Source organism: Mycobacterium sp. NPDC003323 (genome assembly GCF_053589535.1).
This window is the reverse complement of sequence record NZ_JBSFSB010000009.1, coordinates 56,572-112,888: the sequence shown is the minus strand read 5'-3', so window position 1 is coordinate 112,888 and position 56,317 is coordinate 56,572. Positions and strand designations below refer to the sequence as shown.

Annotated in this window: 56 protein-coding genes and 1 pseudogene (2 of these 57 running past the window's edge); 27 read left to right on the top strand and 30 right to left on the bottom strand. The window is 67.8% G+C overall.

Going from position 1 to position 56,317, the window contains the following annotated elements:
- The 5 genes from mmsB to guaB all read right to left on the bottom strand — a co-directional run.
- Positions 1-1,091 carry the 5' portion of a multiple monosaccharide ABC transporter permease gene (gene mmsB, locus ACWDUN_RS20155; protein WP_449931772.1) on the bottom strand. It extends 139 nt beyond the left edge of the window, so 1,091 of the gene's 1,230 nt are visible here — the first part of the coding sequence; the start codon lies at positions 1,089-1,091; its stop codon lies beyond the left edge, outside the window.
- A complete protein-coding gene (gene mmsA / locus ACWDUN_RS20150; protein WP_449931856.1) occupies positions 1,088-2,596 on the bottom strand; it encodes a multiple monosaccharide ABC transporter ATP-binding protein in 1,509 nt (502 codons plus the stop codon). Before mmsA ends, mmsB begins: the two co-directional genes overlap by 4 nt.
- A gap of 20 nt (positions 2,597-2,616) precedes the next feature.
- On the bottom strand, positions 2,617-3,705 hold the full coding sequence (chvE, locus tag ACWDUN_RS20145; protein WP_449931770.1) for a multiple monosaccharide ABC transporter substrate-binding protein: 1,089 nt from the start codon (positions 3,703-3,705) through the stop codon (positions 2,617-2,619).
- A gap of 295 nt (positions 3,706-4,000) precedes the next feature.
- Complete coding sequence (locus tag ACWDUN_RS20140) at positions 4,001-5,176, bottom strand: GuaB3 family IMP dehydrogenase-related protein (RefSeq protein ID WP_449931855.1); 1,176 nt, start codon at positions 5,174-5,176, stop codon at positions 4,001-4,003.
- 92 nt (positions 5,177-5,268) lie between these two features.
- A complete protein-coding gene (gene guaB, locus ACWDUN_RS20135; RefSeq protein ID WP_449931768.1) occupies positions 5,269-6,810 on the bottom strand; it encodes an IMP dehydrogenase in 1,542 nt (513 codons plus the stop codon).
- Between the two features lie 166 nt (positions 6,811-6,976).
- On the opposite strand from guaB, the gene ACWDUN_RS20130 reads away from it, so the two are divergent.
- Positions 6,977-7,381, top strand: coding sequence for a DUF5319 domain-containing protein (locus tag ACWDUN_RS20130; RefSeq protein ID WP_447712477.1), 405 nt, complete (start codon positions 6,977-6,979; stop codon positions 7,379-7,381).
- A gap of 7 nt (positions 7,382-7,388) precedes the next feature.
- On the opposite strand, the gene ACWDUN_RS20125 is transcribed toward ACWDUN_RS20130, so the two are convergent.
- The 3 genes from ACWDUN_RS20125 to ACWDUN_RS20115 form a co-directional block, all read right to left on the bottom strand.
- The gene (locus ACWDUN_RS20125; RefSeq protein ID WP_449931766.1) at positions 7,389-8,585 is read right to left on the bottom strand and encodes an anti-sigma-D factor RsdA; all 1,197 of its coding nucleotides are present in this window, start codon (positions 8,583-8,585) and stop codon (positions 7,389-7,391) included.
- The gene (locus tag ACWDUN_RS20120; protein ID WP_449931764.1) at positions 8,578-9,156 is read right to left on the bottom strand and encodes a sigma-70 family RNA polymerase sigma factor; all 579 of its coding nucleotides are present in this window, start codon (positions 9,154-9,156) and stop codon (positions 8,578-8,580) included. Before ACWDUN_RS20120 ends, ACWDUN_RS20125 begins: the two co-directional genes overlap by 8 nt.
- A gap of 88 nt (positions 9,157-9,244) precedes the next feature.
- Entirely contained in the window at positions 9,245-10,039 is a 795-nt protein-coding gene (locus ACWDUN_RS20115; protein WP_449931762.1) for a hypothetical protein, read from the bottom strand.
- 396 nt (positions 10,040-10,435) lie between these two features.
- Here ACWDUN_RS20115 and ACWDUN_RS20110 point away from each other — a divergent pair, with 396 nt between their 5' ends.
- The gene (locus tag ACWDUN_RS20110) at positions 10,436-10,726 is read left to right on the top strand and encodes a WhiB family transcriptional regulator (protein ID WP_449931760.1); all 291 of its coding nucleotides are present in this window, start codon (positions 10,436-10,438) and stop codon (positions 10,724-10,726) included.
- Between the two features lie 303 nt (positions 10,727-11,029).
- Here ACWDUN_RS20110 and ACWDUN_RS20105 read toward each other — a convergent pair whose 3' ends face one another.
- On the bottom strand, positions 11,030-11,881 hold the full coding sequence (locus ACWDUN_RS20105) for an IclR family transcriptional regulator (protein ID WP_449931758.1): 852 nt from the start codon (positions 11,879-11,881) through the stop codon (positions 11,030-11,032).
- A 161-nt stretch (positions 11,882-12,042) separates the two neighbouring features.
- Here ACWDUN_RS20105 and ACWDUN_RS20100 point away from each other — a divergent pair, with 161 nt between their 5' ends.
- The 15 genes from ACWDUN_RS20100 to ACWDUN_RS20030 all read left to right on the top strand — a co-directional run bounded on the left by ACWDUN_RS20100 (position 12,043) and on the right by ACWDUN_RS20030 (position 24,646).
- Positions 12,043-13,263 carry a CaiB/BaiF CoA transferase family protein gene (locus ACWDUN_RS20100; RefSeq protein ID WP_449931756.1) on the top strand — a complete coding sequence of 407 codons (1,221 nt, stop codon included), beginning with the start codon at positions 12,043-12,045 and terminating at the stop codon, positions 13,261-13,263.
- Positions 13,260-14,042 (top strand): enoyl-CoA hydratase-related protein, encoded by a 783-nt coding sequence (locus ACWDUN_RS20095; RefSeq protein WP_449931754.1) that lies wholly within the window; start codon positions 13,260-13,262, stop codon positions 14,040-14,042. The genes ACWDUN_RS20100 and ACWDUN_RS20095 overlap by 4 nt, the downstream gene beginning before the upstream one ends.
- Entirely contained in the window at positions 14,039-14,488 is a 450-nt protein-coding gene (locus ACWDUN_RS20090; protein ID WP_449931752.1) for a PaaI family thioesterase, read from the top strand. Before ACWDUN_RS20095 ends, ACWDUN_RS20090 begins: the two co-directional genes overlap by 4 nt.
- A 48-nt stretch (positions 14,489-14,536) precedes the next feature.
- Entirely contained in the window at positions 14,537-15,517 is a 981-nt protein-coding gene (locus ACWDUN_RS20085; protein ID WP_449931750.1) for a tripartite tricarboxylate transporter substrate binding protein, read from the top strand.
- Positions 15,514-16,095, top strand: coding sequence for a tripartite tricarboxylate transporter TctB family protein (locus ACWDUN_RS20080; protein ID WP_449931748.1), 582 nt, complete (start codon positions 15,514-15,516; stop codon positions 16,093-16,095). Before ACWDUN_RS20085 ends, ACWDUN_RS20080 begins: the two co-directional genes overlap by 4 nt.
- A gap of 9 nt (positions 16,096-16,104) precedes the next feature.
- Complete coding sequence (locus ACWDUN_RS20075) at positions 16,105-17,640, top strand: tripartite tricarboxylate transporter permease (RefSeq protein WP_449931746.1); 1,536 nt, start codon at positions 16,105-16,107, stop codon at positions 17,638-17,640.
- Positions 17,640-18,140 (top strand): AbrB family transcriptional regulator, encoded by a 501-nt coding sequence (locus tag ACWDUN_RS20070; RefSeq protein ID WP_449931744.1) that lies wholly within the window; start codon positions 17,640-17,642, stop codon positions 18,138-18,140. Before ACWDUN_RS20075 ends, ACWDUN_RS20070 begins: the two co-directional genes overlap by 1 nt.
- Positions 18,137-19,288: a CaiB/BaiF CoA transferase family protein gene (locus ACWDUN_RS20065; protein ID WP_449931742.1), complete on the top strand. Its 1,152-nt coding sequence runs from the start codon at positions 18,137-18,139 to the stop codon at positions 19,286-19,288. Before ACWDUN_RS20070 ends, ACWDUN_RS20065 begins: the two co-directional genes overlap by 4 nt.
- Positions 19,288-20,508 carry an L-2-hydroxyglutarate oxidase gene (gene lhgO / locus ACWDUN_RS20060; protein ID WP_449931740.1) on the top strand — a complete coding sequence of 407 codons (1,221 nt, stop codon included), beginning with the start codon at positions 19,288-19,290 and terminating at the stop codon, positions 20,506-20,508. Before ACWDUN_RS20065 ends, lhgO begins: the two co-directional genes overlap by 1 nt.
- A complete protein-coding gene (locus ACWDUN_RS20055; protein ID WP_449931739.1) occupies positions 20,505-21,398 on the top strand; it encodes a dihydrodipicolinate synthase family protein in 894 nt (297 codons plus the stop codon). The genes lhgO and ACWDUN_RS20055 overlap by 4 nt, the downstream gene beginning before the upstream one ends.
- 14 nt (positions 21,399-21,412) lie before the next feature.
- Entirely contained in the window at positions 21,413-22,201 is a 789-nt protein-coding gene (locus tag ACWDUN_RS20050) for an SDR family oxidoreductase (RefSeq protein ID WP_449931737.1), read from the top strand.
- A gap of 18 nt (positions 22,202-22,219) precedes the next feature.
- Entirely contained in the window at positions 22,220-23,065 is an 846-nt protein-coding gene (locus ACWDUN_RS20045; RefSeq protein ID WP_449931734.1) for a fumarylacetoacetate hydrolase family protein, read from the top strand.
- A 131-nt stretch (positions 23,066-23,196) separates the two neighbouring features.
- A complete protein-coding gene (locus ACWDUN_RS20040; protein WP_449931732.1) occupies positions 23,197-23,673 on the top strand; it encodes a nuclear transport factor 2 family protein in 477 nt (158 codons plus the stop codon).
- A 31-nt stretch (positions 23,674-23,704) separates the two neighbouring features.
- Positions 23,705-24,175, top strand: coding sequence for a hypothetical protein (locus ACWDUN_RS20035; protein ID WP_449931730.1), 471 nt, complete (start codon positions 23,705-23,707; stop codon positions 24,173-24,175).
- 9 nt (positions 24,176-24,184) lie between these two features.
- A complete protein-coding gene (locus ACWDUN_RS20030) occupies positions 24,185-24,646 on the top strand; it encodes a nitroreductase family deazaflavin-dependent oxidoreductase (protein ID WP_449931728.1) in 462 nt (153 codons plus the stop codon).
- Between the two features lie 62 nt (positions 24,647-24,708).
- Here the strand turns inward: ACWDUN_RS20030 and groL are convergent, their stop codons facing one another.
- The 5 genes from groL to ACWDUN_RS20005 all read right to left on the bottom strand — a co-directional run bounded on the left by groL (position 24,709) and on the right by ACWDUN_RS20005 (position 31,090).
- Complete coding sequence (gene groL, locus ACWDUN_RS20025) at positions 24,709-26,328, bottom strand: chaperonin GroEL (RefSeq protein WP_449931726.1); 1,620 nt, start codon at positions 26,326-26,328, stop codon at positions 24,709-24,711.
- 85 nt (positions 26,329-26,413) lie between these two features.
- Positions 26,414-26,716, bottom strand: coding sequence for a co-chaperone GroES (groES, locus tag ACWDUN_RS20020; RefSeq protein WP_036421278.1), 303 nt, complete (start codon positions 26,714-26,716; stop codon positions 26,414-26,416).
- A gap of 179 nt (positions 26,717-26,895) precedes the next feature.
- Positions 26,896-28,461, bottom strand: coding sequence for a diol dehydratase reactivase ATPase-like domain-containing protein (locus tag ACWDUN_RS20015; protein WP_449931724.1), 1,566 nt, complete (start codon positions 28,459-28,461; stop codon positions 26,896-26,898).
- Complete coding sequence (locus ACWDUN_RS20010) at positions 28,458-28,817, bottom strand: diol dehydratase small subunit (protein ID WP_449931722.1); 360 nt, start codon at positions 28,815-28,817, stop codon at positions 28,458-28,460. Before ACWDUN_RS20010 ends, ACWDUN_RS20015 begins: the two co-directional genes overlap by 4 nt.
- Positions 28,814-31,090 (bottom strand): propanediol/glycerol family dehydratase large subunit, encoded by a 2,277-nt coding sequence (locus tag ACWDUN_RS20005; RefSeq protein ID WP_449931721.1) that lies wholly within the window; start codon positions 31,088-31,090, stop codon positions 28,814-28,816. Before ACWDUN_RS20005 ends, ACWDUN_RS20010 begins: the two co-directional genes overlap by 4 nt.
- 247 nt (positions 31,091-31,337) lie before the next feature.
- Between ACWDUN_RS20005 and ACWDUN_RS20000 the strand changes: the two genes are divergently transcribed.
- Both ACWDUN_RS20000 and ACWDUN_RS19995 read left to right on the top strand, forming a co-directional pair.
- Positions 31,338-32,768 (top strand): APC family permease, encoded by a 1,431-nt coding sequence (locus ACWDUN_RS20000; protein WP_449931719.1) that lies wholly within the window; start codon positions 31,338-31,340, stop codon positions 32,766-32,768.
- Positions 32,769-32,859: 91 nt separating this feature from the next.
- Positions 32,860-33,900, top strand: coding sequence for a PucR family transcriptional regulator (locus ACWDUN_RS19995; RefSeq protein WP_449931717.1), 1,041 nt, complete (start codon positions 32,860-32,862; stop codon positions 33,898-33,900).
- Here ACWDUN_RS19995 and ACWDUN_RS19990 read toward each other — a convergent pair.
- From ACWDUN_RS19990 to ACWDUN_RS19945, 10 genes are all read right to left on the bottom strand, one after another.
- Positions 33,889-34,317 (bottom strand): nuclear transport factor 2 family protein, encoded by a 429-nt coding sequence (locus tag ACWDUN_RS19990; RefSeq protein WP_449931715.1) that lies wholly within the window; start codon positions 34,315-34,317, stop codon positions 33,889-33,891. The genes ACWDUN_RS19995 and ACWDUN_RS19990 overlap by 12 nt on opposite strands.
- Before the next feature lie 69 nt (positions 34,318-34,386).
- On the bottom strand, positions 34,387-35,406 hold the full coding sequence (gene tsaD / locus ACWDUN_RS19985; protein ID WP_449931713.1) for a tRNA (adenosine(37)-N6)-threonylcarbamoyltransferase complex transferase subunit TsaD: 1,020 nt from the start codon (positions 35,404-35,406) through the stop codon (positions 34,387-34,389).
- Positions 35,403-35,852 carry a ribosomal protein S18-alanine N-acetyltransferase gene (rimI, locus tag ACWDUN_RS19980; protein ID WP_449931711.1) on the bottom strand — a complete coding sequence of 150 codons (450 nt, stop codon included), beginning with the start codon at positions 35,850-35,852 and terminating at the stop codon, positions 35,403-35,405. The genes tsaD and rimI overlap by 4 nt, the downstream gene beginning before the upstream one ends.
- Positions 35,849-36,481 carry a tRNA (adenosine(37)-N6)-threonylcarbamoyltransferase complex dimerization subunit type 1 TsaB gene (gene tsaB / locus ACWDUN_RS19975; RefSeq protein ID WP_449931709.1) on the bottom strand — a complete coding sequence of 211 codons (633 nt, stop codon included), beginning with the start codon at positions 36,479-36,481 and terminating at the stop codon, positions 35,849-35,851. Before tsaB ends, rimI begins: the two co-directional genes overlap by 4 nt.
- Positions 36,478-36,942: a tRNA (adenosine(37)-N6)-threonylcarbamoyltransferase complex ATPase subunit type 1 TsaE gene (tsaE, locus tag ACWDUN_RS19970; protein WP_449931707.1), complete on the bottom strand. Its 465-nt coding sequence runs from the start codon at positions 36,940-36,942 to the stop codon at positions 36,478-36,480. Before tsaE ends, tsaB begins: the two co-directional genes overlap by 4 nt.
- Positions 36,935-38,011, bottom strand: a complete 1,077-nt coding sequence (locus ACWDUN_RS19965) for an alpha/beta fold hydrolase (RefSeq protein WP_449931705.1) — start codon at positions 38,009-38,011, stop codon at positions 36,935-36,937. Before ACWDUN_RS19965 ends, tsaE begins: the two co-directional genes overlap by 8 nt.
- Positions 38,012-38,037: 26 nt before the next feature.
- The gene (gene alr / locus ACWDUN_RS19960) at positions 38,038-39,183 is read right to left on the bottom strand and encodes an alanine racemase (protein WP_449931703.1); all 1,146 of its coding nucleotides are present in this window, start codon (positions 39,181-39,183) and stop codon (positions 38,038-38,040) included.
- Positions 39,184-39,235: 52 nt separating this feature from the next.
- Positions 39,236-40,618: a glutamate decarboxylase gene (locus ACWDUN_RS19955; protein WP_449931701.1), complete on the bottom strand. Its 1,383-nt coding sequence runs from the start codon at positions 40,616-40,618 to the stop codon at positions 39,236-39,238.
- Complete coding sequence (locus ACWDUN_RS19950) at positions 40,608-42,074, bottom strand: NAD(P)H-hydrate dehydratase (RefSeq protein WP_449931699.1); 1,467 nt, start codon at positions 42,072-42,074, stop codon at positions 40,608-40,610. The genes ACWDUN_RS19955 and ACWDUN_RS19950 overlap by 11 nt, the downstream gene beginning before the upstream one ends.
- Positions 42,074-43,012 carry an alpha/beta fold hydrolase gene (locus tag ACWDUN_RS19945; protein WP_449931697.1) on the bottom strand — a complete coding sequence of 313 codons (939 nt, stop codon included), beginning with the start codon at positions 43,010-43,012 and terminating at the stop codon, positions 42,074-42,076. Before ACWDUN_RS19945 ends, ACWDUN_RS19950 begins: the two co-directional genes overlap by 1 nt.
- 48 nt (positions 43,013-43,060) lie before the next feature.
- Here ACWDUN_RS19945 and ACWDUN_RS19940 point away from each other — a divergent pair, with 48 nt between their 5' ends.
- Positions 43,061-43,411, top strand: coding sequence for a hypothetical protein (locus tag ACWDUN_RS19940; RefSeq protein WP_449931695.1), 351 nt, complete (start codon positions 43,061-43,063; stop codon positions 43,409-43,411).
- On the opposite strand, the gene ACWDUN_RS19935 is transcribed toward ACWDUN_RS19940, so the two are convergent.
- Entirely contained in the window at positions 43,408-44,469 is a 1,062-nt protein-coding gene (locus ACWDUN_RS19935; protein ID WP_449931693.1) for a zinc-dependent dehydrogenase, read from the bottom strand. The genes ACWDUN_RS19940 and ACWDUN_RS19935 overlap by 4 nt on opposite strands.
- A 207-nt stretch (positions 44,470-44,676) precedes the next feature.
- Here ACWDUN_RS19935 and ACWDUN_RS19930 point away from each other — a divergent pair, with 207 nt between their 5' ends.
- Positions 44,677-46,668 (top strand): PTS mannitol transporter subunit IICBA, encoded by a 1,992-nt coding sequence (locus tag ACWDUN_RS19930; RefSeq protein ID WP_449931691.1) that lies wholly within the window; start codon positions 44,677-44,679, stop codon positions 46,666-46,668.
- 17 nt (positions 46,669-46,685) lie between these two features.
- Positions 46,686-47,444 carry a DeoR/GlpR family DNA-binding transcription regulator gene (locus ACWDUN_RS19925; protein ID WP_449931689.1) on the top strand — a complete coding sequence of 253 codons (759 nt, stop codon included), beginning with the start codon at positions 46,686-46,688 and terminating at the stop codon, positions 47,442-47,444.
- 8 nt (positions 47,445-47,452) lie between these two features.
- On the opposite strand, the gene ACWDUN_RS19920 is transcribed toward ACWDUN_RS19925, so the two are convergent.
- Positions 47,453-48,940, bottom strand: a complete 1,488-nt coding sequence (locus tag ACWDUN_RS19920) for a DUF222 domain-containing protein (protein ID WP_449931687.1) — start codon at positions 48,938-48,940, stop codon at positions 47,453-47,455.
- Positions 48,941-49,276: 336 nt separating this feature from the next.
- On the opposite strand from ACWDUN_RS19920, the gene ACWDUN_RS19915 reads away from it, so the two are divergent.
- Positions 49,277-49,489, top strand: coding sequence for a helix-turn-helix domain-containing protein (locus ACWDUN_RS19915; RefSeq protein ID WP_193489532.1), 213 nt, complete (start codon positions 49,277-49,279; stop codon positions 49,487-49,489).
- A 4-nt stretch (positions 49,490-49,493) separates the two neighbouring features.
- The gene (locus ACWDUN_RS19910; protein ID WP_449931684.1) at positions 49,494-50,051 is read left to right on the top strand and encodes a Clp protease N-terminal domain-containing protein; all 558 of its coding nucleotides are present in this window, start codon (positions 49,494-49,496) and stop codon (positions 50,049-50,051) included.
- A gap of 57 nt (positions 50,052-50,108) precedes the next feature.
- On the opposite strand, the gene istB is transcribed toward ACWDUN_RS19910, so the two are convergent.
- Together istB and istA are read right to left on the bottom strand one after the other, a co-directional pair.
- A complete protein-coding gene (gene istB / locus ACWDUN_RS19905; protein ID WP_236439312.1) occupies positions 50,109-50,969 on the bottom strand; it encodes an IS21-like element helper ATPase IstB in 861 nt (286 codons plus the stop codon).
- On the bottom strand, positions 50,966-52,228 hold the full coding sequence (gene istA, locus ACWDUN_RS19900; RefSeq protein ID WP_449931680.1) for an IS21 family transposase: 1,263 nt from the start codon (positions 52,226-52,228) through the stop codon (positions 50,966-50,968). Before istA ends, istB begins: the two co-directional genes overlap by 4 nt.
- A 157-nt stretch (positions 52,229-52,385) precedes the next feature.
- Between istA and ACWDUN_RS19895 the strand changes: the two genes are divergently transcribed.
- Together ACWDUN_RS19895 and ACWDUN_RS19890 are read left to right on the top strand one after the other, a co-directional pair.
- Positions 52,386-52,601 (top strand): hypothetical protein, encoded by a 216-nt coding sequence (locus ACWDUN_RS19895; RefSeq protein ID WP_449931678.1) that lies wholly within the window; start codon positions 52,386-52,388, stop codon positions 52,599-52,601.
- A gap of 110 nt (positions 52,602-52,711) precedes the next feature.
- Complete coding sequence (locus tag ACWDUN_RS19890) at positions 52,712-53,602, top strand: transposase (protein WP_449931676.1); 891 nt, start codon at positions 52,712-52,714, stop codon at positions 53,600-53,602.
- A 58-nt stretch (positions 53,603-53,660) separates the two neighbouring features.
- Here ACWDUN_RS19890 and pdxR read toward each other — a convergent pair whose 3' ends face one another.
- Positions 53,661-55,079 (bottom strand): MocR-like pyridoxine biosynthesis transcription factor PdxR, encoded by a 1,419-nt coding sequence (gene pdxR / locus ACWDUN_RS19885; RefSeq protein ID WP_449931675.1) that lies wholly within the window; start codon positions 55,077-55,079, stop codon positions 53,661-53,663.
- Between the two features lie 57 nt (positions 55,080-55,136).
- Between pdxR and ACWDUN_RS19880 the strand changes: the two are divergent.
- Positions 55,137-55,964 (top strand): annotated as a pseudogene (locus ACWDUN_RS19880) (DMT family transporter); the annotation flags it as partial.
- Positions 55,965-55,997: 33 nt separating this feature from the next.
- On the opposite strand, the gene glmS reads toward ACWDUN_RS19880, so the two are convergent.
- A protein-coding gene (glmS, locus tag ACWDUN_RS19875) for a glutamine--fructose-6-phosphate transaminase (isomerizing) (protein ID WP_449931674.1) crosses the window boundary here: on the bottom strand, positions 55,998-56,317 show its 3' end. 1,543 nt of this gene lie beyond the right edge of the window; only the last 320 of its 1,863 coding nucleotides appear in the window; the start codon falls outside the window, past its right edge; its stop codon occupies positions 55,998-56,000.

The following is a 56,317-nucleotide window of genomic DNA, read 5'->3' as shown; positions in this document are numbered from 1 at the left end:
CCGATGATGGCTCCGAACACGGTGCCCACCCCGCCGCTGGAGGATGCGCCGCCGATGAATGCGGCGGCAATCGCCTCGAGCTCGAAGTTGATACCGGCCTGCGGGGTGGCCGAGTTCAGCCGCGCGGCGAACAGCAACCCCGCGACCGCGGCCAGCATCCCCATGTTGACGAACACCAGCAGGGTCACCCGCTTGTTGCGCACCCCGGAAAGGCTTGCGGCCGCGGCATTGCCACCCACGGCGTAGACCTGGCGGCCGAACACCGTGTTGCGCATCAGGAAGGCGTAGATCAGTGTCAGGACGACCAGGATGATGCCGACGATCGGGACGCCGCGGTAGCTGGCCAGCAGCAGGGTCACCGCGGCGAGGGCGGCGACGATGCCTGCGCATTTGGCGATGAACAACGCCGTGCCGGACACCTCCTGGCCGTACTGCAGTTGCGCGCGGCGACGTCGGATCTGCATGACGACGGCGGCGATGACGGCGATACCGCCGAGGATCACCGTCGGCCAGTGATAGAGCGCGGCATTGCCGAGCTCGGGCAGGAACCCGCTGCTGATCTGCTCCAGGCCGCGCGGCATCGGTGCAATGGATTGGCCTTCGAGCACGTACTGGGTGGCGCCGCGGAACACCAGCATGCCGCCGAGGGTCACGATGAACGACGGGATACCGACGTAGGCGATCCAGAAGCCCTGCCAGGCACCGATGAGCGCGCCCATGGCGATGCACAGCACGGTGGCCAGCAGCCACGGCATGTCGCTGCGCACCATCAGCACGCCGGCCATCGCACCGGTGAACGCCGCGACCGAGCCCACCGACAGGTCGATGTGCCCGTTGATGATGACGATGACCATCCCGATCGCGAGGACGAGGATGTAGCCGTTCTGCTGGATGATGTTGGTGACGTTGAGCGGTTTGAGCACGATGCCGTTGGTCCAGATCTCGAACAGCAACAGGATCGCGAGAAGCGCCACCACCATCCCGGATTGGCGCACGTGCGCCATCAGGAATCGGGTCACCGCATTGCCGCCACCTCCGGGCGGTGGGACGTCCGGCCGCAACGGTGCGGGTTGTTTCGCGGTGATGGTCACGCTGAGCCTTTCATCATGTGGTGCATCAAGATTTCCTGGGTTGCGTCGGCGCGCGGCACCTCACCGGTCACCCGGCCCTGGCTGAGGGTGTAGATCCGGTCGCACAGGCCCAGGAGTTCGGGCAGTTCCGAGGAGATGATCAGGACGGCCTTGCCGCGCGCGGCGAGTTCGTTGATCAGCACGTAGATCTCGTGTTTGGCCCCGACGTCGATACCGCGGGTCGGCTCGTCGAGGATCAGCACATCGGGGTCGGTGAACAGCCACTTGCTGAGCACCACCTTCTGTTGATTGCCGCCGGAGAGCTTGCCGGTGGCGGTCTGTACCGACCCGGCCTTGATGCGCATCGAAGTCCGGAACTGTTCGCCGACACGCGTTTCCTCGTGATGGTCGATGACGGACCGTCGGCTGACCTTGCCGAGTGAGGCCAGGCTGATGCTGGTGGCGATGCTGTCCATGAGGTTCAGCCCGAGTGTCTTTCGGTCCTCGGTGGCGTAGGCGATGCCGTTGTCGATGGCGCGTGGCACGGTGCTGGTGTCGATCTCGCGGTCGCCCTTGAAGACCTTGCCGCTCTCGTATCTCCCGTAGGATCGTCCGAACACACTCATCGCGAGTTCGGTGCGACCCGCGCCCATCAGGCCGGCGATACCGACGATCTCGCCTGCCCGCACATCGAGCGTGACATCGTCGACGACCTTGCGCTGCTGGTCGATCGGATGCCGCACGGTCCAATTGGCCACCGAGAACACCACATCGCCGATTCCGCCGGTTTCGCGCGCCGGGAACCGGTCGGTCAGGTCACGGCCCACCATCGCCCGCACGATCGCATCCTCGGTGAGCGTCTCGTCGACGGGCACGGTGCCGATGGTGCGACCGTCGCGCAGCGTCGTCACGCTGTCGGCCACCTGCAGCACCTCGTTGAGCTTGTGCGAGATGATGATCGAGGTGATGCCGTGCTCGCGGAGCCCGACGATCAACTCCAGCAGGTGCCGGCTGTCCGAATCGTTAAGTGCCGCCGTCGGTTCGTCGAGGATGAGCAGCCGGACGTCCTTGGACAGTGCCTTGGCGATCTCGACGAGTTGCTGCTTGCCGACGCCGATGTCGGAGACCCGGGTCTGCGGGCTCTCCTGCAGACCGACCCGGTCCATCAGCACCTGCGCCTGCTCCATGGTCTTGTGCCAGCTGAGCACGCCGCGGCGAGCAATCTCGTTGCCCAGGAACATGTTCTCGGCGATGGACAGATACGGCACCAAGGCCAGTTCCTGGTGGATGATGGCGATTCCGCAGCGCTCACTGGATCGGATGTCGCGGAACGCACAGGGCGCACCGTCGAACAGGATCTCCCCGCCATAGCTGCCGTGCGGGTAGACCCCGCTGAGCACCTTCATCAGGGTGGACTTGCCTGCGCCGTTCTCGCCGCAGATCGCGTGGATGGTTCCGGCCGCGACCGTCAGATCGACCTCGGAAAGTGCCTTCACGCCGGGGAATTCCTTGCTGATCCCCCGCATCTCCAGCAGTGGCGTACCGGTCACTGCAACTGATCCGGGGTGTAGAAGCCCGAGTCGATCAGCACCTGCTGGTAGTTGGTCTTGTCGACGCTGACCGGCTCCAGCAGGTAGGCCGGCACCACCTTGTCACCGTTGTCGTAGGTCTCGGTGTCGTTGACCTCCGGGGTGCCGCCGGTCAGCACCGCGTCGGAAACTCCGACGGCCGCCTCGGCGAGCTTGCGGGTGTCCTTGAAGACGGTCTGGGTCTGCTCGCCGGCGATGATCGACTGCACGGAGGCCACTTCGGCGTCCTGGCCGGTGACGATGGGCAACGGCTTGGCCGCGTTGCCGTAACCGGCGCTCTTGAGCGCCGAGATCACGCCGCGCGAGATGCCGTCATAGGGCGACAGGACGGCGTCAAGCCGAGCGGTGGTGTACGCCTGGCTGAGCAGATTGTCGGTGCGCGACTGCGCCAGTCCACCGTCCCAGCGCAGGGTTGCCACCTGATCGAAGGTGGTCTGGCCGCTGGGGACGACCAGCTTGCCGCTGTCCAGATAGGGCGTCAGCACGCTCATCGCGCCGTCGTAGAAGAAGGTCGCATTGTTGTCATCGGGCGAACCGGCGAAGATCTCGATGTTGAACGGACCGGCCCCACCGGCGACGCCGAGCTTGTCGACGATGTACTGCGCCTGCAGCACACCGACTTCGAAGTTGTCGAAGGTCGCGTAGTAGTCGACGTTGGGGGTGCCCTTGATCAGGCGGTCGTAACTGATCACGGGGATGTCGGCATCTGCGGCGCGCTGCAGGATGTTGGTCAGCGACGAGCCGTCGATCGGCGCGACCACCAGAAGCTGGACACCCTTGGTGATCATGTTCTCGATCTGGGAGACCTGGTTCTGGACCACATCGTCGCCGTACTGCAGATCGGTCTGGTAACCCAGTGCCTGGAACTGGTCGACCATGTTCTGGCCGTCGCCGACCCAGCGTTCGGAGGATTTGGTGGGCATGGCGATGCCGATGGTGCCCTTCTCCTGCTCACCGCCACTCGCGGTGTCCGTGGACCGCCCGCAACCCACCAGGGCGAGGGCGGCGGCCATCATCAGCGCGATCCACCAGGACAGCTTTCGCATCGATTCCTCCTTGACCATTGACTTCCGATGCGGGTCGAACCGCATTCGTCATGCGCCACATCCGACGGCCCGGGTGCACTCCGCCGAGCTACGAATGTGAACGTTAACAACCAAGGTAAGAGTATGTGAGCCACTTCACTGGTTGTCAATGGCCGCGCGACCGATCACAGGAAGTCAGCAGTACAGCGCGTTATCGACGGGCCTCGCGGCCATGCCGATCACCAACCCAAGCACACCGCAGCCACCGGTCGATGTGAGCTTTAACATCGACCGGCGCAAGGCATGGCGCACCGGCTCAGCCGTCGACCGTCAGACCGACCTTCTGGAATTCCTTGAGATCGCAGTAGCCGGCCTTGGCCATCGAGCGGCGCAATCCCCCGACCAGATTCAGCGAGCCGAACGGATCGTCGGAGGGTCCGCTGAGCACCTGCGACAGCGCCGGGCGGTCGCCCAGGCCGACCTGCAGCAGGGCACCGCGCGGCAGCGACGGGCGGTCGCCCAGGCCGACCTGCAGCAGGGCACCGCGCGGCAGCGACGGGTGCGCGGCCGCCGACGGCCAGAACCAGCCGCCTCCTTGGGCCTCGTCGGCAACCGCCAGAGGGGTGCCGAGCACGACGGCGTCGGCGCCGCAGGCGATGGCCTTGGCCAGGTCACCGGAGGTGTGGATGTCACCGTCGGCCAGCACGTGCACGTAGCGCCCGCCGGTCTCGTCGAGGTATTCGCGTCGGGCCGCGGCGGCGTCGGCGATGGCGGTGGCCATCGGGACGCTGATACCGAGCACCTCATCGGAGGTCGTCACCCCGGAGGTGGAGCCGTAACCGACGATGACGCCGGCCGCACCGGTGCGCATCAGGTGCAGCGCGGTGCGGTGATCGAGCACACCGCCGGCGACCACCGGCACGTCGAGCTCGGAGATGAACGTCTTCAGGTTGAGCGGTTCCCCGTCATTGGCGACGCGCTCGGCGGAGATGATGGTGCCCTGGATGACCAGCAGGTCGATCCCCGCGGTCACCAGCGCCGGCGTCAGCGCCGCGGCGTTCTGCGGGCTGACCCGCACCGCGGTCGTCACGCCCGCCTCACGGATGCGCGCGACCGCGGCACCGAGCAGCTCGGGATCCAGCGGCGCGGCATGCAGTTGCTGCAGCAACCGGATGGCGGCCGACTCGTCCTCGGAGTTCTTGGCCACGTCGATGACCTGGGCCACCTTGTCCTCGACATCGGCGTGCCTGCCGATCAGACCCTCACCGTTGAGCACGCCGAGGCCGCCGAGGCGGCCCATCTCGATGGCGAACTCGACCGACACCAGCGCATCGGTGGGGTGTGCCACCACCGGGATCTCGAACCGGTAGGCATCGAGCTGCCAGGCGGTCGACACGTCCTTGGACGAGCGGGTGCGCCGGGACGGGACGATGTTGATGTCGTCGAGCTCGTAGGTGCGGCGGGCGGTTCTGCCCATGCCGATCTCAACCATGTCACGCATGTAAGGGCCCCTCAGTTCTTGGCGAAATCGACGTTCTGGCGAGATCTAGTCGCATGTGCGCGCCGAAATGTTCATTTCGGCGATCAGCGCGCGTAGTAGTTCGGCGCTTCGACGGTCATGGTGATGTCGTGCGGGTGGCTTTCCTTCAGGCCGGCCGCGGTGATCTGCACGAACTGCGCCTGCTGCAGATGCTCGATGGTGTCGGATCCGGTGTAGCCCATGGCCGCCCGCAATCCACCGGTCAGCTGATGGATGACGGTGCCCAGCGGCCCGCGGAACGGCACGCGGCCCTCGATGCCCTCGGGCACCAGCTTGTCCTCGGAGAGCACATCGTCCTGGAAGTAACGGTCCTTGGAGAAGGACTTGGCCGCACCCCGGCCCTGCATGGCACCCAGCGATCCCATCCCGCGGTAGCTCTTGAACTGCTTGCCGTTGACGAAGATCAGCTCACCGGGTGATTCGGCGGTACCGGCCAGCAACGAGCCGAGCATCGCCGTCGAGGCGCCGGCGGCCAGCGCCTTGGCGATATCGCCCGAGTACTGCAGGCCGCCGTCCGCGATGACCGGCACACCCTTGCGTGAGCAGGCCGCCACCGCTTCCAGGATCGCGGTGATCTGCGGGGCGCCCACACCGGCCACCACGCGCGTGGTGCAGATGGAGCCGGGGCCCACGCCGACCTTGACGGCATCGGCGCCGGCATCGCACAGCGCGGCGGCCGCGGCGCGGGTGGCGACATTGCCGCCGACGACGTCGACCGTCTCACCCACGGTGGCCTTGAGGCGGCTGACCATGTCGAGCACCAGGCGGTTGTGCGCGTGCGCGGTGTCGACGATCAGCACGTCGACCCCGGCATCGACCAAGGTCATGGCGCGGGTCCAGGCGTCGTCGCCGATACCGACGGCGGCGCCGACCAGCAGCCGGCCGTCGCTGTCCTTGGTGGACAGCGGGAACTGCTCGGTCTTGACGAAGTCCTTGACGGTGATCAGCCCGGTCAGCTTGCCGTTGCCGTCCACGATCGGCAGCTTCTCGATCTTGTGGCGACGCAGCAGCCCCAGTGCGGCCTCGGCCGACACCCCGGCCTGGGCGGTGATCAGCGGCGCCTTGGTCATCACCTCGGAAACGGGCTTGGACTGGTCGACCTCGAAGCGCATATCGCGGTTGGTGATGATCCCGACGAGTGCGCCCTCGCCATCGACGACGGGCAGGCCCGAGATGCGGAACCGCGCGCACATGGCGTCGACCTCGGCCAGCGTGTTGTCCGGTGAGCAGGTCACCGGATCGGTCACCATGCCGGCCTCGGAACGCTTGACCGTCTCGACCTGGCCGGCCTGTTCGGCGATCGACAGGTTGCGGTGCAGCACACCCATGCCGCCGGCGCGGGCCATGGCGATGGCCATCCGGGATTCGGTGACGGTGTCCATCGCCGAGCTGACCAGCGGCACCCGCAGCCGGATGCGCTTGGTGAGCTGGCTGGAGGTGTCGACATTGGCCGGCACCACGTCCGACGCGGCCGGCAGCAGCAGCACATCGTCGAAGGTCAGGCCCAGCATCGCGATCTTGGTCGGATCGTCGCCGCCGGTGGGCACCGGTAGGGCGAGCGGGACGCTGCTTTCAGCGATCGACATGGGTGGAGCCTCCACTAGCAAAAAGTCGTGAATCCAAGACCTCATCCTATCGGCACTGACCTGGACGCTCGCCGCCACGCTGCGGGTGCGCGGCCCGCGTCGACGCCGTCGCGGCGCGCCGCGCAACCGGTGGCGTGAAGCCAGCATGGCTGCGTAGGCTAGATCCGTGCGTGATGACCTCCCGCCGGGCCTGCCGCCTGACCCGTTCGCCGATGACCCGTCCGATCCCTCGGCGGCTCTCGATGCGATTGAGCCCGGTCTGCCACTCGATCCGCAGGAGCGCAGCGCCGTCGAGGCGGACCTGGCCGATCTGGCGGTGTACGAGGCACTGTTGGCGCACCGAGGTATTCGTGGCCTCGTCGTCTGCTGCGACGAATGCCAGCAGGACCACTACCACGACTGGGACATGCTGCGCGCCAACCTGCTGCAGCTGCTCGTCGACGGCACCGTCCGCCCGCACGAGCCGGCCTACGATCCCGAGCCCGACGCCTACGTCACCTGGGATTACTGCCGCGGCTATGCCGATGCGTCGCTCAACGAGGCGACCTCGGAACCCGACGGCTACCGCTGAGTTCGGACTATTCCTCGTCGCCGGCGGCCGCGGGCACCGTGGTGGTCGTGACGACCGTCGGCGCCGCCTCCTCGACAGCTGATTCCGGCGATCCCGTCGGCTCGATCACCGGTTCGGTCGCCACCGGCGCCTGAGTCTGCACCGGCTCCTCCTCGGCGACCGGTTCCTCGACCACGCTCGGCGCCACCGTCGTGGTGGTCGTCGTCGGCGCCGCAGTGGTCGTCGCAGCGGTGGTGGTGGGTGCCGTGGTCGTGGGTGCCGCGGTCGTGGTCGGCACCGTGCTGGTGGCCGACGTGGGCGGCGGCGTCGAGGCGGATGTCGGCGCCGCGGAACTGGTGGGCGCCGCGCTCGTGGGTTGCGTACTCGTCGGCTCCGCGCTGGTGGAGCTCTGCGGACCGGTCGAGGTCGGCGCCGTCGGTGACGTCTCGGTCGGCGAGGTCGACGGTGAGGTTTCCGTGGAGGTCGGCGCGCCGGAGGTCGCGGACACCTCGGGACCGGGTGTCGTGGTGACCGTGACGCTCTCCTCGATCACCGGGATCGGCAGCAGCGTCAGCGGCGAGGGCGGAAGCACCGGCAGCGGCTCGCCCACGGGCGGCAGGGTCGCGGTGGCATCCTGCTCGACGACCTTGTAGGTCAACGCATTCCACTGTTCGATCAGGTCTTGCTTCTGTTCCACGGGGCCGACGCTCTGCACCGTCGCCGACAGCGCGGCGAGCTTGTCCTGGGCCTGATCCCACTGCCCCTGCTCGACGAGCTGCTGCACCTGCGCGAGCTCGGTCTGGGCGGCGAGCACCACGGCGTCATCGCGAGTGGCGCGCTCTTCACCGAAGATCATCGTGCGGATTCCGTACAGACCATCGCCCGGGCCGGCCGCGAAGACGGCGGTGCCGAAGCCGCCGAGGCACAGCACCGCGGCGGCGGCAGAACCCACCACCGCCAGACCCATCCGGTTGCGTCGACCGGGTCGGTTGGTGGCATCGACCAGCGCGGCCGTGGCCTGCGACGGTGTGACGACATGATCCATCGGGACCTGTCGGACGTCATCGCGCCAGCCGGACAGCAGCGCGGCGAGCTCGGCATCACCGCGGTCGGTGGAGTACACCGGCTGCTCACCGGCCAGCGCATCCAGGAACCGGTCGGCCCGGTTGATGTCATTGAGGGAGGGGTCACCGCCGTTGGCGGTCCAGCGACCGAAATCAGGCATATTGTTCCCCTCCTCCCGTGATCTCCGATTTGAGTTTGGCCAGGGCGCGGTGCTGGGCGACCCGCACTGCCCCCGGTGTGGAACCGACCGCTTCGGCGGTCTCTTCGGCGCTCATCCCGACCACCACGCGCAGGATCAGGATCTCGCGCTGTTTGTCCGGCAGGATCGCCAGCAGCTTCTCCATCCGCGCCGAGGCATCGGCGTCGATGGCCAGCTGTTCCGGGCCGGCCTCGCCGGACAACCGCTCGGGCACGTTGTCGGTGGGCTCGGCGCGGTTGCGTGCCGAGGCCCGGTGGGCATCGGCGAGCTTGTGCGCAGCAATGCCGTACACAAAGGCCAGGAACGGTCGCCCCTGATCTCTGTAACGCGGCAACGCCGTGATGGCGGCCAAGCACACCTCCTGCGCAATGTCGTCTGCGGACAGACCACTCCGTTCAGCTGACCCGATCCGGGCCCGGCAATACCGGACGATGATCGGGCGGATGGTCTCCAAGACCACCCGAAGAGCGTCCCTGTCCCCCGCCACAGCCTCAGCGACGACAGCATCGAGACGTTCTCCCGAAATGGTCATCGTGGGTGATCTCTCCAGCGTTACGGATGGGACGCAGCCGGGCGGGTGCGCCAAACAAACATTAACGATCGCAACAGGGTGAAACGCTTCAGCGACGCGACCACACGCCGCCTCTGCGTCGCACTGTATCGGCGGCTTCGTCGCGAGCGGCCCTGACGGCAGCGCCCGGATGTGCCGCGCTGCCGATGTCGGCGAGCAGGCAGGCCAGCGCCCAATGCAGCGGGACCAGCCCTGACTCTGCGGTGGCGGTGAAGGCGGCGTCGGCGACCCGGCGCGACCGGTCCAGGTCACCGGCACAGCACAGCGCCGCGGCCAAGACCACCTGTGATTTGGCACAGTGCCGCACCGACCCGAGCGTGTCGGCCGACGCGACGGCGCGCTCGGCGTGTGTCAGCGCCGCCGCACCGTCGCCTCCCGCCATGGCCAGTTCGGCCGATACCCAGTGCAGGCGGACGGCCCCGCGGCCGGTGTCGGAGACGTCCGCCGCGACGGACAGCAGCCGCGCCGACATGGCCAGCCTGCCGACGCCCAGGGCATCGGCGGCCAGCCCGACGAGCGCGTCGGCGCGCGCGTGCGGATCGGTGCCCGCCTCGGCGAGTGCCCGACCGTCCCAGCCCGCCGCGGCGCGGTGGCCGCCGAGTTGGCGCAGGAACGAGGCGCGGGTGCTGTGGGCCAGCGAGACGAGCGGGCCGCTGGATCGGTCCCGGGTCATCACGTCGAGCTCGGACAGCGCCACCGCGTAGTGGCCCTGCCCGCCGGCGGCCACGGCGCGCAGCCACCGATCGCGTGGGTCGACCACCGTCGGCAACGGCCAGACCTGCGGGTTGGCGCCGAACGCCGCCGCGGTCAGGGTGGCCGTCGGGTCGGTGGTCGATTGGTCCATCGCCCTGCGACGCTATCAACGCGGGGCAATGTCGCAGAAAACGTGACCAATTCGACCATGGTTAACAATTGATGGTCATCACGTTACGGGCAGGTCAACCGGCCGCGCTTCGCAAAATGGATCGAACCTGTGCGAACAGGGGAAACGCCGCGCCGGGCGACGCACGACCCAACGTGGAAGCACTGCGGGGATTGCCCGCAGGTGAACATGATGAACGTGAAGTAAATTCGTGGCCTGCTGCGATGCCATTTCGCGCCGATCTCGACTATTGACGATTTTTCGGTAGCGCTTCTACCTTGTGTGCACGAGTAGTCATCGGCGACACGGCTCGGTTCAGTTCCGCGACTCACGCACTCACGCGATTCGCGAAATGAGTGTGAAGAGAGGGGTTTTCAAATGCCACAGCCGCAGCAACTGCCCGGACCCAACGCCGATATCTGGGATTGGCAAATGCAGGGACATTGCCGGGGTGTCGATTCCTCGGTGTTCTTCCACCCCGACGGTGAGCGTGGCCGCGCCCGTGCCCAGCGCGAGATGCGCGCCAAGGAACTGTGCCGGGTCTGCCCGGTGATCGCCCAGTGCCGGTCCCATGCGCTGGCCGTCGGCGAACCCTATGGCATCTGGGGCGGGCTGTCCGAGTCCGAACGCGAACTGCTGCTCAAGCGCGGGATGCGGCGCAGCGCCTAGCTTTGCCCGGCCGGATCTACCTGATTTCAGCCTCGTGGCGGCCCGGCCCACCAAACTGAAGCCACGCACGTCTCGGCGGGCCGATCACCTACCTGAGTTCAGCCTCGTAGCGACCCGACCCACCAAACTGAAGCCACGCACATCTCGGCGGGCCGATCACCTACCTGAGTTCAGCCTCGTAGCGGCCCGGCCCACCAAACTGAAGCCACGCACATCTCGGCGGGCCGATCACCTAGCCAGCTTCAGCCTCGTGGCGGCCCGGCCCACGATCCTGAAGCCACGCACATGGGGGCGCCCGAACCGTCAGCCCAGCCGGATATCGGGCACCCGCTCGCGCACCCCGTCGATGGTGGCGCCCAGCGTCGTCGACAACTGCCAGGCGACCTCGCGCACCCGCGCGCCGATCAGATCCTCGCGCTCGGGGGTCATCCTCACTTCCGGCACCGACGCGCCGATGGCACCGACCACGCGCTGGGTGTGATCGAAAACCGGTGCGGCGACGGCACTTATCCCCATCGTGCGTTGTCCGCGCGACCGCGCGTAGCCGCGTGACCGGGCCGCGCGGAGCTCCCGTTCCACCTCGACGGCATCGACGGTCGTGCGCGAGGTCAGTGAGTCGATCTCGGCGGCCAACTGGGCCGGCCATTCCGCCTCGGGCAGCGCGCACAGGATCGCCTTGCCCGGCCCGCCGTAGACCAGCCTGATGGGCACCCCGATGTCGGTGTAGGTGCGGCGCAGTTCCTGGTGACTCTCGACCTGGGCGGCGACGATGCGCTGACCCGTCGCCAACAACTCGTGCAGACCAATCGTCTCGTCGAACTCGTCGCGCAGATCGGTCATGAATGGCAGCGCCGCCTCGCGCAGACTGCGTGGCATCGCACCGGAATTGGCCAGTTGCAACAACAGTGGGCCCAATCCGTACCGCTTGGTGCCGGTCTGGCGGACCAGGTGGTTGTCCTGCATGGCGGCCAGCAACCGGTGCACGGTGCTGGTCGACAGCCCGGTCGTCCGGGACAGCTCGCTGATGCCCAACTCGGGTTTGCGCCCGTCGAAACAGCGCAGGATCGCCACCGCACGGTCGATCGACTGCACGCCATTGCGCCGCGGCGACTCGCCGGACTCCGAAGCCTTCTCCACCCCGTCCACGCCTGTCATCTTCTCCCCTCACTTGGCCGAATCGGCAGTGGGTCGGGCACGCGTCGAGTGACGCGCATTGCACCACGGTCTTGACGTGATGCCGCTCACTGCCTAACCTTTCCGTATCGCGTGAAGCATATCCCACAATGCGGAAAAGCACGAACCATCGGAAGGAACACATGCGATCCCTCACCGGTTTCCGGGTCCTCGATCTGACGAGGTTTCTCTCGGGCCCCTATTGCACGATGGTGCTGGCCGAACTCGGCGCAGACGTCATCAAGATCGAACAGCCCGGCACGGGTGACGACTCCCGTCGGATGGCCCCCAAGATCCACGGCGAGAGCTACCCGTTCGCGATGCCGAATCGCAGCAAGCGTTCGGTGGCGCTGGATCTGAAGTCACCGCGCGGCAAGGAACTGTTCCTCGAAATGGTCGCCGGGGCGGACCTGGTCGTCGAGAACTTCCGCCCGGGCGTCACCAAGCGACTCGGCATCGACTACGACTCCGTGCGCGCCATCCGCCAGGACATCCTGTACTGCTCCATCAGCGGGTTCGGCCAGACCGGGCCGTACCGCGACCGGCCCGGATTCGACATCATGGCCCAGGGCCTGGGCGGCTTCCTGCGAATGACCGGCCAGCCCGACGGCAAGCCCACCAAGGTCGGCATCGCCATCAACGACATCGCCGCCGGGGCGACGGCCATCTACTCGATCCTGGCCGCCGAACTGCACCGCCGCCAGACCGGCGACGGCCAGTACATCGACATCAGCCTGCTCGACGCCGGATTGGCCTGGACCGTCTGGGAATCCGGCGCCTACTTCGGCAGCGGCGAGCAGCCGGCACAGACCGGGACGCGGCACCGGCGGTCGACTCCGTATCAGGCCTACCGGACCGCTGATGGCTACGTCACGATCGGCGCGAACACCGAACGGTTGTGGCTGCGCCTGATCAACGATGTCCTCAAACGCCCCGATTGGGCCGACGATGCGCGCTTCATCGACTTGGATGCACGTATGGCCCACATCGACGAACTCGAGATCGAGATCGAGGCCATCACCACCACGCTGCCCACCAACGACTGGGTGGATCGTCTCGACGTCGCCGGTGTTCCCGGTGGCCCCGTGCTGACTTATCAAGAGACACTTGATGATCCGCACGTCCGGGCACGCGGCATGATCGCCGAGGTTCAGCACCCCATCATCGGCCCGATGAAGACCATCGCCCCGCCGACCCGGTTCTCCGATCTCGAGTTCGACGTGCGCTCCCCGGCGCCGTGGCTCGGTCAGCACACCGCGTCGGTACTCGCCGAGCTCGGTGTCGACGCCGACGAGATCGACCGCCTGTTCACCGAAGGAATCCTTTTCGACGCGCACGCCGAACTCCAGGAAGGACACAAATGAGCGACCACATTCTCCTCGAGCGCGATGAGGCGATCGCGACGGTCAGCCTCAACAAGCCCGACACCCACAATGCGATCAGCCTGCAGATGTACCGCCGGCTGCCGGAGGTCTTCGCCGAGCTGGACTCCGATCCCGCGGTGAAGGTGGTCGTCCTGCGTGGGGCGGGCACCAAGAGCTTCGCCTCCGGTGCCGATATCAGCGAGTTCGAAGAGGTGCGCGGCAACGCCACCGCGGCCAAGGCCTACAACGAGGACGTCGCCGCCGCCGAACACGCCCTGGAGGGATTCTCCAAACCGCTCATCGCGATGGTGCACGGATACTGCATCGGCGGAGGCTGCGGTCTGGCGCTGGCATGCGATATCCGCTTCGCCGACGAGCGGTCGCGGTTCGGGATCACGCCGGCCAAGCTCGGCCTGGTCTACAGCCTGGAGTCGACCAAGCGCCTGATCGACACCGTCGGTCCGTCGCGCGCCAAGTGGATCCTGTTCTCCGGGCAGCATGTTCATGCCGAGGATGCGCTGCGCCTGGGCATGATCGACGAACTGATCCCCGGTGACGACCTGGAGAAGCACACCTACGAGTTCGCCCGGCTGGTCACCACGCGGGCGCAGTTCAGCGTCCGGTCCTCCAAGCGGATCGTCAACCTGGCGCTCGGCGGGCAGACCACCGACGACGAAGTCACCATCGACATCCGCAACTCCTCCTTCGACACCGACGACTACGCCGAGGGCGTGCGGTCGTTCCTGGAGAAGCGTCCGCCGAGGTTCACCTGGTCATGACAACCATCGATCCCGGACGCAGACTGACCGATCCCGTCGAGGCAGCCCAGTACGCCGCCTCGGTCGCCGAGCCGGCCTTCGAGCGCTACTTCCTGATCCCCTTTCTCGGGCTGTCCATCGACTACCTCGACGAGGACAAGTCGTGCACGGTCCGCCTGCCGTTCGCCGCACATCTCTGCAACGCCGGCGGCGGCATCCATGGCGGGATCCTCACCACCGTGCTCGACATCTCGATGGGCCACGCCTGCAACAGGTATCTGTCGGCCGGCGCCACCATCGAGATGTCGATGCGCTTCATGCGGCCCGTGCGCACCGACAGTGTGTGCACCGGACGCATCGTGCACGGCGGCCGCCGGGTCGTCCAACTCGAATCCAAGCTGTACGACGATTCCGGACGCCTGGCCGCGCTGGCCACCGGCTCCTGGTTCCGTCACGACGCATCCTGAAACCCCCTGCATTACATCAGCTCTCGCAGACTCAACGAGGAGAACACCATGCGACTGAGAATCGCTCTGGCCGCGGTCGCGTCCGCCGTCGCGCTCGTGGTGCCGGCCTGTGGCGGTGGCGCCACCAACACCGGTTCCGCCGAGGACTATCCGTCCGAGACACTGGACTGGACCATCGCGTTCGGCCCCGGCGGCGGTAACGACCTGATGGCGCGCAAGCTCGTCCAGATCATCCAGGAAGGCGGCATGTACCCCGCCGACATCGCGGTCGAGAACCGTGAAGGCGGCAGCGGGGCCACCGGCTGGGGCTACCTGCTGTCACAGAGGGGCAATCCCTACAACGTGTCGACCACGTCCGGATCGTTCCTGACCACCCCGCTGCAGGCCGATCCGGGCTGGACCTACGCCAGCTTCACCCACGTCGGACTGCTGGCCACCGATGACGCCCTGCTGTTGGTCAACGGCGGCAGCGGCATCGAAACCTACGAGGACTGGGTGTCCTTCGCCAAGAACAAGGGCACCGTCGTGGTCGGCGGAATCGGCACCGTCAACGTCGATTTCATCCTCAGCTCGCTGATCGCCGAGCACGCCGGGTATGAGCTCGAATACGTACCCTACAACGAGGAGGGCCAGGTTCAGACCTCGCTGCTCTCGGGTGCCATCGACGCCATGATCTCCAACCCGGGCTCCATTTTGGGTCAGGTCGAGTCCGGCGACATGCAACCGGTGCTGTTCACCGGTAACGAGCGGCTGCCCGCGCTGCCGGATGTGCCCACCGGCGCCGAGAAGGGTATGGAGGATCTGCCGTCCATGCCGCGTGGGCTGATCCTGCCGCCCGAGGTTCCCGATTACGCCAAGGACTGGTGGATCAACACCATGAAACAGGTTGTGGAAACCGAACAATGGCAGGCCTTCCTGGCCGACAACTACCTCACCGAGGACGTGAAGTGGGGCGAGGACTTCACCACGTACCTGGAGGAGACGACCGCGGAGTTCGAGCAGACGCTCAAGGAACAGGGGGCGCTGTGACCACCGCATCCCACGCGGCGACTCCCGAGCCGATGCCCATGGTCAACGTCGGCGCCGAGACCTCGGAGGCGCGGGCCAAGCGCGAGGTGAACTGGCCGAAACTGGCCTTCCTGGGCCTGATCCTGTTGGGCTTCGCCTTCTACACCGAGCAGGCGATGGGCATGGAGTGGCGGACCCAGGCCGGCCGGATCGGTCCCGGATTCTTCCCCCGCATCCTGGGCGCCACCGCGATGGTGGTCACCGTCATCGCCCTGATCAGCGAGTACCTGACCAGGTCCGAAGCCAAGACGCTCGATGCGGTCGAGTCCGCGGAGGAAGCCGCCGAGCCCGATCTCGGCCGGCATCCGCTGGCCCTGATCGCGTTCGTCATCGCCGCGGCCATTTTCGTCGGCCTGTTCGGTGTCCTCGGCGCGGCCCTGTCGGGAGTGCTGTTTCTGGCCGCGACGCTGTGGTTCCTCGATTCCGGGCATCGCATGCGCGCGCTCATCATCGCGGTGGCCGTCCCCGTGCTGCTGTATCTCGCCTTCGAGACCGGCCTCAATGTCGGCCTGCCGCAAGGCATCCTACCGAAGTTCTAGGAACTTGCCATGAGTCAATTGCTGGACGGGATCTATGCGATCCTGACGCTGCAGAACCTGCTTCTGCTGGCCGGTGGTGTCCTCATCGGCATGGTCGTCGGCGTCATCCCGGGTGTCGGCCCCTCGGCGGGCCTGGCGATCCTGTTGCCGGTCACCTTCTCGCTGGACCCGACCGGGGCGATCGTCATGCTGGCCGCGGTGTACTACGGCTCCATGTACGGCGGCACCATCACCTCGGTGCTGATCAACACACCCGGTGAATCCGCTACCGTGGCAAGTACGTTCGACGGTTACCCGTTGGCCAAGCAGGGCCGCGCCGGGCCCGCGCTGGTGATGGCGGCCGTCGCCTCCTTCGTCGCCGGCACCATCGGCGCGGTGCTGCTGTCCTTCGCCGCTCCGATCACCGCGGACTTCGCCAAGACCTTCGGACCGCCGGAGTACTTCCTGATCGTGATGGCCGGCCTGCTGACCGTCATCGTCATCCTGAAGGGCAACAAGCTGCTCGGTGCGCTGTCGGCGCTGATCGGCTTCGCCATCGGCACCGTGGGCATCGACATCGGTGGTGGCGAACAGCGCTACACCTTCGGCTCGGTCGACCTCATCAATGGCATCGACTTCATCCCGGTGGCCATCGGCCTGTTCGCCGTCGGCGAGGTGCTGCACACGCTGTGGCGAGGTGGCCACCTGGAACGGTTGGACTTCTTCGGCGTGTCGGCACGCAGCGGTGGATTCTGGCCCAACCGAAGGGATTTCCGCGAGTCCGCGGGTCCGGCACTGCGTGGGTCGTTCCTCGGGTTCGGTGTCGGCGTCACCCCCGGCGCCGGCGCGACGATCGCCTCGCTGATGGCCTACAACGTCGAGAAGGCGGTATCGCGCACACCGGAGAAATTCGGCAAGGGCGCCATGCCAGGCCTCGTCGGACCGGAGGCCGCCAACAATGCCGCATCCTCGGGTGCGATGGTCCCGCTGCTGACCCTCGGCATCCCCGGTGGCGGTGCCACGGCGGTACTGCTCGGCGGATTCCTGATGTGGGGCCTGCAACCCGGACCGCTGCTGATGACCCAGAACCCCGACTTCGCCTGGGGTCTGATCGCCAGCATGTTCCTCGGCAACATCATGCTGCTGCTGGTCAACGTGTTCTGTATCCCGGGCTTCGCGAGCATCGCCCGCGTCCCGTTCCGGGTGCTGGGCCCGATAGTCCTGGTCCTCTGTGTGCTGGGCACTTTCGCGGTCAACAAGAGCCTGCTCGACGTGCAGATCATGCTGGTGTGCGGTGTTCTCGGCTTCTTCATGCGGGTCTACGGACTGTCCCCGGCCGCGCTGGTGATCGCCCTGGTGCTCGGCCCGCTGGCCGAGGAGTCACTGCGCCAGACCATGGTCATCTCCGGCGGCAGCCTCGATGTGTTCCTCCAGCGCGGCACCTCGCTCGGAATCCTGGTGTTCATCGTGTTCCTGTTCATGCTCCCTTTCGTCAAGGAACCGCTTCGCAGGGCGAGTGAGCGTGTACTGCTGACGTTCTCGCCCAAGAAGAGAGACCGGGTCTGATGAACCTCGGTTCCCTGCTGATCACCGCCGTTGCCGCGGTGCTCGGCGCGGCGATCGCCACGCTGCTGCATCTGCCGGCGGCACCGTTGCTCGGTGCGATGGTCGGCGTGGCGATCGTCAACATGACATCCGTGACCGCGTTCGACTTCCCCTCCTGGACGAAGTGGATCGTCTACGTGCTGATCGGCTGGCTGCTCGGAGTGGGTGTCACCACGGACACCCTGAGCCAGTTGCGCAGCGCGGTGGTCCCGATCGTGGTGATCGTGCTGGCGTTCCTGGTGTTCGGGCTCGTCGCGGCGTGGTTGTTGTGGAAGTTCACCTCGTTCGATTCCCTGACCGCGCTGCTGGCCACCGCACCCGGTGGCATCGCACAGATGGGAGCCCTGTCGGCGACAGCCGGCGCAAACGTACCGATCGTGCTGACCGTGCATGTACTGCGCATCACCTCGGTGATCGTGCTGATGACGGTCGGCCTGAAACTGATGGGAGGACGGGCATGAGACCGCTCGCCGACTTACGGGTGGTGGATCTGAGCCGCGCGCTGGCCGGCCCCTACGCGACGATGATGCTCGCCGACGCCGGCGCCGATGTGGTGAAGGTCGAACCGCCCGGCGGTGACGACAGCCGCGGCTGGTTGCCCTACGTCGAGCGTGACGGGAACCGCGAGTCCGCGTATTTCATGAGCGCCAACCGCAACAAGCGGTCGGTGGTGCTGGACCTCAAGACCGCCGAGGGCGCCGAACGGCTGCGCTGGCTGGCCGCCCACGCCGATGTGCTGGTGGAGAACTACCGGCCCGGTGTGCTGGACCGGCTGGGACTGGGCCTGGACACCCTGCGTGAGCTCAATCCGCGGCTGATCACCCTGTCCATCACCGGGTTCGGCAGCGGCGGACCCGACGGCAACCGGCCCGGATTCGACCAGATCGTGCAGGCCGAGGGCGGCCTGATGACCCTGACCGGGCATCCCGGCAGCCCGCCACAACGCGTCGGCCTGCCGATCGCCGACATCCTGGCCGGCATGTTCGGCGCGTTCGGTGTGATGACCGCACTGCGGGCGCGCGAGCACACCGGTACCGGGCAGCACATCGACACCTCGCTGCTGGCCGCGGTTGTCGGGGTCCACGTCTTCCACGGGGTGGGCTGGCTGGCCGCCGGCGTCGAACCGGTGATGACGGGCAACCGACATCCCTCCATCGCGCCGTACGGCGTATTCGGTTGCGGTGATGCCGATATCGTCATCGCGGTCGGCTCGGAGTCGCTGTGGCGGCGGTTCGCCCCCATCGTCGGGCTGGATCCCGACCGGCCCGACATCGCCACCAACATCGACCGGGTGGGCCGGGCGGAGATGCTGCAGAAGGAGATCGACGACCTGCTGGCCGACCGCACGGCCGACGAGGTGCTGGCCGCCCTGGATGCCGCCGGTGTGCCCGCCGGCCGGATCCGCACCATCCCGGAGGTCTACGACTGGCAGCATGTCCGCGACAACATGGTGTTGACCCTGCCCCACCCGACCCTGGGCGACCTGGACGTGCCGGCCTCGCCGGTCAACCTGTCGGCACATCGCGATCCACGCCGTGAGGCGCCACCGGCACTGGGCGCACACCAGGACGAGGTCTTCGCCGAATACGCACGAGCACAGGGGTTCTGATGACAGAGAATCGCATCGCGGTCATCGGCGGCGGTATCGTCGGCGTGGCCATCGCCCGGGAGATACTCACCCGGCATCCCGACGCCGACGTGACGCTCTTCGAGAAGGAGGACCGGCTCGCCGCGCACCAGACCGGCCGCAACAGCGGGGTCGTGCACGCCGGCCTGTATTACCAACCGGGTTCCATCAAGGCGCTGCTGTGTCGTCGCGGCGTCGGTCTGCTCGAAGAGTTCTGTGCCGAACGCTCCATCACCCGGATCGCCTGCGGCAAGGTGCTGGTGGCCCTCGACGAGGTGGAACGGGCCAGGCTGCGCGATATCGAGGAGCGCGCACTGGCCAACGGCGTCCCGGGTATCCGCACCATCGGACCCGAAGAACTGCGCGAGCTGGAACCCCACGTGCGTGGTGTCGCCGCGCTGCACTCGCCGTCCACGTCCATCGTCGACTTCGCCGCCGTCACCCAGGCGCTCGCGGTGGACGCCACAGCCGCAGGGGCAAAGGTGCTGCTGGGCCACGAGGTCATCGGCCTGCGCACGGCCGGCACCGAGGTGGTGGTCACCACCCGCACCGCCGCGGGCACCGACGAGGCCGTGTTCGACCGGGTGGTGGCCTGCGGCGGACTGCAGAGCGACCGGCTGGCCGAGATGGCCGGGGACGGGCCGGATCCGGTGATCATGCCGTTCCGCGGGGAGTACTACGCCATCAAGCCGCAGCGCAGGCATCTGGTGAACGGGCTGGTGTATCCGGTCCCCGATCCGCGTTACCCGTTCCTGGGCGTGCATGTCACGCCGCGTGTGGACGGTGAGGTCCTGGTCGGGCCCAATGCGGTGCTGGCCCTTGCCCGGGAGGGCTACACCTGGGGCAAGGTATCGGTGCCGGATCTGGCCGGCGTTGCGCGCACCCCGGCGTTCTGGCGCTTCGCCCGCCAACACTGGCGCACCGGGTTCCGCGAAATGTACGGCTCGCTGAGCAAGCACCGGTTCGTCGAGGCCGCACGCGCCTACGTGCCCGAACTGCAGGACGACGATGTCATCGCGGGCCCGTCCGGGATCCGGGCGCAGGCGTTGGACGCCGACGGCGGGCTGGTCGACGACTTCCGGATCAGCTTCCGCGACCGGGTCGTCGTGTTGCGCAACGCCCCCTCGCCCGCCGCGACGTCGGCACTGGCCATCGCCGAACACGTCGTGGCCACCATCGACGAGGCCGAGGTGGGTCTGTGACATCCGTTCTGACACAGGGTTTGTGGGGTGTACTCGCGACACCGTTCGACGACGACCTGGCGGTCGATCACGCATCGCTGCGCAACGAAGTGGCCGAGTTCGGCGCCGACGGCTGCCTCGGGCTGGTGGCGCTCGGGGTGTTCGGTGAGGCCGCATCGCTGAGCGCCGACGAGGCCGATGCGGTGGCCGCCACGGTATCGTCGAGCACCGAACTGCCCTACGTACTCGGACTTTCCGAACGATCACCGGATGCGGTGACGGCGCAGGCGCAACGACTGTTGGCGGCGGTCACCCGTCCGCCGGTCGCGCTGATGGCCCAGATCTGCGCACCGGATCCGGCTGTCGCGGTGCAGTCCCTGCGCCGGCTGCACGACGCGACCGGTATCGGCATCCTGATCCAGGACTATCCGGTGGCCTCGGGGGTCTCGGTGTCCGACGAACAGGTGGTCGCGCTGGTGCGGGCCTGCCCGTTCGCGGTCGGGGTGAAATCCGAGACACCGCCGACATCGGCGGCCATCGCCCATGTGGCGCCGCGCGTCGACGTCCCGGTGTTCGGTGGGCTGGGCGGGGTGGGTCTGCTCGACGAGCTGGCCGCCGGATCGGCCGGAGCGATGACCGGTTTCAGCCATCCCGCGGTGCTGGCGCAGGTGCTCAAGGCCTGGGCCGACGGCGGATTCGAGGCCGCACGCGCGGTGTTCGCGCCGTGGTTGCCGCTGGCCAACTTCGAGGGTCAGCTCAAGGTGGGGCTGGCGATCCGCAAGGAGGTGCTGCGCCGGCGCGGCGTGATCGCCTCGGCCCGAGTGCGTCAGCCCGCCCGCACACTGCCCGCCGAGTTGGTCCCGATGCTCGATCGACACCTCGCCGGCCTGCCCGTTCCGGCAGGGCGATAACCAAAGGACTCTCAATGGATCTCGGTATCACCGGGCGAACCGCCCTGGTGCTCGGCGCCGGTGGTGGCCTCGGCTCGGCCATCGCGGCCCGGCTCGCGCAGGAGGGTGCCAATGTCGCGGTGGCCGGCCGCTCGGAAGAGGGTCTGGCCGCGACGGTGGCGGCGGTGGAGGCGGCCGGTGCCAAGGCCCTGCCCGTGGTGTGGGACCTGGCCGACCTGGACCGGGTGGACGCCGCGGTGTCCGCGGTGGAGCAGGCACTCGGTCCGGTGGACATCCTGGTCAACAACACCGGGGGCCCGCCGCCGACCTCGGTGGCCGGCCAGGACACCGCAACCTGGCGCAGCAGCTTCGAACAGATGGTCCTGTCGGTCATCTCGTTGACCGACCGCGTCATACCCACCATGCGGGAACGTCATTGGGGACGGGTCCTGACATCGACATCCTCGGGTGCGCTGACTCCCATCCCGAATCTCGGGCTGTCCAACACGCTGCGGGCCAGCCTGCACTCCTGGTCCAAGACGCTGGCCGACGAGGTCGGCCGTGACGGCATCACCAGCAACGTGATCGTGCCGGGCCGGATCGCGACCGATCGCACCCGCTTCCTCGACGAGAAGCGGGCCGGCCGGGAGAACCGCAGCGTGCAGGATGTCGCCCGCGACAGCGCGGCCACGATGGCGCTCGGTCGCTACGGCACGCCCGACGAGTACGCCGACGTCGCAGCGTTCCTGTGCAGCGAGCGCGCCTCCTACATCACCGGATCGGTCATCCGCGTCGACGGCGGCCTGATCCGCAGCATCGTCTGATTCCAGAAAGGATTTCCCATGCGTCTTCGTACCGTCCAGGTCAGTGAGGAACAACTGGCCTGCATCGCCCTGCCCGACGGCCGTCTGGTCCGTGTCGACCAGGTGTTGCCGAGTGCGCCGAGCGACCTGCTGGCGTTGCTGCGCACCGATCGGCTCGGTGATCTGGCCGCGGCAGTGGCCGCCGGCGTGGACGACAGCCAGTGTGTCTACCCCGACGCCAAAGTGCTTGCGCCCTGGCGCAGTCCGCGCAAGATCCTGGGCATCGGGCTGAACTACGGTGAGCACGCCGGTGATCTGGGTGAGCAGGCTCCGCGCACCTCGCCGGCGTCGTTCATCAAGGGTGACCACACAATCGTCGGCCCCGGGGAGCCCATCGTCGTGCCCCCGAAGATCGGCAAGGTCACCGCCGAGGCCGAGGTCGGTCTGGTGATCGGGCGGACCTGCTATCAGGTGGGCGTCGAGGAGGCGATGTCCTATGTCGCCGGCATCGTGCCCGTGCTGGACCAGACGGCCGAGGCCGTGCTGCTGGAGAATCCGCGGTATCTGACCCGGGTGAAGAACTACCCGACGTTCTTCTCGTTCGGCCCCGACCTCATCACCATGGACGAGGTGGCCGAGAACGGGCCGCTGGCCGAACTGCGGGTGGCCACCATCCACAACGGCGCGGTGCACCGCAAGGACACCGTCGCGGGTATGACGTTCTCCCCCGCCGAGCTGCTCAGCTTCCACAGCCAGGTGATGCCGTTCTACCCGGGCGACATCCTGTCCACCGGGACACCGGGCGCGGTCGGGATCGAACCCGGTGATGTGGTGCGCTGCGAGCTCGGCGACGGCTTCGCCGACCTGCAGAACCCGGTGCGCTAGCTTTTCCTGCGGCGAAACTCGCGTACCCGGGGTTGCCGCGGACTCGCAGACCCCCATTGCGCGTGTCTCGGCGACGTGCCTGGGTGTAGTACACCCTGCCACCGCCGGGCGCGCGGGCATACGTTGCGGGTATGCATCTGATCACGAAAACCCTTGTCCTGGTGGGAATGGTCGTCACGCTGTTCGCGAGCACGGGTCCGGTGACCGCCGCCGCGTCCGACAACGCCCAGATCATCCGCGACGGGTTCGCCCGCGGTGTCGGCGGACCCGACAGTTTCTACGGACTGCTCGCCGAGCACGTGCACTGGACAGTGGCGCGCGCGCAGGGGCCGTCCACCTACACCAGCCGCCAGGAGTTCCTGGACCGTGGCGCCAAGCCGATCCTGGACCGGCTGACCGGGCCCATCCAGGCGCAGGTGAACGACCTGATCGTCGACGGCGATCAGGTCGTCGCGCTGTGGCGGGGCACCGCGACGGCGCTCGACGGGCTGCCCTACGTCAACGAGTACGCGTGGTCGATGACGATGCGTGGTGGCGAGATCACCCGGGTGGTCGCCTATCTGGACCTCGTCGCCCTCGATGAGCTGATCCGCCGGGTGTCGCTGTAACCCCGGCGCGTGGCCGGCCGATAAAGCACGCATGATCGTTCGCAGCCTGCCACTGGTCGCCGCACTGACCATCGCGGCCGCCGCACCGGCACACGCGGCACCCCTGCCCGCGTTCTGCGGGCACGGCGATATCTGCCAGACCCGGCTGACCTCGGTGACCGCCGACGTCGTCGACGGGACCATCACCGGCACGCCGGTCGGCGGCGGCCCCGCGCTCACCTTGGCCGGCCAGCAGGACGCCTACCTCAAGTCGACAGGGTTCACCGAGGCACCCGAGGCCGTGCGCACCTGGGACACCACGATCGATCAGGTCCGTCCGCTCGACGTCTCGCCGTCCGATCCCAACTGGTACGGCAACGCGAAGGCCAAGGTGTTCCTGCCCCGGACGCTCAATGGCCTGGCGACACAGTTCCCGCCGGACACGCTGGTGGTGAGCTTCACCGCCGCCGACGGCGACGGGCCCTACCGGTTGCTGTCGATCCAACCGGCGGCCGCGTTCTAACGTGGAGCGGTGACTGCACTCATCGACTCCGCGATGGCGAAGCTGCTGCAGACGCGAAGCGCCGTGCGCGCACCGATCTGGTTGTACCGCCGTCGGCTGGGTTTCCTGCTCGGGTCACGCATGCTCATGCTCGAACACACCGGTCGCACATCCGGGCTGCCGCGGTACGTCTGCCTGGAGGTCGTCGACCGACCGGCCCGCGACATCTTGGTGATCGCCAGCGGATTCGGTACGTCGTCGCAGTGGTATCGCAACCTCGAACAGCAGCCCCGCTGCCGGGTGAGCATCGGCGCCCGGCATTCGGTGCCGGCCACCGCGCGGATCATGCCGTCCGAGGAAGCCGATCAGACACTGCAGCGCTACCAACGCGCGCACCCTCGCGCCTGGCGCCGGCTGCGCGGCGCCATCGAGCGGGCGACGAACCGCCCTGTCGACGGTCTGCCCATGGTGGCACTCACGCTGCACCGCTGACCAGACACAAAACTGCCCCAAATCCGAAGATTTGGGGCAGTTTTGTGTCTGCTCGGCAGAGGTCAGTGAGCGTGGCCGTGATGGCCGTGCCCGTGATCCTCTTCCTCGGCCGGCTTGTCGACGACAGCGGTCTCGGTGGTGAGGATCATCCGCGCGACCGACGCCGCGTTGAGCACCGCGGAGCGGGTCACCTTGGCCGGGTCGACGATGCCCTCGGCGAGCAGGTCGCCGTAGGTCAGCGTCGCGGCGTTGAAGCCCTGCCCGACAGGCAGTTCGGCGACCTTGTTCACCACGACCGAGCCGTCGAGCCCGGCGTTGGTGGCGATCCAGTACAGCGGGGCCGACAGCGCCGAGGCGAAGACCTCGAGGCCGATCAGCTCATCGCCGGTCAGCGAACCGCGCAGCTCCTCCAGCGCGGCACGGGCCTGCACCAGCGCCGAACCGCCGCCGGTGACGATGCCCTCCTCCACGGCCGCCTTGGCCGCAGCGACGGCGTCCTCGACGGCTTCCTTGCGCTTCTTCAGGTCGGTCTCGGTGGCCGCGCCGACCTTGATGACCGCGACACCGCCGGACAGCTTGGCGAGGCGCTCTTCGAGCTTCTCGCGGTCCCAGTCCGAATCGGTGGCCTCGATCTCGGCACGCAGCTGCGCCTTGCGTCCCTCGATGGCGTCCTCGGTGCCCGCACCGTCGACGATCACGGTGCTGTCCTTGGTCACCACGACCCGACGCGCCGAACCCAGCACGTCCAGGCCGACCTCGCGCAACGCCAGGCCGACGTCCGGGTTGATGACCTGGGCGGCGGTGACGATGCCGAGGTCCTCCAGGAAGGCCTTGCGGCGGTCGCCGAAGAACGGCGCCTTGACGGCGACGGCCTTGAGCGTCTTGCGGATGGAGTTGACGACCAGCGTCGACAGCGCCTCACCCTCGACGTCCTCGGCGATGATCAGCAGCGGCTTACCGGCCTCGGCCACCTTCTCCAACAGCGGCAACAGGTCGGGCAGCGAGCTGATCTTGTCGCGGTGCAGCAGCACCAACGCGTCCTCGAGCACCGCTTCCTGGGCGTCGAAATCGTTGATGAAGTACGCCGAGATGAAGCCCTTGTCGAAGCCCACACCCTCGGTGACCTCGAGCAGCGTCTCCAGGGTGGAGGACTCCTCGACGGTCACCACGCCGTCGGCGCCGACGGTGGTCATGGCCTGGCCGACGAGCTCGCCGACCAGCTCGTCGCGCGAGGAGACGGTGGCGACCTGCGCGATGGCGCCCGAGTCGCTGACCGGCTTGGCCGCGGACAGCAGCGCCTCGGACACCGCGTCGGCGGCCTTGCTGATACCCGAGCCCAGGGCGATCGGGTTGGCACCGGCGGCCACGTTGCGCAGGCCGGCCTTCACGATCGCCTGGGCCAGCACGGTCGCGGTGGTGGTGCCGTCACCGGCGACGTCGTTGGTCTTGGTGGCCACCGACTTGACCAGCTGGGCGCCCAGGTTCTCGAACGGGTCTTCCAGGTCGATCTCGCGGGCGATGGTGACACCGTCGTTGGTCACGACCGGTCCGCCGAACGCCTTGGCCAGCACCACGTGGCGGCCGCGCGGGCCGAGGGTGACGCGGACGGCATCGGCGAGCTTGTCCACACCGGCCTCCATGGCGCGGCGCGCAGTTTCATTGAATTCGATCTGCTTGCTCATAAATGTCCTTTGCTGTGCCGGGGGCAATGCATACCGCCCCGGACGTCACCCATTGCGGGGACTTCCGGGGCGGTACACGACAGGCTTACTTGTTGACGACAGCCAGCACGTCACGCGCGGAGAGGATCAGGTACTCCTCGCCGCCGTACTTGATCTCGGTGCCGCCGTACTTGCTGTAGATGACGGTGTCACCCTCGGCAACGTCCAGGGGGATGCGCTTCTCGCCGTCCTCGTCCCAGCGGCCGGGGCCAACTGCGACGACGGTGCCTTCCTGCGGCTTCTCCTTGGCGGTGTCCGGGATGACCAGACCGGAAGCGGTCGTGGTCTCGGCCTCGTTGGCCTGAACGAGGATCTTGTCCTCGAGTGGCTTGATGTTGACTGCCACGATTGGAGCCCTCCACTAGTTGGGTAGATCAGGGGCTTGTTCCCCAGATTCAATTACCAGGTGTTCGGCATGCGTCCGAGCCCAACCACCGTCGTCGCGGGTGCCGGCGCCGGGTTTGGCCGCGTGCCACCTAGCACTCTATACACGCGAGTGCTAGCACTCAAGGATGGGTTGTGCAGGGGCTATGCCGTCGCGGTCCCGGTGGCCGCACAGAGCACCAGCCCGTATGCCACCGCGAAGCGGTGACCCAGCTCGCCGGCCACATTGCCGCGGCCCACGGTGACGTCATGACCCAGCCGCTCGGCCAGTGCCCGCACCAGTTCGTCATCGCCGGCTCCCCCGCCGACCAGCAGCACCGCGGCCACCCCGGTGCTCACCTGATCCACGCCTCGGGTCACGTTGGCGCCGATCACCAACCGCTTGGCGGCCAACCGCCAGCTTCTCCACTCGGCACCTGAGAGCGCCGAGGTGAACGGCAGCAGCCCGCTCGGTGCCGAGGTCAGCAACCAGCCCGTGCAGCGGCCGTCGATCGGGGTGTCCAGGAAGCGTCGCCGGCCGTGCTCGTCCTCGACGAGTTGCACCGTCACCGCCGTGACGGCCTCCGCACGCTTGGCGTATTCGGCCGCGCTGATCGAAATGTCGAGCGCCGCCGCCGTGGCCGTCGTCAACAGCTGTCCCGCCCCGGGCAGCACCACCCGCTCGGCATCGGCCACCACGTCCACGGTGCCGCCGCCGACGTCGACGACCACCACATCGGGCGGCAGGCCCGGTGTGGTCAGCGCACCCGCGCGCGCCGCGGCGGCCTCGGAGTCTATCCGGGTGACCGGTACCCCCAGGGCTTCGGCGAGCGCGTCGGTGTCCGCAGGCGCCGGGCCGTCACCGTCCATCGTGGCCATCACCAGGTTGTCGACGGCCACCGAGCCGCGTCGCGAGTTGGCCTGCGCGGCAATATCGGCCAGATACACCACATGCGCCGGCCCGGCCGGCAGCTCGGGTGCGGCAGCCGGTTCGGCGACACCGCCGGCATCGTGCAGCGTCACCACCGCACACACGCTGTCGAAGAGTTGGTCGGCGACGACGCGGGCGTCGGCGCGTTCGTCATCGCCGAGGGCGAAGATGTCGGCCAGCCAGAACGGATCGGTCAGCCGCTGTAGCGGCGACATCCCCTCGCGCACCTCGACGGCGACCAGTTCGGCCGCAAGCACCCGTTCGACGTCGACGTCGTCGACGACCGGCAGCGCGGTCGTCAACCGGTTGGAGATCAGCACGGCCTCGTCATTGGCGGTCAGCACCGCCACGACGTTGCATCCGGTCGCCACCGCGGTGTTCACCAGCTCGGCGACCTGCGCGTAGCCGTATTCGGCTCGGACACAGGCGATCACGGGCGAGCCCGAGGGAGACTCATCGAGCCGCTCGACGGGAACCGGAGCCCCCACACCGGCCGCGTCCCCGGCGGTGGTGGCCGCCGACCGGGTGATGATGGACAGCCGTCCGGTGCGCTGGGCCTGCAGCTGCACCCGTTCGACGGTCGAATGCACGGGCGGGGTCGGCGCGAATGCCGCGTGCTCGACGGCCAGACCGTGCGCGTCGGCCAGCCGCCGGACCAACTGCGCGGCACCCTGCACGGCCCGCAGCGATCCCTTGCCGCCGCGGGTGGGGGTGCGCCCGCTCGCCACCACGTCGAGGTCCCGGCACAGCACCACCTCGGTGGTCGCGTTGCCGATGTCGACACCGGCCCACACGGTCATCGCAGCAGGCCGCGCCGCCGATAGACGACCGCAGCCTCGCGCACCAGCGCGGCACAGGTCGGAGCGGCCTGCGCGTCGAGCCGTTCCGCGAGCTGCTCCAGCTCCTCGAACGACGACCGGCCGGGCCGCAGCGCCTCATAGGAGGCGAGCATGTCCTCGGCGCTGAGCGCGGTCAGCTCGGCGGCACGGCGCAGGTTCAGCCCCAACTGCAGCGATCCGCTGCGCTCGGCGTTGTGTGCCTGGTGCAGCAACGTCTCGCGGCTGATCCGGATATCGTCGAGCACCAGTTCGCCATTGCAGGCGGCCTCGACGGTGACATCGTCGATGCTGCGTCCGGAATGCGACAGTGCGGTCATCGCTTGAACTCCATATCGATGTTGCGGCGGCGCTCGCCACCGTCGAGGGTCAGGCTCTCGGCCCGCTCGATGGCGACCATCGACACCACCTTGGTGTGATAGCGCGCCGTGATCGCCTCGTCGGTGTAGGCGTTGCGCATCGGCGACGGCGTCGCGCCCTTGGCGTGCCGGCCGGCGTTGATCCCGATGATCCGGTACATCTCCGGCGTGATCAGCGGGGCCACGCTGAGCAGTTCCAGATTGGCCAGCGGCGGCAGATCACGACGGTGAATCAGGGTGGTGCCCTTGGCCTGTAGCCCCACCCCGATACCCGATCCGGACAGGCCGGCCGCCGACTTGCCGATCATCCCCAGATCGATGCTGTCGGCGATGCGGACCACCCGGGGCACGCACTTCTCCTCCTCGATCCCGGCCAGGATCTGCTCGAGCGCGTCATAGATCGTCATCCCCGACAGCGTGCGGAACAGCTTGGTGCCGAACGCCGGTGACACCCCGACCACGACCTCGCGTGGGTCGGTGCCGAAGTCGGCCGCCCCGATCACGCGCAGGCGTTCCGGCTCGGCGAACGTCGCCTGCTCACGGACCAGGTCGGTCACCGACCTGGCCTGGCGCACCGCGTCGATCTGGGCCTGCCGCTCGGCGGTCGGCCGGTATCCCGTGCCCGGGCCGCGGTAGTCGTTCGGATCCTCCAGTGCCGAGAGCACATTCATCTGCTCGTCGAAGATCGCGGCGGTCTGCAGATAGTCGCCGTTGACACGGGCCCGGGCCATGCCCAGCACCCGGTCGGCCAGATCGGTGAACCCCGTCTCGGCCAGCGCGGTGACGATGTCGAGCACCGTCAGCCCGGACTGGTCGATCATCCGGGCGGCGCTGAGCACCTTGACACCGTCGGTCTGCGGAAGGTTCTTCGATCCCCCTGCCGCGACAACGGCTTCCACGTGGTCGTCGTCGAAGTCGGCCAGGCCGAGATATTCGAACACCGCCCGGGTGGCCTCGGCGGCCTGGCGGCGCATGGCCTCCAGCGTGGTCGGGTCACACGAGCGCAGTCCCCCGTCCACACCCCAGTCACGCTGCATCACCAGGTAGTCGTCCAAGTCGTCGGCGTTGAAGTTGGACGGCCCGAACATGTTGTCGTAGGACACGATCGAGCCGAACCCGGAGAAGATGAAGTCCGACCCCGACAGCAGCGTGGGCAGCGTTCGACTGGTCCGGCGCATGGTCGACTCGCTCATCAGCGAGTCGTTGCCGCTGCAGGATTCCAGGCCGCGCAACATCACCATCAGGTTCTCGGCGTGCAGTTCCTTCACACCGCCGGGCACCGAGGCGGTGATCGCCGCGCCGTCGACACCGCCGTTCTGCACGCCCTGGGCCCCGATGCCCTTGGCCAGTGCCACGCAGCGGGCCTCCAGATAGTTCATCGACTTGCCCTCGGCCGCGCCCATCAACACCTCGGAGCCCGCGCCGCTGGACAACCGCATCTTGATACCGCGCGAGGCGTACGAGGATGTCAGGAACGCCTTGGACCACGGGGTGTCGTCACCGTCGGTGAACACCTGCTCGGTGCCGTACACCGACACCGTCTCGGCGTACGAGACCAGCCCGCGCACACCGAGTTCCAGCTCGCGGGCCTCCTCGACCGAGCACTGGGTCAGCGCGCCCGGGGCGGGCACCTGCGAGCCGATCAGCAGTCCGACGGCCACCGCGGGCGCATCGTCGAGCACCGGGACGGTGGCCTCCAACTCGCGGAAGCCGTACGCCACCGCCGTCGCGGCATCGGCGGCGATGAGCAGTGGGTCGTCGAGGCGGTTGGTGACGTGCGCCTGATTCGCCGGTGTGCGCCGCGCCCGCATCTTCATCATCGCCATCTGGATCTCGACCGGATGCAGGCCGGCCACCACCCGGGCCATCTTGGCCGGGGTCAGCCCGGAGCACACCGTGAGTACCTCGGCGCGCGGCACGCCGGAGTCGACGATGAGGCGGGCCAGCTCGACCTCGCTCATCGCCATCGACACGGGTGCCTGGGCATGGTCGACGGCATAGCGCACGACGAACTCGTCGATGGCGTCGAAGTCCGCCGCCGGTGTGGAGTCCATCTCGAGCACGGTGCCGTCCTCACCCACCACCCAGGACGGCTCCGGGTCGTGCGGGGACAGGTGCGAGATCATGCCCAGCTCGGGATCGGGTTCGGCGAACCCGTCGAGGTTGACGCGTTGCTCGTCGAGTAGGCGGATGCGTCCGAGCCGGTGGTCCGGCTCGGGTTCGGGGCTGTTCACGGCTGGCCTCTCTCGTCGCGGGTGGGTACAGCATCGGCCAGCCGCGCGGGACGGACAACGGGACGGGCCGAGGTTCCAACAACCTGTGTGAGAAGAACACACTGCGAATCCACCGGTGTGACCGGATTACAACAAGGTGTTGGAAAGTGACGCAGACCTCTGGCAGACGTCCCGCCCGGGTCGCACACTTTCCCCGGACTCGAAGCCGAAAACGAACCCCGGCTCCGTGCGCAGAGGAGGTTCATCCATGTCCGAAGTCAGTACCGGCGACAAAACCAGCGGCACAACGCGACCGGGGACCCGCGCCCATTTGCGGGGCAACCTCGGTGTGCCCGCCATCGTCCTGATGGTGGTGGCCGCGGCGGCACCGCTGTCCACCGTCGGCGGCAACGTGCCCATCGCCATGGCGCTCGGCGACTCCACCGGCATCCCGGTGGCGTTCCTCGTCGCCGGTGTGATCTTTTTGCTGTTCGCCGCCAGTTTCGTGGCGATGTCGAAGTACGTCAGTGACACCGGCGCCTTCTACGCCTACATCCAGAAGGGCCTCGGCAAGGCCGCCGGAACCGGCGCCGCGGTGCTGGCACTGCCCGCCTACATGGCCACCCTGCTGGCGGTGGCGGCCTACGACGGCGTGATCCTGGCCGGCCTGCTGGAGATCATCGGCGCCCCGGCGGTGCCGTGGTGGGTGCTGACCGGGCTGGTGCTGGCGATCATCGCGTTCCTCGGCTACCGCGATATCGAACTGAGCGCCAAGGTGCTGGGAATCTTCCTGGTCTCGGAGGTCGCCATCCTGGTCGTGCTGGACTTCGTCATCGTCATCCAGGGCGGCGACAAGGGCATCACCGGTGACTCCTTCACCCCCTCCGGCATCTCCGGCGCGTTCGGCATCGCGCTGCTGTACGCGCTGTGGGGGTTCGTCGGCGTCGAGGCGACCGCCGTGTTCCGCGACGAGGCCCGCGATCCCGACCGCACCGTTCCGCGCGCCACCTACTGGGCCGTCGGCATCGTGGCCAGCTTCTACGCCTTCTCCAGCTGGGCGCTGGTCGAGGGCAACGGCGGAAACGACGCCGTCCAGGTCGCCAAGGACGACCCGGACAACTTCATGGTCAACACCGCCGAGAAGTACCTCGGCATGCTGGGCAAGGACCTCACCACGCTGTTCTGGTTCGTCAGCGTGTTCGCCTGCGCGCTGGCCTTCCACAACATCTGCGCGCGTTACGCATTCGTGCTGGGCCGCGACAACGTGCTGCCCCGCAAGCTCGGCGAGGTGCACCCCAGGCTCGGGTCACCGGCGAACGCCTCGATCGTCATCACCGTGCTGTCCTTCGTCATCATGGGCGCGTTCGTGGTGATCGGACTGGACCCGGTGCTGCAGATCTTCGGCCCGCTCGGCGGGCTGGGCATCTGGGGTCTGTCGATCCTGTGGCTGTTGACGACGATCTCGGTCGGGCTGTTCTTCAAGCGGCGCGGCGGTCCGACGAACATCATCGTGTTGGCCGCGGTGGCGACGATCGCCCTGGCCGCGGCGGTGGCACTGATCATCGCCAACCTGACCCTGGTGGTCGGTGGTTCGACGACGCTGGCGATCATCTTCGGCATCGCGCCGGTGGTGTTCCTGGCCATCGGTGCCGCCCTGAGCGGACGGGCACCCGACGACCTGTCGGTCCCGAAGTCCTGATCGCCAGGAGCGCCCTCGGCACATCGCGGGTCGCTGATACCGTCGGAACCCGGCGGTCTCAGCGACCCGTCGAGTTCGAGAGGAAACGGGCATGTCCGAGGGTGCGCCGCTGACCGTGGCGACGGCCTTGACGGTCCCGCCGATGGATCAGGGCTCGGTGATCGCCGGGCATCGCGGTCTGACCCGCGAGGTGCGCTGGGTCGACATCATGCACGCGCCCGCCGAAGACTTCGTGCGGCCCGGTGACTTCGTCCTGACCACCGGTACCGACATCCGGCAGCCCGGCGTCCGCGAGTTCCTCACCTTCCTGATGTCCTCGCCGGCTGCGGGGGTGGCGCTGGGCGGGCCACCGGATATCGACACCCGCGAGTTGTTGGCGACGCTGGTGCCGCTGGCCGATCGGCACGAGATCCCGCTGGTGATGCTGCCGTGGGAGGTTCCGTTCGCCGATATCCAACGCCAGCTGCTGCCGTTGGTGAGCCCGTCGGCCGACGGCCGGCCGATCCAGATGGTCATCGGCCGCCGCGAAGACGACGACCCGCGCTGGGCCGAGCATGCGCACACCTTCGCCGACGCGCTGGACCGGCTGGCGCGCGCCGCGGGCGTCACCACCAAGACCTCGGTCACCGACGATCTGGTGATGAGCCACTTCGCCACCGCGCTGCCGGCAGCGGCGAGTTCGGAACTGGTGGAGTCGGCGTGGCAGTCCGGTGGACTGTCGGACAGTCTCGTCAGCTGGGTGCTGCTGCCGGCCGGGCACGGCCAACCCGTCACCGTCGCCGCGTCGTCGGTGCCCGACGGCCCCGTCGGTCCGCAGCAGTTCGCCGAGGTGCTGCGTCAGCATCCCCGCAGCATGGCCACCATCCTGGAAACACTGCAGCCGCTGGTGGATTACGACAAGACCCGTCGCGGTCAGCTGGTGCACACGCTGGAGATCCTGCTCAACGAGGCCACCAACATCAGTGCCGCCGCGCGGGCGCTGTACCTCAACCGGCATTCGCTGCTCTATCGGATCAAACTGATCGAGGACCTCACCGGGTTGTCGTTGAAGAACCCGGCCGACCGCTTCCAGCTGGAGGTCAGCGTGCGGGTGCACCAGATCAACCAGCCGCGGACCGGCTCATCCGAATGAGCGCGGATCGATCAACAGATGATCGGAGACGTCACCGATCATCTCCACATCGACCGTGCGCTCGGTGAAGTACCAGCCGTCGGCGTCGCGGGCGAAGGAGTCGGCGTAGCGGCCCACCACGATGGGCTGCAACGCCACGGTGTCGGTCTGCTGCACCACCACGAATGTGGAACGGGCGCGGGCGGTCTCACCCTGGACCTCGACGATCGGGTTGAGCACCAGATGCCGGGTGCGGGTCCGGTTGCCGTGCTCGGGGAACCGACGGGTGGTGGACGCGAACAGCGCGGCGATGGCCTGGGCGCCGGCGATTCCCATGAAGTTGCCGCGGCCCAGCAGCGCGCCGACGCCGTCGAAGTCCCCGGCATCGATCAGTTCGGCGTAGCGGTAGAGCAATTCGTGCACTTCGGTCCTGCTCATGCTCGCCTCTCCACTCGCTCCGGTCCTCGCTCGTGCCTCGCTGCGATCCTCACTCGTGGTCGGCTTCGGTCATGCCACCTGCCCCTGCACCACCGGCAGCCCCGGATTGCTGGCCGCATCGAGCCCCGACGGTGGCGCGCCCGCGTCGATCAGGTGCGCCGCGAACGAGGCGATCATGGCGCCGTTGTCGGTGCACAACCGCGGACGCGGCACCCGTAGGGTCAGACCGGCTGCCGCGCAACGCTGTTCGGCCAGCTCACGCACCCGCGAGTTGGCGGCGACGCCACCGGCGATCAGCAGGGTCGAGACGCCCAGTTCGGACGCGGCCCGCACGGACTTGGCGGTCAGCACATCGGCGACGGCCTCCTGGAAGCCGGCGGCGACATCGGCGCGCGATGCGGCGGGGTGGCGCTCCAGATGCCGGGCGACGGCGGTCTTGAGCCCGGAGAAGCTGAAGGCGTACGGGTCGTCGCGCGGCCCGGTCATCCCGCGCGGAAAGACGATGGCCTCACGGTCCCCGGTGCGGGCCAGGTCATCCAGTGGCTTGCCACCGGGGTACCCCAGTCCGAGCAGCCGGGCCACCTTGTCATAGGCCTCGCCCGCGGCATCGTCGACGGTGCTGCCGAGTTCGATGATGGGTTCGCCGAGCGAACGCACTTGCAAAAGTTCGGTATGCCCGCCCGACACCAGCAGTCCGACGCATTCGGGCAGCGGTCCGTGGTCATAGACGTCGGCGGCCAGGTGACCGCCGAGGTGGTTGACGGCGTAGAACGGCACCTCCCACGCGGCGGCGTAGGCCTTGGCGGCGGCGACACCGACCAGCAGCGCACCCGCCAGGCCGGGGCCGATGGTCGCGGCCACCACGTCTGGGCGGGCCACCCCGGCGGTGTCCAGCGCACGGCGCATGGTCGGACCCAGCGCCTCCAGGTGGGCGCGCGAGGCGATCTCGGGAACCACACCTCCGAAGCGGGCGTGTTCGTCGACGCTGGAGGCCACCTCGTCGGCCAGCAGCGTCACGGTTCCGTCCTGCAGTCGCGCGATGCCGACACCCGTTTCGTCGCAGGAGCTTTCGATAGCCAGGATGATCATGTCCGGTCTCGTTTCATGGTGTAGGCGTCGGCGCCGCTGACCTTGTAGTACCGCTTGCGCAGCCCCACCCGGACAAAGCCGGCACTCTCGTACAGCGCGATGGCCGCCTCGTTGTCGGTGCGCACCTCCAGGTAAACCTCGCCGCGCTGGGCGAAGTCGAGCAGGTTGTTCAGCAGCGCGCGCCCGATTCCGCGCCCCTGGCAGGCCGGGTCGACTCCGATGGTGTGGATCTCGTACTCATACGGTGGGATGCGGCCCAGCCGGGAGATGCCGGCATAGCCCACCAGCTTGTCGTCCTCGCGCGCGGCGATGTAGTGGTTGTGTTTGGCCGCCATCCCGTGCAGGAACGCCGCCGGCGGCCAAGGGTCGTCACCGGCGAACAGCTGGGCCTCCAATTCCGCACAGCGCACCGCGTCGGCCTTGGTCAACGCATCGAGCACGGTCATGCCAGCCCTCGTTCGACCAGCGATTTGGCGTCCGGGCGACGCAGGTACAGCGGGATCAGCGGGTCGGGCTCGGCCGTCCAATCCGCCACCACCGCAGCCAGTTCGGCGGCGGCCGGATACTCCGGACCGATGACCGGCAACCCGAACATCGCGGCATGCGACGGCGATCCCGCCACGGCGTCCACGCCCGCGATGTCGACATCGGCGGGTGCGCTGACCTCGGGGCCGGCGATCCGGACACCGTCTCGGTAGCGCGCCCAGTACACCTCGCGGCGGCGGGCATCGGTGACCACCAGCACTTCACCTCCGGTGGCCACACCGATGGCATCCAGCGTGCAGATGCCGAACACCGGGATGCCCAGTGCGTGTCCGTAGGCGGCCGCCGTCGCCATGCCCACCCGCAGGCCGGTGAACGGTCCCGGACCGCAACCCACCACGACGACATCCAGATCTGTCATCGACGTATCGCAATCAGACAGGGCGGCAACGACATTGGGGGTGAGCCGTTCGGCGTGCGCGCGGGCGTCGACGACCGTGCGCTCGGCCAGCGTGCTGACGCCGCCCCGGTCGACGGAGACGACTCCGGCGGTGACGGCCGGTGTCGCGGTGTCGATGGCCAATACGATCATGAAGTGCTCCATCGCCATGTCGCGGTGCGCATCTCGGAATCGGCGTCGCGATCCAGTTGGATGTCCAGGTGGTGGTCCGAGAGTCGCTCGGCCAGCCCCTCACCCCATTCGACCACCACCACGGCATCCTCCAGATCGGTGTCGAGGTCCAGCGAGTCCAGTTCGCCGAGCAGGTCGCCCCCGTGGTCGAGCAGCCGGTAGATGTCGACGTGCACCAGCGCCGGCGCCGTGTCCCGGCGGGCGGGATGCACCCTGGCCAACACGTAGGTGGGCGAGGTGACGGGGCCGTCGACATCCATTGCCTGCGCAATGCCCTTGGTCAGCATGGTCTTTCCGGCACCGAGCGGACCGGACAGGACCACCACGTCCCCGGCCCGCAGGTCGGCGCCCAGGCGCGCCCCGAGCGCGACGGTGTCCTCGGGAGTGCGCAGTTCGGCGGTGCCGCCGGCACGTTCAGCCATGACGGGTCCGTTCTCGCAACTTGCGGGTCAGTGCCACCAGTCTGGACGGCGTGGCGCGCTCGACCAGCCGCACCAGCGCATCGTCGATGATCTCGGGTTGCTCCAGTTGCACCAGATGACCGGCGCCGTGGGCGATCACCAGCTCGGACTTGGGCAGCTGCGCGGCCATCTCCTGCGAATACTCCAGTGGGGTCAGCAGATCCCGGTCACCGCAGGCAACCAGCGTCGGGACCTTGGCCAGGGTGGCCAGTCCCGCGGTTTCGTCGTGGACCTCCAGCGCGTGCAGGAATCCGACCAGGGTGTGTACCGAGGTGTCGTGCATCATGGATTCGCTGAAGGCGACCACACTGGGGCTGACGTCCTCGTCGCCGTAGGAGGCGGCGCGCAGGATCGGCCCGATGACCGACCGGACCACGCCGCGCCCGCGGTGCAGCAACCCGGGCGCGTAGCGCACCGCGAACCGGGCCGCCTCCAAGGCCGGGTTGCGCAGGATCTCACCCAACGGGGAACGTGAAACACCCTCGGCGGCGGAGGAGATCATCGCAGCGCCGACTATCCGGGTGGGATAGCGCTGCGGGTACTGCCGGGCATGCGACAGCACCGTCATACCGCCCATGGAATGCCCGACCAGCACGACCGGGCCCTTGGGCGCGAGCACCGCGAGAACGGATTCCAGGTCCTGACCCAACTGCGGCACGGTGAACGTGTCCGGTGCGGCGTCCCCGGACAGCCCGTGGCCGCGCTGGTCGTAGAACACCATCCGAACCTGATCGCCCCACTGCTGCGCCAGCCGGTCGCGCTGAAAGTGGAAGGCACCCATGCGCAGGCAGAATCCGTGGGAGAACACCACCGTCAACGGGGCGTCGGGCGGCCCGCATTCGCGCACCGCCAGCGGCACCCCGTCGTTCGCGGTGACCACCACGCTGCGGTCTTCGTGCACGAGCGCGAAATCCTCACCCGCGTAGGGGTCTTCGGAGCTGACCCGACGGGTCAAGGAACGGGCCACCGACACTCCGGCCACCGACCCGACCGCCGTCAGACCGGCCACTCCCGCCAGCCAACGGGCCACCGCCCAATCGTTTGCCGCCAACGGTGTCAGCCCATCTCGCCGCGATAGATCCGGGTGACCCGTCCGCGCGGGCTGGTGACCACCTCGTAGTTGATGGTGCCGAGCGCGTCGGCCCAGTCGGCGGTGGTGGGTTCGCCGTCGTCGCCGGGACCGAACAGCACCGCTTGATCGCCGACGCTCACATCGACCGGACCTGGGCCCAGATCCACCAGGATCTGGTCCATGCAGACCCGACCCACCTGGGGCCGGCGCCGTCCGTTGATGGACACCTCGAACCGCCCGCTCAGCGGCCGGAACACCCCGTCGGCGTACCCGATCGGCAGCAGCGCCAGAGTGGTGTCGCGGGGCGCCACCCAGGTGTGCCCATAGGACACGCCGGTGCCCGCCGCGATCGGACGCACCAGCGCGACAGGGCATTTCAGCGTCATCGCCGGTCGCAGCCCCATGGCGCCGCGGGCCGGGATCGGGGTTTGGCCGTAGATCGCGATCCCGGGACGGATCATGTCGTAGACCAGGTCAGGCCGGGTCATCGCGCCCGGCGAGCTGCACAGGTGGGCGATTTCGAAATGCACACCGGCGGCGTCGGCCTCGGCGCGCATGGCGTCGAACTTCTGGGCCTGCAGGTCGGTGGGTCCGGGATCATCCGGGTTGTCACTGTTGGCCAGGTGGCTCATGATGCCGCGGGTGCGCACGGTGCCCTCGGTCACCGCATGCGCCAGCGCGGTGAGGACCTTGGCCAGGTCGGCGGCGGCCACCCCGTTGCGCGCCATGCCGGTGTCGACCTTCAGGGTGGTCACCGCGGCCACGCCGGTGCGCCGCGCGGCATCCACCAGGTCGTCGAGCTGGGTCGGCGAGGACACCGCGATCTGCACGTCGGCGACCAGCGCCGGCGCGAAGTCGGTGCCCGGCGCGTGCAGCCACGCCAGGATGGGCGCGGTGATCCCGTCGGCGCGCAGGGCCAGCGCCTCGGCGACGGTGGCCACGCCGATCTCGGCGGCACCGGCCGCCAGCGCGGTCCGCGCGACCGGGGTGGCGCCGTGGCCGTATCCGTCGGCCTTGACCACGGCCATCACCGCGGCGGATCCGGCGTGCCCACGCAGCACGCGCACGTTGTGCGCGATGGCGTCGAGATCCACCTCAGCGGTGGGGCCGGTCGGGTCGGTGGCAGGCATCGACTCGATTTTGTCATGCCGTCGACCGGCTCCTCTGGCGACGAGCGCCCGATCAGTGCGCGAACGGCTGCACCGTGTCGAACTGGCCACCCGGTTTCAGCTGGTCGAGCTGCTTGAGGACGGTGATCGTGTCGTCCTTCAAGGCGCGGGCCAGATCCGCCGAGAAGCCCTCCCGGACCACCACGCGCAGCACCGTCACGTCCTCGGCGCCCTCGGGCATCGTGTAGGCAGGCACTTGCCAGCCGTAGGCGCGCAGCGCCTGGGAGACGTCGAATTCGGTGTAGCCGCGCTCGCCCTTCAGGCGGTAGCTGACCACCGGGATGGCCGAACCGTCGGTGATGAGCTCGAAGTGCTCACTGTCGCGCAGTTGGTCGCCCAACCACCGAGCGGTATCGGACAGGCAGTGCATGACCTGCGAGTATCCGGCCCGGCCCAGGCGCAGGAAGTTGTAGTACTGGCCCACCACCTGGTTGCCCGGCCGGGAGAAGTTCAGCGTGAAGGTCGGCATGTCGCCGCCGAGGTAGTTGACCCGGAATACCAGGTCCTCGGGCAGGTGTTCGGCGTTGCGCCACACCACGAAGCCGATGCCCGGGTAGGTGAGCCCGTATTTGTGGCCGCTGACGTTGATGGATACCACCCGCGGCAACCGGAAGTCCCAGATCAGGTCGGGGTGCAGGAACGGCACCACGAATCCGCCGCTGGCCGCGTCGACGTGCACCGGTACATCGACACCGCCGTCGGCCGCGAGCCCGTCCAGTGCGGCGCAGATCTCGGCGATCGGTTCCAACTCGCCGGTGTAGGTGGTGCCCAGGATGCCGACCACGCCGATGGTGTCCTCGTCGACGGCATCGATCACCTGCTCGGGGGTGATGACGTAGCGCCCCTGCGCCATCGGCAGATAGCGCGGCTCGACGTCGAAATAGCGGCAGAACTTCTCCCACACCACCTGGACGTTGGAACCCATCACCAAATTGGGGGTACGGCCCTTCCACTCCCCGACTCTGTCGCGCCACCGCCACTTCATGGCCAGCCCGGCCAGCATGACGGCCTCGCTGGACCCGACCGTCGACACCCCGATCGCCGTACTGGGATCGTCGTCGCGCAGGTCCTCGGCGTGGAACAGGTCGGCCACCATCGCCACGCAGCGCGCCTCGATGGCGGCGGTGGCCGGGTATTCGTCCTTGTCGATCATGTTCTTGTCGAAGGTTTCGGCCATCAGCTTCTCGGCCTCGGGGTCCATCCAGGTGGTCACGAAGGTCGCGAGGTTGAGCCGGGAGCTGCCGTCGAGCATGAGCTCGTCGTGGATGTAGCGGTAGGCGGCCTGCGGGTCCATCGACTCGCCGGGCAGCCGCAGCGCGGGGACGGGGTCCGTGGACAGCCGGCTCGTGTAGGCGGGCGCGATGTGCGGTCCGTGCGACTTGTGCTTACGGCTCATGTGGTGATCCCTTTCGGCTCAGCTCGGCGATGGCGGTGCGCAGGTGGGCGAGGATTCCTCCCGCCGACGTCGGGGCGGGGTGCGGGCCGGGATCGGCGGCGGCCAGGGCGGCGGCGCGGGCGTGCACGAACGCCGCCATCGCCGCGGCCTCGGCCGGCGGGCGACCGGCGGCCAGCAGCGATCCGATGATGCCCGACAGCAGATCGCCGGATCCGGCGGTCGCGGCCCAGGACTGGCCGGCGGGGTTCAGATACGTGGCGCCGCCCTGATCCCCCGTCGCTGCGCTCGCCCTTGGAGATGCGATCACGGTGACATTGCCCTTCAGCAACACCGTCGCACCGAGGGTTTCGGCCAGGGTACGGGCCGCCCTGACCCGGTCGGACCCGACCTCGGCACCGGCGAGCCGCTGGTACTCCCCCGCGTGCGGGGTCACGACAGTGGGTGCCGACCGCCCGGCCACCAGGTCGGGTTCGGCCGCCAGCAGCGTCAGGCCGTCGGCGTCGACAATCACCGGAACCTCGCTCGACAGCACGAATCGCAGTGCCGCCGCGGCGGTTTCGTCGGTGCCCAGGCCGGGACCGACGACCCAGGCCTGTACCCGTCCGGCCGATTCGACATCATCGGTGGCGACCACCTCCGGCCAGTGGTTGACGACATCGTGCTTGGCGGTGCCGGCGTAGCGCACCATGCCGGAGGTTGCCGCGACCGCGGCGCCGGTGCTCAGGATCGCCGCACCGGGATAGGTCGCCGAGCCTGCCAGGATGCCGGTGACGCCCTGGGTGTACTTGTCATCGTGTCGGCCCGGGATCGGCCAGCGCTGCGCGACATCACCGGACTCCAGCCCGCGGACGTCGGTGGCAGGCAGGTCCAGTCCGATGTCGACGAGTTCGACGCGACCGCAATCGGCCAGGGCGTGTACGGGTTTGAGCCCGCCGAAGGTGACGGTGAGGTCTGCCTGCACATGCGGGCCGTCGGCCACCCCGGTGTGCGGATCGATACCGCTGGGCAGGTCGACGGCGACGACCGGCGCGCGGTTGTCGGCGAAGACCGCCGCCGCGGGTGGGCGCAGCGGCCCTCGCCCGGAGATGCCGACGACGCCGTCGATGACCAGATCCGTTGCGGTCGGAATGGTCTGGACCAGTCGGCCACCGGACCTGCGGAAGGCCGCCAGACCCGCGGCATGGGTGCGGTCCGGATCGAGCAGGACCGCCGTGGCCTGCACGCCGCGGCGCCGCAGGAAGGTCGCCGCCCAGAGCGCGTCACCGCCGTTGTCCCCGGATCCGACCACCGCACACACCGCGCGGCCGTTCACCCCGCCGGTGCGGCGGCGCAGCTCGGTCGCGATCGCGGTGGCCAGCCCGTGGGCGGCGCGGCGCATCAGCACGCCGTCCGGCAGCGACGCCAGCAGCGGGGCCTCGGCGGCACGAATCGCGTCAGCGGTGTAGTAGTGCCGCATCAGCTCCCGTTCTCCTCGTGGCCGCGCGCCAACAGGTTACCCAGTCGTTCGGCGATCTCGGTGGGGTATTCGCCGTTGATGGCATGCGATGCCTGCGGCCAGACTTCGATCTGACCGCGCGTCAGCAACCTGCGGGCACGTTCGGCGGCGCGTTCCGCGTCGAGCATGACGCTGCGCCCGGCCAGCAGCGCCAGCACCGGCATGGGTAACGACCCCAACTGGTCGTCGGTGAACAGTTTCGGTGCCGGGGTGCGCACCACGAAATCCGTTGAGCCGGCTTCGATCAGGGTGGCCACCGGGCCTGCCTCGTCGATATCGGCACCACCCGATATCCAGCTCATGACGCCACGGCGCCACGCCCGCGGCATCTTCGGGGCCAGCATGATGACCGACGCCAGCAGTGGCGCGACCTTCACCCGGGTGAAGGTCTGCACCGGGTCCAGCAGCGTCAGCGAAGCGATCCGGTGCGGTCGGTGAACCGCGCAGTTGACCGCCGTCCAGCCGCCGATCGACGCGCCGAGCAGATGGGCACGGTCCAGGCCCAGACCGGCCAGTGTTTCGTCGAGCCAGTGCGCCTGATCGGCCGCGTCGTTGATCGTCCGGTGTTGCACCGACAGACCGGCCTCCCCCAGCAGGTCGATGCTGTACACCCGCCGGTGCGCCAGCAGCGGACCCAGGTTGGTCCCGTACATCGGGGTGCTGGCATTGCGGCCGGGCAACAGCACGATCGGCGCGCCGGTGCCGGGCCCGTCGAACCGATAGGCCCGCACGGTGCCGAATGGCGTTGGCACATCGAATAATTCGAAAGGCGAAAGCCGAGCCATCCCGTCCCGGTAGGCACTCAGGAAGCGCTCGTAGGCGGCTGCGCCGACGAAGGCGCCGAGTGCGCCCCGCGCGGACCGGGCCGCGATGTTGACATCGGGTTCGCGGAGGTCCACGCCTTCGAGGGTAGCCGCCGCGTTGACCAGGCCTTACGATCATTCGCCATGAGTCTCGCGACGACCAGGCCACCCGTCTCGGGGATCGACGTCGCGGTGTCGGTCACCGCGCTCGTCCTGACGGTGGTCGGCGGCGCGGTGGCCGGCTTCTTCGGGATCTTCTTCATGGCGTTCACCGACCACTGCCCGCCGGCCACGTGCAATATCGACGCCGGCGTGAGCGCGATGTTCACCGGGTTCGGTGTTGCCGTCCTGCTGTGGCTGGCGGGCACGACGGTGACCATCGTGCGACTGGTCCGCCGGTCGAGGGCATGGCCGTTCGCGCTCGGCACGATGGCGGTCTGCGCCCTGGCGTGTGTGGCCGGAATCGGCGGCTACCTGGTGGCGGTCGGCGGTTAACCGGGTTCGACCGTCACCTTGATGGCCTCGCCGTTCTTGACGATCTCGAACGCGTCGAGGACGTTGTTCAGCGGGATGTGCCGGGTGATGAGGTCCTTGACCGGAACCTGACCGCTCGAGATGTACTCCAGCGCACGCTTGTTGTGCTCGGGTGCCGAACCGTTGGCACCGTGGATGTGCAGCTGGCGGTAGTGCACGATATTGGAATCGCAGGTGATGGTCGGGTTGGTCTTGGGCAGACCACCGAAGAACGAGATGCGGCCGTTGCGGGCGGCCATCGCGATGGCCTGCTCCTGGGCGATATTGGCCGCCGTCGCGGTGATGACGATATCGGCGCCGCGCCCCCCGGTCAGTTCCATGACCTTCTCGACGACGTCGACCTCGGCGGCGTTGATGACACCGTCGGGATTGACCGCGTCGGCCGACATCTTGAGCCGGGCATCGTTGACGTCGACGAGGTAGATGGGCCCGCACTTGTGCACACCGCGGGCAATGCGGATATGCATGCAGCCGATGGGGCCGGCGCCGAACACCACGACGGTGTCGCCCTCTTCGATACCGAGCAGTTCCTGGGCGTTGATGGCGCAGGCGAACGGTTCGGCCGCCGAGGCCTCATCGAAGCCGACGTTGTCCGGGATCCGGTTCAGCCCATCGACTTTGAGCACCTGCCTGGGGACGATCATGTACTCGGCGAAGCCGCCGTCGTACTGGTAGCCCATCGAAGTCTGGTTCTGGCACACCGCCATCCAGCCCTTGCGGCATTCGTGGCACTCACCGCACGGGACGGCCGCGATGACCTGGACCCGGTCACCGACCGCCCACGAACTGCCGTAGGTGGAGTTGACCTCGGCGCCGACCTCGACGATCTCACCGGCGATCTCGTGGCCGATGGTGCGCGGCGGGGTGAGGTTCTGGTGCCCGTTGTGGAAGATCTTGACGTCGGTGCCGCAGGTGGAGCAGTTGCGCACCCGCAGCTTCACCTCGTCGGGGCCGCAATCGGGCTCGGGCACATCCTCGAGTCGGACGTCCTCGGGGGCGTAGAAACGCAGGGCTAACATGCGCGGTCCTTTCGGTAGTCGGCCGTTCCCAGGGATCTGCTGGTTGGCAGCCTAACGCCAATACGGTCATAAAACCACAGAATTGACTGCCCATTTTTGCCCATATCCCTTGATTTTCTGCCCGGGTATGCGTATTACTAGATGTGCATGTGACCGGCGTCACCCAAGCGGCCGGCTCGGAAATGCACGGAAACCGGAGGTCAACGGATGTCCCTCGCAAATGCATCAGCCGACGCGCCAGCCGCCCCGCGGACCGGCGCACGGGTGCGCGTGCAGAAACTGGGCACGGCGCTGTCGAACATGGTCATGCCCAATATCGGCGCGTTCATCGCCTGGGGCCTGATCACCGCTTTGTTCATCGAGCAGGGCTGGCTGCAGGCCATCTTCGCCGGCCTGCGCGACCCGGATGGTTGGGTCGCCAAGATCGGCGGCTGGGGCGCCTACGACGGGGCCGGGATCGTCGGGCCGATGATCACCTATCTGCTGCCGCTGCTGATCGGCTACACCGGCGGCCGCATGGTGCACGGCAACCGCGGCGCGGTGGTCGGCGCCATCGCCACCATGGGTGTCATCGCCGGCGCCGAGGTCCCGATGTTCATGGGCGCCATGATCATGGGGCCGCTGGGCGGCTGGTGCATGAAGAAGCTCGATGCCTTGTGGGAAGGCAAGATCCGGCCCGGCTTCGAGATGCTGGTCGACAACTTCTCCGCGGGCATCCTGGGCATGCTGCTGGCCATCTTCGGGTTTTTCGGCATCGGACCCATCGTGTCCGGTTTCACCACCGCCGCCGGCAACGCCGTCGACTTCCTGGTCGAGAACAACCTGTTGCCGCTCACCTCGATCCTCATCGAGCCCGCCAAGGTGCTGTTCCTCAACAACGCCATCAACCATGGTGTGCTGACCCCGCTGGGCACCACGCAGGCGCTGGAGACCGGCAAGTCCATCCTGTTCCTGCTGGAGGCCAACCCCGGCCCCGGGCTCGGACTTCTGCTGGCGTTCATGTTCTTCGGGCGCGGCGCGGCCCGGGCTTCTGCCCCCGGCGCGGCCATCATCCAGTTCTTCGGCGGCATCCACGAGATCTACTTCCCGTACGTGCTGATGAAGCCGAAGCTGATCATCGCCACCATCCTCGGCGGGATGACGGGCGTGTTCATCAACGTGCTGTTCGGTTCCGGCCTGCGTGCACCCGCCGCACCGGGTTCGATCATCGCTGTCTACGCGCAGACCGCCAGCGGCAGCTTCCTCGGCGTGACGCTGTCGGTGTTCGGCGCCGCCGCGGTGTCGTTCCTGGTGGCCGCCTTCCTGTTGAAGACCGACAAGGCGACCGACGAGGGCGACCTGGCCGCGGCGACCGCGTCGATGGAATCCATGAAGGGCAAGAAGTCCAGCGTGTCCGGCATGCTGACCGGTGGCGGGCGAATCTCCAACATCGTGTTCGCCTGCGATGCCGGCATGGGCTCCTCGGCCATGGGCGCCTCGGTGCTGCGCAAGAAGGTCAACGCCGCCGGCTTCGGTGATGTCAAGGTGACCAACCAGTCCATCGCCAACCTCACCGACACCTACGGCCTGGTGGTCACCCACCGCGACCTGACCGACCGGGCCCGATTGAGAACCGGCTCCGCCGTGCATGTCTCGGTCGACGACTTCATGAGCACCCCGGCCTATGACGAGATCGTCGACATGCTGCGCCGGACCAACGGCGGTGCGGCAGCGGCACCGGTCGAGGAATCGCCTGCGCCGGCCGCGGACTTGCCCGGCTCCGCCGGTGACGCGGTGCTGCCACTGTCCTCGATCGTGCTGAACGGCAACGGAAGCACGGCGGCGCAGGCCATCGACGAGGCCGGTTCGCTGCTGGTCGCCGCAGGCGCCGTCGAGCCGAGCTACGTCGGCGCCATGCACGAGCGGGAGAAGTCTGTGTCGACCTATATGGGCAACGGGCTGGCCATTCCGCACGGCACCAATGACGCCAAGACCGCGATCCGCAAGACCGGCATCTCGTTCGTGCGCTACCCCGAGCCCATCGACTGGAACGGTAAGCCCGCGGAGTTCGTGGTGGGTATCGCCGGGGCCGGCAACGACCACATGGCGCTGCTGACCAAGATCGCGCACGTCTTCCTCGACAAGGAGCAGGTGGCCAAGCTGCGCACGGCGACCACCGCCGAGGAGATCCGGGCCGTGCTGACGGCGGGCGATGAGTAACCGGTCAGAATGTGACGGTGGATTCGGACACCCGTCAGCGCCAGATCGTCGAGTTCGCCCGTAGCCGCGGGCGGGTCGAGGTCCCGGCACTGGCCTCAGAACTTCAGGTCGCGACGGAGACCATCCGTCGCGACCTGAAGGTCCTTGCGGGTCGGCGGCTGCTCAAGCGGGTGCACGGCGGGGCGGTGCCGTTGGAGACGGCGGCGTTCGAGTCCGGCCTGGAGTTCCGCAGTCAGGTCGATCTGGACCAGAAGCACCGGATCGCGGGGGCCGCCGTCGATCAGCTGCACGGTGCCGAAACCGTCTATCTGGATGAGGGTTTCACACCGCGGTTGATCGCGCAGTTGCTGGCCAACGAGCGGCTCACGGTGGTCACGGCGTCGCTGCTGGCCGCCGAGGCGTTGGCGCACAGCGAGACGGTGACGGTGCTGCTGCTGGGCGGCAGGATGCGCGGGCGGACGCTGGCCTGTGTCGACGAATGGGCACTGGACCGGTTGCGCGGGTTGGTGATCGATCTGGCTTACCTGGGCACGAACGGTATCTCGACCGAGCACGGCATCACCACGCCGGATCCGGCGGTGGCCGCCGTCAAGCAGACCGCGGTGCGCGTGGCCTCCCGGCGGGTGCTGGTTGCCGCTCATTCCAAGTTCGGCGAGACGCACTTCTGCCGATTCGCCGAGATCGCGGATTTCGACACCATCGTCACCGGCACCGAGTTGTCGGTGGCCGAGGCGCACCGCTATGAGACGCTGGGGCCCCACGTCATTCGCGTCTGATGGGACGTTTAGAACGGCGGTGGGTTGGCTTCGTAGTGAGCGCGGTTGCGGGCGCGTTCGTGGGCGATGCGGTAGGCGCGGTTCTGTGCGCGGGTGCGGGTGCGTTTGGGGGCGGCCAGGTCGCGGTGCGGACTCGGTGGCGGAAGGGTGACCGGGCCCAGTTGGGCCGTGGGAACCGCGAATTGGGGGAAGAACAGCGTGCCTTCGGGTTTGGTGGTGTACACCCGCCCGTTGGGGGCGGTCAGGGTGATGGTGCCGTCGGGATGCTGCTGATCATGCCAATCGTGAAACGTCTTGAGCAGATGGTGAATTCGGCAGTATAACTTGGTGTTCGACGGATGGGTGGGCCCGTAGGGCCACGGGTCGGTGTGGTCGATATCGCAACGCCCCACCGGGATGTTGCAGCCGGTCCAGCGGCACGTCAGGTCGCGGCAGCCGACGAAATCGGTGAGCGTGCGCGAGGGCTGATAGCCGCACTCGGCGCCCAGGTCGGCCGGGTCGGCGACGGGCCGGATGACCGCATACGGGAGTAGGTCGCGCAGCTGTTCGGCGGTGATCGGGCCGTAGCCGGGGATCAGCGCCGGCCGCGGTGGCTTCGGGGCCGGCGCGGCGGGTTCCGTGGGTGCGACGGAATCTGGCGCCGGGCCTCGACTGTCGGCACCCACGTTCTGTTCCTCGGCAACCGTTTCGTCGGTCTGGGTGGTCGCGGCCTCGACGGTCCCCTGCTCGGCGATCACATGAATCACGAACTGGCCGGTGGGCACCTCGTTACCTGCGGCCGGGCAGTCCGCCCGCCCGCACAGGCACGCGATACTCGCGGCACCCAGGGCGTCGACGGCGTCGGCGCGCCGCTCGGCATGGGTGCGCGGATCATCGGGGCACACCGTGCGGGCCAGTGCGTCCAGACGCTGATCGAAGATCGCGCCCTTGGCGGCATCCACGTGACCGTGGATCTCGACCAGGCCGTCACCGACCGGCTCGACGCTGATCCCACGTCGGCGGCGGGCTTCGCGAGCCCGGCGCACGGCCTCGGGATCAACATCGAGGATCATCCAGTCGATGCGTTCGGCGATGCGCTCATCCGACAGCGAGTTCCAGCTCGGCGCGGCCGAAGCCAGTTGGGCGTCCAGGACGGCCATGATGTCGGGATCGGTGATCAGCGCGGTGCGGTGCAGGATGACCCGCAGCACCCGCAGATCCACCAGGCCCTGGGCGAAGACCTCACGAAACTCCGGCAATCGGGTGATCAGGTCACGGCCCTGCGTGATCAGGGTGCACGCCCGGCCCCGGCTGATCCCCAGCTCGGCACCCAGTTCCGCGGCAGCCAGCTCCCAGTCATCGACGATCATGTCCTCATAGGCATGGCCCAACTCGGCCATCCGCGCCACCGCGAACTTCCCGGCCTCGATGATCTTGCCCGCCACCGCCCGACGCTCGGCGGCCAACAGATCCCGCGCAGCATCGAGATGCGACCCCACATCCAGACCATCGAACATACGTGCGATTATGCCAGCCGGGTGTGACATTGATTCTGATAACGCGGACCGGGGTGAAGATGGACCTGCCCGTTCGCCGCTGGTGATGACTCACGGTCTGACTGACGCCCTACTGGGTTGTCTTCCACTTGATATGTCTCACCAGCGCCGTGCGGGCAGGCACCACAACAGCCCTGGTAGGGCGGACATGACTTAATCAGGAGCCTGGCAGTTCCTGTCAACGATTTCTCAAAATTGACCCCCACCGGGTCTCGTGAAATTGACCCACCTTCGGGATAAGCATTGCCTCTGTCAATCTCGATTGACAAACGGATTCCGTCAATCTACCTTGACAGTGTGACTGATCTCGATGCGTTCGATGACGCAGCGTCCAGTGAGGACCCGGAGGTGGGTTTGCGTACGGTGCTTGCGCTGCAACGGCTGCAGGAGCGGCTGGAAGCGATCCACGTTCGCAGTGCGCGTGCGCAGGGTTGGAGTTGGCAGGCGATCGCCGACGCTCTCGGGGTTAGTCGCCAGGCAGTCCATCAGAAGTACAACCGGAGGAGATGACACGATGTTTGAACGTTTTGGCCGGCATGCCCGTGTGGCTGTGGTTTTGGCCCAGGAAGAAGCAAAAGACCTCAGTGCCAAACTGATTGGGCCTGAACACTTGGTGGCCGGGATTGTGCAGAGCGCCAGCAGAGAGCTTTTGGATGAGCTTGCTGGGGTGGGGATGACGGTCGATTCGGTGCGCGAGCAACTGGGCGCCAACGCAAGCGGAGCATCATTCGAGTCAGATGCCGACGCATTGAAGTCGATCGGAATTGATTTGCACCGTGTGCGCGAGCGCATTAATCATGCGTTCGGTGAGGGAACGTTCGACGACGCGGTGAGCGACTCAGGTAGCAGATCTCGGCGCGGGAATCCTGCTTTCAGCAAGCCCGCCAAGGAAGCGCTCAAACTCGCACTGCGCGAGGCGGTCGCCCATCATGACTCCACCATTGATTCCGAACACCTGTTGTTAGGGGTTCTGCGGGGTGGCGATCCGTTGGCGTCTGCACTGATCACCTCCCATGTCAGTGAAGATGTGTTGCGCAGCAACATCATTTCCTTGCTCGACCGTGCCGCCTAGGCAGGCCGACCCGGTAGGCCAATCTGGCCAGGCCGTCAGCCAACCACGAGCAAGGTTCTAGCTGTTGTTCGTTCGGTTCTTGCCGAGGAGTTCGCGGCGGGTGCGGGTCCGGTAAGAGTCCCCGGTGAGGGTCAAGACTTCGGCATGGTGGACCAGGCGGTCGATCATGGCTGCGGCCACGACGTCATCGGAGAAGGTCTCGCCCCAGCGCCCGAACGGCAAGTTTGAGGTCACCATGATCGAGCCAATCTCGTACCTGGAGGCGATCAGCTGGAAGAACAGGTTCGCTGCGTCCTGGTCGAATGGGATGTAACCGACCTCATCGATGATGATCAGTTTATAGCGGCGGATCTTTTTGAGCTCGGCCTCCAGCCGGTTGCCGTGATGGGCGGCCCCGAGGCGGGCGATCCAGTTGCTCGCGGTGTCGAACAACACCGAGTAGCCGGCATGTGCGGCCTTGACTCCGAGCCCAATCGCCAAGTGCGTCTTGCCGATACCAGGAGGACCCAGCAGGACAACGTTCTCAGCTTTGGGCACGAACATGCCGGTGGCCAAATGAGCCAACACATCACGGCGCAGCGAGGGTAGGTGATCGAGGTTGAAGTCCTCCAGCGTTTTGACCTGCGGGAAGTGCGCGGTTCGGATCCGCATGGTGGTGCCGGCCGATTCCCGGTCAGCGACCTGGCGTTGCAGGATCGCGGCCAGATACTCTTCATGTGACCAGTTCTCGTCACGGGCCTGCTCAGCTAAGGGTTCCCAGCAGCGTCCGATCGTCGGGGTCTTCAATACCCGGGTGAGATAGGCCAGCTGCGCCGGCAGTCCATCGGCGGGCACTGAGGCCAGCGGCGGGGTATCGGCTGGCAACGGTGTACTGGCGTCGACGGTCCGCGGCTTGGCAGACTTGGCGACAGGGGTCATGAACTATTCCTCACTGTTGTTGGGGCGGAATCGAAATCGACACCAAACAGGGCGTCGTAGTCCGGCAGCGCGCGCAGCGCCACCCGATGGCCATCGTGATGACGCCGTGTCACAGCCGCCCGACGGCGGCGCTGATCGGTCAAGGCATCGCGCATCCCGGCAGCGATCCCAACGTGCGCCTCATCAGTGATCGTGGCATGAGCGGCCCAGCACCGCGGGTGCCGGGCCACCACCTGACCGTCGCAACGGACCGTTACCTCCTCCAAGGAGGCGCTAACGTCAACGAACCGACCGATCACCCGGGGGTCGACTGAATAATCCACTGCATCGACGCGCACGTAGTAGTCACGTGAGAGCCGGATGCGATGGGTGAGCCCGATTGGCGGCACCATCGGTGGCAGCGCCAGCATCCCCTGGCAGTCCGTCTCGAACCTATCGACTGGACGCGCCCCGATCGCACGGACTGTGCGAGTGTTGGCCCTTACCAGCCATCCTGCGAGCTGATTATTGAAATCCGCTGGCGAGGTGAAGGTGCGGCCCGGCAGAAACGAGGTCTCTAGATAGCCGTTGGCTCGCTCGACCATGCCCTTGTACTCCGGGTCGCGCGGTGGCGCCAGCTGGATCCGGGTGGCCAGCGTGCCTGCGAACGCAGAGGCTGCCGTGGAGACCCGACCTGTGCCGCCGATCGCTGCTTCGCGATCCCAAACCAGGGTTTTGGGCACCCGTCCCCACCCGCAGATCAGCGACCACATGCCCGACAAGATGTCGCCGCCTTGGCGCGACGGGATCATCACCGCGCCGATCGTGCGGGAAAACCCCGACACCATCACCAACACCGGCAGTATGCGATCCTGGTCCAAGCCAACCGGGATCGCCCGTGCGGGAAACCATAAGTCGCACTGCGCGATAGCTCCAGGTTTGTACACAAACCGGTCCACTGGGTCGATCCCGACATACTCCGGTCGGATCTTCTGCAGCTTCTTCTTCAGCGGTGAGACTGAGTACGGCCAACCGATCCGCTCCGCGATCACCGGAGCCGGCATCTTTGGCCACTCGGCCAGCAACACCCGGATCTGCGGCTCAAATGCATCGGCTACCGAGCCGCGAGGTCTACGTTCGTACTGCGGCGGCCGCTCGCGGGCCAGAGCGGCGCGAACCGTGTTCCGAGCGATACCCAACCGGCGGGCAACCTCCCGGATCGGCACCCCCTCAGCCCGATGCAACCGCCGAATCTCTGCCCAGTCTTCCACCGCTATCATCCCTCCAAGACACCACCGGGCGGGTCAACATTGCGGGACCCTCAGCGGTCTACTTTTCAGGAAGCTGCGACAGTTCCCTCTTCAATGTCTTGTCTGCCCGCCCTACCGGGTTGTCATCCACCGCACGAAGCAGTTGCACGGAGAGGACACCACCATCGTGACATCCCCACGTCGAGTCGTCATCGGCGTCGATACCCACCTCGACACCATTCACCTGGCCGCACTCACCGATACCGGTCAACCACTCGGTGATGCCGAGTTTCCCACCACCCCGACCGGCTACTACGTCGCGATCGGATGGGCGCGAAGCTTTGGCGAGGTGTTCGCCGCCGGCGTGGAAGGCACCGCCAGCTACGGTGCAGGAGTCACATAAGCGTTGCACACCAAAGGAATTCACGTTGTCGAGGTCAACCGGCCCGACCGTTCCGCTCGGCGCGCCAAGGAAAATCCGATCCACTAGATGCCTACAGCGCCGCCCGCGCGGTGCTGGCCGGACACGGCCTGGCCGTCCCCAAAGATCCGAACACCGGCGCCCTCAAAGCACTGCTGACCGCCCGCCGCGGCGCCATCAAAGCCCGCACCGCAGCCATCCAACAAATCAAGAGTCTGCTCATCACGGCCCCAGTCGAGTTGCGCGAGCACTACCGCCGCTACACCACCAACCTGCGACTGATCGACGCGCTGGCCCGCAGCCGACCCGTATCCCATGACGATCCCACCGCCCTCGCGGTGCTGACCGCATGCAAGGCCCTAGCGCAACGCGTCGAATTCCTCGAGCGCCAAGACCGAGAACTGACCTCCGAGATCGACACCCTGACCAGCCGGCTCAATCCCGCTCTGCGCGCCGCCTACGGCGTCGGGCCCGATACCGCAGCTCAGCTGCTGATCAGCGCCGGCCTCAACGCACACCGACTGCGTTCTGAAGCCGCATTCGCCCGACTGGCCGGTGCCGCTCCGATCCCGGCGTCGTCCGGGAAGACAACCCGCCACCGACTCTCCCGCAGTGGCGACCGCGCCGCCAACAACGCCCTGCACCGCATCGCATTGGTGCGCTGGTCACACGACCCACGTACCCGCGAATACGTCGCCCGCCAACTCGCCGTCGGCCGATCCAAGAAAGACATCCTGCGACTACTCAAACGTGCCATCGCCCGAGAGATGTTCAAACACCTCACCGCACCATGCCCCATCGACGACTACAGCGACCTACGGCCCACCCGACAAGCCCACAACATCACCCTGACCGCAGCCGCCGCCCACTTCGGCGTATGGCCCAACACCATCTCCCGCCTCGAACGCGGCCTCAAACGGAACGACACCCTCGCAACCAACTACCGCCAATGGCTAAACACCCAGCTCATCGACGTCGCTTGACCCTTAACTGAAATAGGAGCATCAAGCCGCTGACCAGGCAAGACGTGAGCCGGCGGCGTCACGCACGACCCGTAACCACTCTACCGATGACCCCGGCGGCCGCTCGCAACCTATCCGGCGGGTGGGCAGCATATCCGATGACCAGCCCCGGTGGTCCGGGCAGCTGCCGGTGCAGCGACAGCGGTTGGACGAGCACACCCGCATCCCGCAGCTGCTCGGTGAGCTCGACATCGTCGATCCGGTTGTCCGCCAACGTCACCAGCAGATGCAGTCCCGCGGCCACACCGTGCACCTCGGCCTCGGGCAGCGCGGCAGACAGCCCACCCAGCAACGCATCCCGACGAGCCCGGTGCCGAACGCGCACCGCGCGGACATGCCGGTCGTAATCCCCACTCTCCAACAACCGGGCCAGCACCAGCTGCGGCAGCGTGGGACTGCCCAGATCGCTGGCATGCTTGGCCGCCACCAGATCGGCACGCCGGTGCGGCGGCGCCACGAGCCAGCCGAGTCGCAGCGCCGGTGCCAGGCTCTTGGAAGTGCTTCCGGCATAGGCGATCCGGTCCGGTGCGCCCGCGTGTAGCGCCGGCACCGGTGCGCGGTCATAACGGTACTCGGCGTCGTAGTCGTCCTCGATCACCAACTCGGCGCGCGCAGCCCACGCCAGCAGTTCCCGCCGACGACCCGGCGCGAGCACGACACCCGTCGGAAACTGGTGGGCCGGCGTCAGGAACGCCGCCACGGCCCCGCTGGCCGCCAACGCATCGACCATGATCCCGTCCCCGTCGACGGGAACGGGAGCCGTTCTCAGCCCCCAGTAGGCGAGTTCGTCGATGGCACCCCGCGACCCGGGGTCCTCGACTGCGATATCGGTGATACCCGCCCGGTTCAGATGCTGAGCCAACAGCGCCATCGCCTGCGCGACGCCGGAGACGATGATGATGTCGTCGGCGCTGATACGCAGACCTCGCGTGCGGGTGAGCCACCGCGACAACGTCTCTCGCAGACGGGGATGCCCGCGTGGATCGCCGTAGCCGAGCTCGTCCGGTGCCGTCTCAGTGAGCACGAATCGTTCGGCCCGCAGCCACATGACGCGCGGGAACGCCGACAGATCGGGCACACCCGGCGAAAGGTCCACACCGTCGGCGAGCGCAAGCCGGGGCCGAGGCAATCGGGTGGCGTCCCCCGGCTGTGGATCCGGCACCGGTACCCGCGCAGGCGCGTCGACGACGACGGTGCCACCACCGCTGCGGCCCGTGACCAGACCTTCGTCCGCCAGCCTGCGGTAGGCCTCCACGACAACACCGCGCGAGACGGCAAGGTCGGTAGCGAGGTTGCGGGTCGGGGGCAGCCGAGTCCCGCGAGGCAATCGGCCATCGCCGACGGCGGTGCGCAGCGCGTCGACGAGCCAGTCGGTGATGCCACGCGCCGGAGCCGATGCGGGGTCGAGCTGCAGGAAGTCCGCACCCATTTGGTCCATCAAAAACCACCATTCTTGGTGCTGTTGACCGGTCCATACTCTCGCCAGCATGAGGGCATGTCCAGTCACTTCCGCGCCGCCCTCGCCGGTTCAGCAGGAATGACATTCGTCGGGGGCAGTGTCGCGGTGTCCGGCGCGCTGGCCGACGCGCCCCTGCACACCGCGCAGGCACTGCGCTACGTCGTGGCCTGCGTGCTGCTGATCGGCTGGGCCCGCTGTACCGGGCGGCGGTTGTCTCGGCCCCGCGGGGCGGAATGGCTGTGGCTGGGCGGTGTCGCGCTCAGCGGGTTGGTCATTTTCAACGTCGCTCTGGTGCACGGGTCGCGTCACGCCGAACCGGCCGTGCTCGCGGTGGCCGTGGCCTGCGTCCCGGTGGCGCTGGCGACGGCGGGCCCCTACCTGGAGCGGCGAAGCCCCAGTGTCCGAATCCTTGTCGCGGCCGTCGTCGTCAGCGCGGGTGCGGCGGCCGTCGTCGGGTTGGGACGTGCCGACGTCATCGGCGTGTTGTGGGCGCTGACGGTCTTCGTCTGCGAGGCCGGCTTCACCCTGCTGGCGGTGCCGGTGCTGGGCCGCCACGGCGCGATCGGAGTGTCGGTGCACACCACCTGGATCGCGGCCGCAATCTTCGTCATACTCGCCTTCGGCCTCGAAGGATATTCGGCCGCAACGGGATTGACCCTGGCTCAGCTGGCCGCGATCGGGTACCTGGCGATCGGCGTCACCGCGGTGGCCTTCATCCTGTGGTATTCGTGCGTCGGCGCCCTGGGCGCGGGTCGCGCCGGTCTGCTGACAGGCGTCGCACCGGTAGCCGCCGCGCTGATCGGCATCCCGGTCACCGGCACGGCGCCCGGGACTGCGGTGTGGGTGGGCGTCGCGCTGATCGCGGCCGGACTCGCGGGCGGGTTGCGCCCGCGTCCACTACTCGACGGTGACCGACTTGGCCAGGTTGCGCGGCTTGTCGACGTCATACCCGCGGGCCTGCGCCACCCCGGCGGCGAACACCTGCATCGGGATCGTCGACAGCAATGGCTGGAAAAGCGTTGACACCGCGGGTATCTCGATGAGGTGATCGGCATACGGTGCCACGGTGTCATCGCCCTCCTCGGCGATGACGACGGTGACCGCCCCGCGGGCCTGGATCTCGCGGATATTGCTCAGCAGCTTGGCATGCAGTGTCGCGGCACTCTTGGGCGAGGGCATCACGACGATCACCGGCAGATCGTCCTCGATCAGCGCGA

Coding starts and splice junctions, on each gene's coding strand:
- istA (WP_449931680.1), bottom strand. CDS start 52,228: ATGATAGCGGTGGAAGACTGGGCAGAGATTCGGCGGTTGCATCGGGCT.
- ACWDUN_RS20095 (WP_449931754.1), top strand. CDS start 13,260: ATGAGCGACCACATTCTCCTCGAGCGCGATGAGGCGATCGCGACGGTC.
- chvE (WP_449931770.1), bottom strand. CDS start 3,705: ATGCGAAAGCTGTCCTGGTGGATCGCGCTGATGATGGCCGCCGCCCTC.
- ACWDUN_RS20090 (WP_449931752.1), top strand. CDS start 14,039: ATGACAACCATCGATCCCGGACGCAGACTGACCGATCCCGTCGAGGCA.
- istB (WP_236439312.1), bottom strand. CDS start 50,969: ATGACCCCTGTCGCCAAGTCTGCCAAGCCGCGGACCGTCGACGCCAGT.
- tsaB (WP_449931709.1), bottom strand. CDS start 36,481: ATGATCGTATTGGCCATCGACACCGCGACACCGGCCGTCACCGCCGGA.
- lhgO (WP_449931740.1), top strand. CDS start 19,288: ATGACAGAGAATCGCATCGCGGTCATCGGCGGCGGTATCGTCGGCGTG.
- guaB (WP_449931768.1), bottom strand. CDS start 6,810: ATGTCGATCGCTGAAAGCAGCGTCCCGCTCGCCCTACCGGTGCCCACC.
- ACWDUN_RS19955 (WP_449931701.1), bottom strand. CDS start 40,618: ATGAGCCGTAAGCACAAGTCGCACGGACCGCACATCGCGCCCGCCTAC.
- rimI (WP_449931711.1), bottom strand. CDS start 35,852: ATGACCGTGCTCGATGCGTTGACCAAGGCCGACGCGGTGCGCTGTGCG.
- alr (WP_449931703.1), bottom strand. CDS start 39,183: ATGCCTGCCACCGACCCGACCGGCCCCACCGCTGAGGTGGATCTCGAC.
- ACWDUN_RS20010 (WP_449931722.1), bottom strand. CDS start 28,817: ATGACCGCACTGTCGCATTCCGGACGCAGCATCGACGATGTCACCGTC.
- ACWDUN_RS19950 (WP_449931699.1), bottom strand. CDS start 42,074: ATGCGGCACTACTACACCGCTGACGCGATTCGTGCCGCCGAGGCCCCG.
- ACWDUN_RS19940 (WP_449931695.1), top strand. CDS start 43,061: ATGAGTCTCGCGACGACCAGGCCACCCGTCTCGGGGATCGACGTCGCG.
- ACWDUN_RS19935 (WP_449931693.1), bottom strand. CDS start 44,469: ATGTTAGCCCTGCGTTTCTACGCCCCCGAGGACGTCCGACTCGAGGAT.
- tsaE (WP_449931707.1), bottom strand. CDS start 36,942: ATGGCTGAACGTGCCGGCGGCACCGCCGAACTGCGCACTCCCGAGGAC.
- ACWDUN_RS20110 (WP_449931760.1), top strand. CDS start 10,436: ATGCCACAGCCGCAGCAACTGCCCGGACCCAACGCCGATATCTGGGAT.
- ACWDUN_RS20125 (WP_449931766.1), bottom strand. CDS start 8,585: ATGCCTGATTTCGGTCGCTGGACCGCCAACGGCGGTGACCCCTCCCTC.
- ACWDUN_RS20120 (WP_449931764.1), bottom strand. CDS start 9,156: ATGACCATTTCGGGAGAACGTCTCGATGCTGTCGTCGCTGAGGCTGTG.
- ACWDUN_RS20075 (WP_449931746.1), top strand. CDS start 16,105: ATGAGTCAATTGCTGGACGGGATCTATGCGATCCTGACGCTGCAGAAC.
- pdxR (WP_449931675.1), bottom strand. CDS start 55,079: ATGGACCAAATGGGTGCGGACTTCCTGCAGCTCGACCCCGCATCGGCT.
- groL (WP_449931726.1), bottom strand. CDS start 26,328: ATGAGCAAGCAGATCGAATTCAATGAAACTGCGCGCCGCGCCATGGAG.
- tsaD (WP_449931713.1), bottom strand. CDS start 35,406: ATGATCATCCTGGCTATCGAAAGCTCCTGCGACGAAACGGGTGTCGGC.
- ACWDUN_RS20085 (WP_449931750.1), top strand. CDS start 14,537: ATGCGACTGAGAATCGCTCTGGCCGCGGTCGCGTCCGCCGTCGCGCTC.
- ACWDUN_RS19920 (WP_449931687.1), bottom strand. CDS start 48,940: ATGTTCGATGGTCTGGATGTGGGGTCGCATCTCGATGCTGCGCGGGAT.
- ACWDUN_RS20100 (WP_449931756.1), top strand. CDS start 12,043: ATGCGATCCCTCACCGGTTTCCGGGTCCTCGATCTGACGAGGTTTCTC.
- ACWDUN_RS20040 (WP_449931732.1), top strand. CDS start 23,197: ATGCATCTGATCACGAAAACCCTTGTCCTGGTGGGAATGGTCGTCACG.
- mmsA (WP_449931856.1), bottom strand. CDS start 2,596: ATGCGGGGGATCAGCAAGGAATTCCCCGGCGTGAAGGCACTTTCCGAG.
- ACWDUN_RS20050 (WP_449931737.1), top strand. CDS start 21,413: ATGGATCTCGGTATCACCGGGCGAACCGCCCTGGTGCTCGGCGCCGGT.
- ACWDUN_RS20140 (WP_449931855.1), bottom strand. CDS start 5,176: ATGGTTGAGATCGGCATGGGCAGAACCGCCCGCCGCACCTACGAGCTC.
- ACWDUN_RS20015 (WP_449931724.1), bottom strand. CDS start 28,461: ATGACCGTGTGGGCCGGTGTCGACATCGGCAACGCGACCACCGAGGTG.
- ACWDUN_RS20065 (WP_449931742.1), top strand. CDS start 18,137: ATGAGACCGCTCGCCGACTTACGGGTGGTGGATCTGAGCCGCGCGCTG.
- ACWDUN_RS20105 (WP_449931758.1), bottom strand. CDS start 11,881: ATGACAGGCGTGGACGGGGTGGAGAAGGCTTCGGAGTCCGGCGAGTCG.
- ACWDUN_RS19990 (WP_449931715.1), bottom strand. CDS start 34,317: ATGAGCAGGACCGAAGTGCACGAATTGCTCTACCGCTACGCCGAACTG.
- ACWDUN_RS20035 (WP_449931730.1), top strand. CDS start 23,705: ATGATCGTTCGCAGCCTGCCACTGGTCGCCGCACTGACCATCGCGGCC.
- ACWDUN_RS19995 (WP_449931717.1), top strand. CDS start 32,860: ATGTCCGAGGGTGCGCCGCTGACCGTGGCGACGGCCTTGACGGTCCCG.
- ACWDUN_RS20045 (WP_449931734.1), top strand. CDS start 22,220: ATGCGTCTTCGTACCGTCCAGGTCAGTGAGGAACAACTGGCCTGCATC.
- ACWDUN_RS20000 (WP_449931719.1), top strand. CDS start 31,338: ATGTCCGAAGTCAGTACCGGCGACAAAACCAGCGGCACAACGCGACCG.
- ACWDUN_RS20115 (WP_449931762.1), bottom strand. CDS start 10,039: ATGGACCAATCGACCACCGACCCGACGGCCACCCTGACCGCGGCGGCG.
- ACWDUN_RS19930 (WP_449931691.1), top strand. CDS start 44,677: ATGTCCCTCGCAAATGCATCAGCCGACGCGCCAGCCGCCCCGCGGACC.
- ACWDUN_RS19910 (WP_449931684.1), top strand. CDS start 49,494: ATGTTTGAACGTTTTGGCCGGCATGCCCGTGTGGCTGTGGTTTTGGCC.
- ACWDUN_RS20070 (WP_449931744.1), top strand. CDS start 17,640: ATGAACCTCGGTTCCCTGCTGATCACCGCCGTTGCCGCGGTGCTCGGC.